Genomic DNA, 54,895 nt, shown 5'->3' with positions numbered 1-54,895 from the left:
AGGTGGTGGCGGAGCATCTGGCGCAGGTGGCCGCCGCCTGAGCGGCCTGGCCCCCACGTGTCCCTGGGCCGCTAGACGCCCAGGTACTGCCGCCGCGCCGCGGCGTCGCCTGCGAGCTGCGCCATCCCGGCGCTGTACACGATGCGGCCCTGCTCCAGCACGCAGGCGCGGTCGGCCACGGCCACGGCGAAGGGCAGGTTCTGTTCGCTCAGCAGGATGCCGATGCCCTGCGCCTTCAGCGCGCGGATGGTGCGCGCCATCTGCTGCACGATGACCGGCGCCACGCCCTCCGAGGGCTCGTCCAGCAGCACCAGCAGCGGCTGGCCCATGAGGGTGCGCGCCACGGTCAGCATCTGCTGCTCTCCGCCGCTCATGCGCCCGCCGGGGCGGTCGGGCATTTCGCCCAGGTTGGGGAACAGCGTGAACAGCCGCTCGGGCGTCCACAGCGGCGCGGGCGTGCCGTCCGGCCAGTGGCGCGGCTTCTGACGGCCCACTTCCAGGTTCTCCAGTACCGTGAGGTCGGTGAAGATGCGCCGGTCTTCGGGCACGTAGCCCAGGCCGCGCCGCGCGATGGCGTGCGGCGGCTGGCGGTCGATGCGCTGGCCCAGGAATTCGATGCGCCCGCTGCGCCGCTCCAGCAGGCCGGCAATGCCCTTGAGCGTGGTGGACTTGCCCGCGCCGTTGCGCCCCATCAGGGCCACCACCTCGCCGGGCCCCACGCTCAGCGATACGCCGTGCAGGATGTGGGCCGCGCCGTACCAGGCGTGCAGGTCCGTCACCTCCAGCAAGGGTGTTTTTGCTGCCAAAGCCTTGTCTGTCAACCGCGAGGCGCTATCGTTTTGATTATTCATGCCGACTCCAGCGCCAGCCCCGTGCCCAGGTAGGCGGCCTGCACCCGCGCGTCGTCCTGGATCTGCTGCGGCGTGCCTTCGGCCAGCAGCTGGCCGCGCACCAGCACGGCCACGCGGTCGGCCAGGCCGAAGACCACGTCCATGCTGTGCTCGGTGAACAGCACGCCCATGTGCCGCTCGCGCGCGATGCGCTGCACCAGCTGCATGAGCGCCAGGCGCTCGGCCGGTGCCATGCCGGCGGTGGGCTCGTCCATCAGCAGCAGCGCCGGGGCGTGCGCCAGCGCCATGGCCAGCTCCACGCGCTTGACGTCGCCGTAGGCCAGCGCGCTGCACGGGCGCTGCGCCTGGGCAGCCATGCCCACCTGCTCCAGCAGCGCCAGGGCATCGTGCGGACGGTGCGCGTCGGCACGGCGCCACCAGCGCCAGGCCTGCCGGTCGTGCGACAGCAGCGCCATCTGCACGTTCTGCAGCACGGTAAAGCTGGCGAAGGTCTGCGCGATCTGGAAGGTGCGGCCCACGCCGCGCCGCCAGACCGCGCGTGGCGCCAGGCCGGTGATGTCCTGCCCCTGCAGCAGCACGCGCCCCGCATCGGGCAGGAGCTGCCCGCCCACCAGGTTGAAGGTGGTGCTCTTGCCCGCGCCGTTGGGGCCGATCAGCGCCAGCAGCTCGCCGGCCTGCAGTGCGAACGACACGCCCTGCACGGCCTGCACGCCGCCGAAGGACTTGCGCAGCCCCTGGACCTGCAGCAGGCTCATGGCGCGCCCTCCTGCGCTTTGTTTTTGATAGCTGCTCGCGCTTGCCACATCTGCGCAAACCCCGAAATTCCTTGAGGAAACAGCAGCACCAGCAGCAGCATGATGCCGCCCAGCAGCGCGCGCCAGTAGTCAGTACTGCGCGCCACGGTGTCGTGCAGCCAGGTGAACACGCCCGCGCCCACCACCGGCCCGGCCAGCTGCTGCATGCCGCCCAGCAGCACCATCACCAGCCCGTCCACCGAGCGCGACACGCCCAGCGCATCGGGCGCCACGCTGCCTTTGGAAAACACGTACAGCGCCCCCGCCAGACCGGCCAGCAGCCCCGCCGCCACGAAGGCGGCCCACTGCACGCCGCGCACGTCGATGCCAATGGCGTCGGCCCGCAGCGCCGAGTCGCGCGCCGCGCGCAGCGCCCAGCCCAACGGCGCAAACAGCATGCGCCGCAGCAGGTAGATGCCCGCCACGGCCAGCGCCAGCACCAACCAATAGAAGCCCGCGCCCTGCGCGGCCCACTGCGGCGGCCACACGCCGGTGATGCCGTTGCTGCCGCCGGTGAACCCGTCCCACTGGTAGGCGATGGCCCAGGTGATCTGTGCGAACGCCAGCGTCAGCATGGTGAGCGACACGCCCGACAGGCGCACGCAGAACCAGCCGTACACCAGCGCACCAGCAGCCGCCACCAGCGGCCCCAGCAGCAGCGCCGTGCCCATGGGCCAGTCCAGCCAGCGCACCAGCAGCGCCGCGCCGTAGGCGCCCAGGCCGAAGTACGCCGCATGGCCAAACGAATGCAGCCCGCCCGGCCCCAGGATGCAATGCAGGCTGGCGGCGAACAGCGCGGCAATCGCGATGTCGGTCAACAGCACGGTGGCGTAGCTGCCCGGCTCCACCGCCAGCGGCAGCAGCGCCAGGGCCAGCACCAACGCGCACCAGGCGGCCGTGGCACCCTGCCCCGCCTGGCGCAGCGGCGCCTCGGGCGCGCCCACGCCACGCGCCACGGCCTGCGGGCGGCCCAGGAGGCCCCAGGGCCGCCAGATGAGCACGGCCGCCATCACCAGGAATTCCACCACGAGCGTGAGCTGGGGAAAGGCCACCTCCACCCCCGCGACCTCGACCACGCCCAGCCAGATGCACACGGCCTTGAGCTCGGCAATCACCAGCGCCGCCACGAAGGCGCCGGGCAGCGAGCCCATGCCGCCCACCACCACCACCACGAAGGCGGCGCCGATGGTGAGCATGTCCAGTTCCAGACTGGCAGGCTCGCGCGGCAGCTGCAGCGCGCCGCCCAGGCCTGCCAGCAGGGCCCCCAGCGCGAACACGCTGGTGAACAGCCAGGCCTGGTTCACGCCCAGCGCACCGACCATCTCACGGTCCTGCGTGGCGGCGCGCACCAGCGTGCCCCAGCGCGTGCGCGTGAGCAGCAGCGTGAGCAGCACCAGCACCAGCGGCCCCACGGCGATGAGGAACAGGTCGTAGGCCGGAAAGCGCCGGCCCAGCAGGTCCACCGCGCCCTCCAGGCCCGGCGCGCGCGGGCCGAACAGCTCCTCCGGCCCCCAGAGCCATAGCGCCGCGTCCTTGATCACCAGCACCAAGGCGAAGGTGGCCAGCAGCTGCAACAGTTCGGGGGCACGGTAGATGCGGCGCAGCAGCAGCACCTCCACCGCCGCGCCCAGCAGGCCCACGGCCAGCGGAGCCAACAGCAGCGCAGGCCAGAAGCCGAGGGCCTCGCCCAGACGCTCCACCAGGGCATAGGCCAGGTACAGGCCCAGCATGTAGAACGAGCCGTGCGCGAAGTTGACGATGCGCATCACCCCAAAGATCAGCGACAGCCCCGCCGCCACGAGGAACAACGTGGAAGCGCCCGCCAGGCCATTGAGCAGTTGGGCCAGCAGCCCCGAAACATCCATGTCAGTCGTCCAATGCCGCACAGGGCCACCGCAGCCCGCGCGGTTGAAGCCCGCAGCCATACCGCCCGGGTCGCCCCGCGGTAGCGGCCGCGCGGTCCCCCACGGGAAGGGCGCCGGCGCAGAGTCCGGCGGTCACTCGTCCTTGCGCAGCCGCTTCACCTCGGCGTCGCTGGGCTGGTACTTGGCGCCGTCGCGGTAGGTGAAGTCCACCATCACACCCTTGCCCATGCGCAGCGCGGTCTTGCCCACGTAGGCACCCATGGTGGACTGGTGGTCCTGCGTGCGGTAGGTGATGGGACCGAACGGCGTGGCCACCTGCAGGCCGCGGAAGGCGGTGATGAGTTTCTCGGTGTCGGCCGATCCGGCCTTGGCCAGCCCCGCCGCAACCGACTGGACGGCGTTGTAGCCCACCACCGAGCCCGCGCGCGGGTAGTCCTTGAAACGCTTCATGTAGGCGTCCAGAAAGGCCTTGTGCTCGGGGGTCTGGATGGCATACCAGGGGTAGCCGGTGACGATCCAGCCCTCGGGCGTCTCGCTCTTGAGCGTGTCCAGGTATTCCGGCTCGCCCGACAGCAGGCTCACCACGCTGCGGCCCGCGAACAGCCCGCGGGTGTTGCCCTCGCGCACGAATTTGGCGAGGTCGGCGGCGAACAGCACGTTGAAGATCGCATCGGGCTTGGCGTCTTCCAGCGCCTGCGCCACGCTGCCGGCGTCCACCTTGCCCAGCGGCGTGGCCTGCTCGGCAACGAACTCCACGTCCGGCTGCGCGGCCTTGAGCAGCTGCTTGAAGGTGGCCACGGCCGACTGGCCGTACTCGTAGTTGGGGTAGACGATGGCCCAGCGCTTTTTCTTCAGCGCCACGGCTTCGGGCACCAGCATGGCCACCTGCATGTAGGTGGAGGGGCGCAGGCGGAAGGTGTAGCGGTTGCCGTGCTCCCACACGATCTTGTCGGTGAGCGGTTCGGCCGCCAGGAAGAAGCGCTTCTTCTGCTGCGCGAAGTCGGTCAGCGCCAGGCCCACGTGCGACAGGAAGCTGCCCATGAGCACATCCACCTTCTCGCGCGCGATCAGTTCCTCGGCCGCGCGCACCGCGTCGCCGGGGGTGGCGTTGTCGTCGCGCGTGACCAGCCGCAGTTGCTTGCCCTGGATGCCGCCAGCCGCATTGATCTGCTCGACCGCCAGTTCCATGCCCTTCTTGTAGGGCTCCAGGAAGGCGGGCTGGGCCTTGTAGCTGTTGATCTCCCCGATCGTGTAGGCCCCCTGCGCATAGGCGCCACCGGCAAACAGCAGGACGAGCAGGGGGGTGAAGGGCTTGTGCATGGTCGAATCCTTTGCCACAGGTCAGCTTCCGGGCAACGCAACTGTACCGCTGCCACGAGTTTGCCCGACAATGTGCGGGTTTGCCCGCATGGCAGGGGGCAGCCAACGCCCGCACGCGATGCTTGACGGGTGCCGTGGACACAGCGCAAATGTCGGCTTATGCCGAGAGCGCATATCAAAGCCGCGACACTAACGCCACCGGCCCTGCCCCCACGGCTCCCGTTCGCCCTGTTTTCGTTCATTTTTCTGGCACCCATCCATGAGCGCATTTCACGAAGAGCGTGTACTGACCGTACACCACTGGACCGACCGCCTGTTCTCCTTCACCACCACGCGTGACCCGGCGCTGCGGTTCTCCAACGGCCACTTCACCATGATCGGCCTGAAGGTGGACGGCAAGCCGCTGCTGCGCGCCTACAGCATCGTCAGCGCCAACTACGAGGAGCACCTGGAGTTCCTCTCCATCAAGGTGCCCGACGGCCCGCTGACCTCGCGCCTGCAGCACATCCAGGTGGGCGACTCCATCATCGTGGGCAAGAAGCCCACGGGCACGCTGCTCATCGACTACCTTTTGCCCGCCAAGCGGCTGTACCTGATGTCCACGGGCACGGGCCTGGCGCCGTTCCTGAGCGTGATCCGCGACCCCGAGACGTACGAGAAGTTCGAGCAGGTGATCCTGATCCACGGCGTGCGCCAGGTGGCCGAGCTGGCCTACCACGACTACATCACCAAGGAACTGCCCCAGCACGAGTTCCTGGGCGAGCTGATCACCAAGCAGCTCAAGTACTACCCCACGGTCACGCGCGAGCCCTTCCGCAACCAGGGCCGCATCCCCGACCTGATCGATAGCGGCAAGCTGGCCGCCGACCTGGGCCTGCCCGAGCTCAACCCGCTGGAAGACCGCGTGATGCTCTGCGGCAGCCCGGAGATGCTGGCCTCGCTCAAGGAACTGCTGGAAAAGCGCGACTTCGAGGAAGGCAACACCACGCGCCCCGGCGACTTCGTGATCGAGCGCGCCTTCGTGGAGAAGTGACGCACGCGGCCCTCGCCGCGTCGATTTGCTATCAAAATAGGAGCTATTGGCGCTTACCCACAGGCGATCCAACGCCAATCCCCCCTCAAAACGGCCTGCCCGCAAGCGCAGGCCGCTTTTATTTTCGTAGCACCTGGGTAGCCACTCTCGTCAAGCGCAGGCCCCTGCGCTCAATAGCCCCGGTCCACTACGCGCACCGGCTCCACGCCCGCGCGGTCGGCATCGGCCCCAGTGTCCACGCGCAGGCTCTTGCCCTGCACGCGCACGGCCGTGCCCTCGGCCAGCGGCTGGGCGCGCGTGAAACTGCGCACCGAACCGTCATCCATGCGCACGCGCATCTGGTAGACCGTGGTGGTACGGGCGCGCTGCTCCACCTTGTGGCCCACGTAGCCGCCGCCCACGGCGCCCAGCACCGTGGCCGCGGTGCGGCCCGACCCCTTGCCGATCTGGTTGCCCAGCACGCCCCCCAGCACACCGCCGGCCACCGCGCCCACGCCCGTGGCCGGCGCGGCCTGCTCGACAGCGCGCACCGACTCCACCCGCCCGCAGGTGGCACACACCGGCGCCGCACTGCGCTGCGCCACGGCCCGCTGCAGCGGTTCGCCGCGCTGGGTTGGCACTGGCGAGGGCGATGCGCCCGGCTGTGGATAGCCCTGTGCATACGTCTGTGGGTCGTCCTGTGGATACGCCTGTGGAGAAGGCGGCGCTGCTGCGCGCCGGGCTGTGGGATTTGCTCCTGAATCGAGAGCTGCCATCGCTTGCTGAGACTGGGCTGGAGGCGCTTTTTCATTCAACACTTCCGCCTCGGGCGTGCGCGGCGCAGTGGCTGCCAGCGTGGCAGCCGGTCCGCCGGCCGCGGAGTCGCCAGCAGGCGGACCGCCGCGCAGGTTCTGCGCCAGCAGCGTGCCGCCCAGGGCCAGCACACTCACGCCCAGCACGCCCACGGCGGCCCACAGCCATTTGAGCGAAGCCGCGGACGGGGCCGCGGCAGGGGAAGCAGAGGTGGAATGCATGTGCTCGTTCGGTTGCCAGAGGAAAAGCCGCGGGCTGCGCATGCAGCCGCCACGGCACCGGCGCCAAGGCTAAGGATGCTCTGCACGAATCCGTCTGCGATGTGCTTTACCATGCCTGAAGCCCAGACAATACAAGCATGAAGCAAAGCAGCCTGGGCCTGAGCAACACCACCAAGCGGACACGCAAGCGCGAATTCCTTGATGCGATGGAACTGGTGGTGCCCTGGGCGGAACTGGTGTCGCTGATAGAGCCCTACGCTCCCGAGAGCGGGCGCCGGGGTCAGCAGCCGTTTGCGGTGCAGACGATGCTGCGCATCCACTTCATGCAGCAGTGGTTCAAGCTCAGCGACCCGGCGATGGAAGAGGCCCTGCACGACGTACCCGCATTCCGTGACTTCGCGGGCCTGTCCCACTGGGACGAACACATCCCCAGCGAGTCGAGCATCCTGCGCTTTCGTCACCTGCTGGAGCGCCACAAGTTGGCCGATCAGATCCTGGCCACGGTCAATGCACTGCTGCAGGCCAAGGGACTGCAACTGAAGGCCGGCACCGTGGTAGATGCCACGCTGATTGCCGCGCCCAGTTCCACCAAGAACCAAAGCGGCGAGCGCGACCCCGAGATGCACCAAAGCAAGAAGGGCAACCAGTGGTACTTCGGCATGAAGGCGCACATTGGGGTGGATGCGGACTCGGGCCTGGTACACACGGTGCGGGGCACCAGCGGCAACGTGAGCGATGTGGTTGAAGCCAACAGCCTGCTGCACGGGCAGGAGACAGACGCCTTCGGCGATGCGGGCTATCAGGGAGTAGACAAACGCAGCGACGCCAAGAAGGAGGTGCGCACCGACAAGCGAGCATCGATCGCCCCGTCGGAAATTGCGATGCGCAGACTGCCTCGCAAACCTGCTGCCACGGCGTGGGCGCTTTCGCGTGCCTGTTCGAGCACGGTGAACAATCTGCGGATATCTTGAAGAAAGACAACACCCGCCGACGTCAGCACGGTTCCACGGCGGTTCCGGTCGAACAGCACGACCCCTAGCTCGTCCTCCAGTTCTTTGATGGCACGGGACAAGGGGGGCTGTTCGATGTGCAGGCGCTCGGCGGCGCGCGTGAAATGCAACTCTTCAGCCAGGGCCATGAAATAGCGCAGATGTCGTAATTCCATGGTCTCAGCCCCCCCATGCCGACCGGCAGTCGTGTGCTACGCCCGTATGTAGATCCATCCCGCTTGCTGCATGCGCGCCATCTCGATGACGGCGGGCCCGTCCAGTACTTCGAGCGGCTCTCTGTTGTCCCTGCCGATCCGCGAAAGTGTGTTGGGACATACCCAGGTGAGCGCGTCGAGGTCGGAAGGTGCCGTGTCCAGGGCGGCAGCGACGGCTTGCGCGTTTGCAACGATGCGCACATCGGCATCGGGCGCCGCGCGCTTAAGATTGCTTGCATTGTTTCGCGCACGCTCAAAGGCTTCTGCCGTCGGTGCGTGGATGATCACTTTCAATGTAGGGCGTTGGGTGTCTTGGGTCATGGTCGCTCGGCTGTAGCCGTCAGAAAGGTCGTTCACGGGCGCATCTGCAGGGATGCGGATTTCAAGGCGCTTTGCAGCATCTCCTCGATGGAGGGGTGGTAGTACGGCATGGCCAGCAGATCGTTGACCGTCTGCTTTGCCTCGATCGCCCAGGCGATCAGGTGCGCCAGATGCTCGCCTTGCGTCAGGAGCATGCTGGCACCGAGCAAGACGCCTGAGCCGGGGTCGGCATAGATGCGCAGCAGGTTTTCCGGGGCTCCCAGGATCTTGGAGCGCCCGTTGCCGCTGCCTTCCGCAGTGCCGACGACCGCGCCTTCCTGCATCGCGGCCCCATGGGTCATGCCGACTGCGCACGCATCCGGGTCGGTGAACAGGATCGTGATCGGCACGCGCCGCGATGCCCCTGGCCAGCTTTCCCCGCGCAAGCTCGACAACGCGGCCTGCGCCGCCATCTGGCCCTCGTCTGCGGCCTCGTGCATCAGAGGGCGATCCGGCTGCACATCGCCTGCGAAGAAAATCGGCACCTGGGAGGACCCGGGGGCCTGCATGGTCGCGGGGTCGATGCTCGGTCGGCCAGCCTGATCCAGGGAGATGCCGGCCGCGGCGAGGTCGAGCGCCTCGGTATTGGGCTGTCGTCCCGTCACGACGAGAAGCCGATCCACCAGGGCGTCGCGCTCGCCGGCGCGCATGCGTACCTGGTCGCCCTCAAGGCTGACTTCGACGGCGGCGCCCAGCCACATCGGCAATTCGGTCTCGAACCTGGCGATCGCTCGCTTCAGGACATCGGGGTCTTGGATACCGCCGATGGCGTCTTTCTGGTCTGCCGCGACCACCTGCACATCCAGCCGAGACAGGGCCAAGCCGAGTTCCAGCCCGATGGCGCCCAGCCCCAGGATCCCCATCCGGGTCGGCAGGACTTCCAGGTCGAACAGGGTATCGGTGGTCAGAACGCGGGAGGCGACACCTTCGAGCGCTTTGGGAACCACCGGGCGGGAGCCCGTCGCCACGATGAAGGCGCCGGCCTCGATCCGTTGTTCGCCCGCCTGCAGGATACCCGGCGCGACGAAGCGCGCTTCGGCCATGATCAGGCTCTCGCCGGCCGCCTTGCGCGTGCGCTCTGCGGCGGCGCCGGCCAGCGCATCCCTGGTCTGGCGGGCGTGGGACCACAAGGCCTGCGGCCCTTGGGTCGACGGCGTGGCGCTCGCCGCGAGTGCCTTGGCAACCTTCCAGTGCATGCCGGCATGCAGGGCTGCCTTCGAGGGCATGCATCCTACGCGCGCGCAGGTCGTCCCCAATGGCCCCCGATCGATCAGAACCACCTGTTTGCCTGCCGCCTTCAGCGCGTGGAATGCGGTGCTGCCAGCGGTTCCCGCACCAATGATGGCGATATCTGCTTTCCTTGTCTGCATTGAATATTCCCGTCCACATCAATTAATCGAACATCGGACCTCTAGCCAACATTGCGCATGAGCATGAGGGCCGCCACGGCTACGCAGGTGATCGAGAACACCCGCTGGAGCATCTTTGAGGGAATCCTGCGTGCCAGAACGCGGCCAATTGACATGCCCACGAGCGCCGTGAGAACGAATGTCCAGGCAGGTGCGGTGAGCGTCAGGCCGTGACTCCACGCGATGAACACGGTCACCGCGGACAGCAGCGCGATCACCATGAGCGAGGTCGCGACGATGCTGTGCATGCGCAGCTCGCTGAAATGCGCCAGAGCCGGGACGATGATGAATCCGCCGCCGACCCCCAGCATGCCCGTGGCCAAACCGGAGACGACGCCGATGCTTCCCAGCGTGGTCGCGGTTCGCACGTTCCAGACGAAGCGGCCGGTGTCCTTGGAGATCTTGCAGACCCGGCCCTGCTCGTCAGCCGAATCGCCCTGCGGCTGGTTGCCACGGGATGACATGAACATACGGTAAGCCACCACGAGCATGATGGCGACGAAGATCAGGTTCAGCCATCGAGGCGAAAGCCAGTGGGCGAGCTGCACGCCCAGCGGAGCCGTCACGGTACCGGCAGCCGCCAGCATCATCGCTGCCTTGTACCGAACAACGCCCTGGCGCAAGCCCTGCGCAGCCCCGAGGGTCGCCGCAGCGCCCACGGCGAGCAGCGCCACGGGCGCGGCCTGACGGATGTCCATGCCCAGGCCGAACACCAACGCCGGTACGGCGAAGATGCCGCCGCCGGCCCCAGTCAATCCCAGCACGGCTCCGATGATGAGGCCCAGCACTCCACCCGTCAGCGAGAGCATGGTGAATGATCCTTTGTGCAATTTCCGCTGAACAGCCTGGGATGCGGTCTGAGAGAAGTGGCCATCAGGTTCGGCGCCTCGGCGGCTGGTTCAGCGCGGTCCCAGCACTTCACCCAGTTGCGCCCCTCGCGGCATGCCGTTGTATTTCTTGAGGACCCCGTTGGGGCCGCGCACGACGATGCCGGGCGTCCCCCGGAAGCCGGTGCTCGCCATGAGTGCCAGGTTGTCATCGAGGATCTTGCGCACATCGGCAGGCACGCTCTTGGCTGGCGTAATCCCGCCTTGGCCGAACTGCCGTTCGTTCCTCAACAATGCCGCGCTCCGGTCAGGCGCGCCAAGGATGGCCGCGGCTTTGGCCGGGCTGTCATCCTTGATGATCCCCACCAGAATGTGCCGCAATTGGACCTTGCCGGAATCCACCCAAGGGCGTGCAGCTTCCCAAAAGGCGTTGCAATAGGGGCAGTTGGCATCGCTGAAGGTGTAGATGACGCGCGGCGCATCTGCCTTGCCGTCCAGCACCCAGGTAGACGACTGGAGCTGCGACCATTCCTTGTCGCTGATCGGTTTGGCGGCCAGCTTTTCGAGGTCCGCTTCGTCCATCGGCTCGCCCTTGGAGTTCAGGCGAGTTCCCACGATGGCATTGCCATCGCTCGTGATGTACACGGCAATGGGCCGGTCACCCGCGACGGCGGCGAAGGCGCGCAGACCGCCGCCGACCTTGAATTCCTGCGTGACGGTCAGGCCCTGGCCCTCCAGCGCCTTGAGGACGGCCGGCTTGTCCGCCGTCTCTGCCTTGCTGCAGCCGGTGACCGCCATGAAGCTGGCGGCCAAGAGGAACGAAATGTGCGAGCGTTGTGCAAACATGATTACTCCTTGTCTGTCTTGATCTGTTGGGCTGGCGCGAATCGGCGCGACACCGTGTGTTTGAGGCTTGCCATCGTGAGTTCGCCCAGATGGGTATCCACCAGGCGTCCTTGTTCATCGAAGAACAAGGTGGTGGGCAGGCCTCGCGAGGCGACGGCCTGCATGGTCTGGGAAGCGGGGTCGAGCAGCACATCCTTGAGCTGCAGGCGTTCGCTTTCAAGAAAGGCGCGGGCCTGCTGGGCGCTTTCTCCCTGGTTGACCATGACGAAGGCGATACCGGGATACTGCGCTTGCGCCTGCTCGAACACCGGCATCTCGCGACGGCATGGTGGACACCACGACGCCCAGAGGTTGAGCACGACGGGCCGCCCAGCATAGGAATTGAGGACGACAGGCCGTTCATCGAGCGTTGCGAGCGTCAAGGCCGGCAATGGCGGCGCCGAGCGCTGAAGCAAAGCCAGCACGCCACCGGCCGCAAACCAGGCCAAGAGTCCAGCCGCAACTCCCGCCAGCACAGGCCGGCGCAATGCCTGAACCGCACGGGTGCGCCACCAGATGAGCGTCACCGCTGCCAGGACACCGACCCACCACAAAAAGCCTTGATCGCCAATGGAAATCATGGACATCGGCGACTGCACGTACTCTTCCCACCACTGCGCGATGTAGCCGAGGCGAGCTGCCACAAGCCCCACAAAAACGGCGTCCAGCAGCATGCCACCGGCCGCCTTGTACGGAGAGTCGGGCAACCGCTTGGCCACCATGCGCGCCACGGCCCAGGCCAGCAGGATGGCCAAGAAGACGGCAACCACCTGAACGGAGAATGGACCGATGCTGATCATCAGGAACCAGCCTTGTCCAAGCGCTCCAAGAAGGCGCTGGCATCGATCTCGCCGACGACGCGCAGATCGCGCCGTTCCTTGCCATCCGGACCGACCAGAATGAGAGTAGGCGGTCCCATGACACCCCAATGCTTGAGCAAGGTCTGGTCGGTCGCATCATTGCGCGTCACGTCCGGTCGCACGACCTGCATCCGGGCCAGTCGGGACGCGACGGCCGGGTCGCCGAATACGTTGCGTTCGATCACATGACAACTGACGCACCAGTCGGCGTAGAAATCGATCAGAGTCCATTGACCGCGTGAGGCGGCCTGTACCAGATGCGCATTGACGTCCTCGACCGATTTGGCCTGCAGGTAAGCGACGCCGCCTGTCGCCGGTGCTGCCGACGCCGAATCCCCGCGCAGGTGTGCCAGCGGCTGCAATGCCGATTCGCCGCCAGAGGCCGCGCCGACCAGCATCAGGATGGACCACAAGCCGGCGAAGACAGCGCCGGACCGCAGCGTCCATGCCAGCCGATGCTTTGCTGCCACGGCCTGGCCCCAAGCGATCAGTCCAATCGCCACCGACAAGACCCACGCGCCCCACAGAACCAGGCTGACCGTGCCAGGCAGGAAGCGCGTCAGCATCATCACGGCCATGCCCACCATGACGTAGCCGAATGCCACGCGCACGCGGTCCATCCACGCGCCAGGCCGCGGCAGGACCCGGGCACCGAACACGGCGATGGCCAGCAGGGGCAGTCCCATGCCCAAACCCAGCGCGAACAAGGCCATGCCGCCGTAGACCGCGCTGCCGGTCTGCCCGATGTACAGCAATGCGCCCGCCAATGGAGCGGTCATGCAAGGCCCGACCAGAAGCGCCGAGAGGAAGCCCAGCGCCGCCGCGCCGGGGAGGCTCCCGCCCGAGCGCTCTCTGCCAGCGGATTCGACCCGATTGATCAGCGCCGAGGGCATCTGCAGCTCGAACAGACCGAACAAGGAACTCGCCAGGACCAGGAACAAGGCTGCAAACGCTCCGAGCAGCCAAGGCGATTGCAGTGTGGCCTGCAGATTGGCCCCGGCCAGGCCAGCGGCCACACCTACCGCGGCGTAGGTGCCCGCCATCGCCAAGACATAGGACAGGGAGAGGAAGAAAGCCCGTCGCGGCCTGGCCTGGCTGCCGACCACCATGGTGGAGATGATGGGGATCATCGGGAGCGAGCATGGCGTGAAAGCCAGCAGCAACCCGAAGCCGAAGAACAGCAGTGTCCCCCACACGGGCCCCAGCGCTGCAAGCCGCTGTGCTGCGGCTTGATCCTCCGCCACCTCGGTCGGCCCACCCTGGCTGCCTGCGTGGGTGGCGGCCACGGCCGAACTCCCCTGGACGGAATCATTGCCGGCCGGGGAGGTACCGGCCACCACAGCCGGCAGTGCCACGTTCATGGTCTGCGGCGGATAGCAGATCCCTGCTTCCGCGCAGCCCTGCCAGTGGAGCGTCAGCGGGCCGGGGGCAGTGGCAGGAAAGCGCAGCTTGAGCGCCTCGCCCGTGTAGATTTCCGTGTCGCCAAAGAATTCGTCGTGTTTGGCCGTTCCTGCCGGAAGGCTCAAGCTGACCTCATGGCCCTGGGCATCGACCAACTTGAGGGCATGGCGATAGACGTAGTAGCCATCGGCAATGTGCCCAGCGGCCGAGAACGAATCGCCCTGCTGCTGCGCAGGGTCCAGCTTGAGAACTTCGGCAACGTCCAGAAATTGCCGTTCACTGCTGCCCCAGGAGGAAAAAAGGCCATTCGCCCACGCGCTGCCGACCGCACAACAACACAGGAGAAAGATCGCTACGACGCGCCGATGAAAAGCCAAATCCGAATCCTCCAAGCAAAGCTGCCTGGATCATGCGATGACCCGATTAAGCGAAACTAAAGGTCCCCCGCACGGCCCCTGGGGACGGGGATGCCATCAAGGCTTTGCGCTTGGCTCTGATGATCGACCGTGGGCGAGTTCCGCCTGCTCCGTCCGGGCCCGTTCGATCCCGGCCTCGACGACTTTCGCCGCCTCGGAATCGGGGGGCATCATCCCTAGCAGCTTCTGCCAGTGCGCGATGGCCGAGTGGTAGTCCCGGCGCTGCACCGCAGCAGCGCCGGCCAGAGTCAGAGGCAGGGCTGCATTGGGATCGAGCGACAAGGCCCGCTCAAGCAGACGAGTGGGCTCTCCCTCAAAGCCGGAGCCACGGATTCTGGACAGCGACTCCGCGTATTCCGACAAAGCTTGTGGATCGTTCTGGACAAGTTCATTGGCGCGGGTGAATGCATTGACGGCTTGCTCATGATCGCCGAAGTAGCGGTAGGAACGCGCCAGCATAAGCCAGCCTCCAGGATGATCGGGGTGCTGGGCCAGTCGTGCCTGCAGTGAGGCCACCATGGCTCGCACATCGGCTTGCGTCGTCATACCTGCGCTGCGAACCTGTGACGGGTCCACGGCGGCCGGATTCCCCAAGTACGAATAGGTCAGCGCCGTCGCGATCGGCAGCACAATGGCGACAGTGATCGCTGCCCGCCTGCTTCCAGCAGGTGGCCCCAATCTCGACGGCGATGGAGCAGTTTCATCCAGCGCTCGCCGTTGCAGATCGGATCTTGCATCGGCCAATTCATGGGCCGACAGCGTGCCATTGAAGTGGTCTCTCTCCAATTCCGCCCATTGATCGCGCAGTACCGCGACGTTCACGCTGTCAGGGGCAACCTGGTTGCCCGCATCATGTCCCCCTCGCCAGAGGAGGAAAGAAAGCCATAGCGAGACGCCTCCCACGAGCACCGACGCCAGAACCAGGAAAACGATGCTCATGACTCGTCCAGGGCATTGTGTGGCGGAGCCAGCAGCGCGTCCGCGTGTCTGCGCTCCTCTTCATTGAGGGCAGCATTCTTCGGCTTGCGGTTTCGGCTGCGCAGACTCATGACCAAGACCACAAAGCCCAAGGCAAGCAGCGCGAACGGGCCAAACCAAAGCAGCATCGTTGTCGGCTTCAATGGTGGGCGGTAAAGCACAAAGTCGCCGTATCGTTCGACCATATAAGTTCGGATGTCATCATCGCTTTTTCCGGCACGGATCTGCTCGCGAATCTGTTGACGCAAGTCAGCGGCGAGATCGGCCTGCGAAGCTGCAATCGACTCGTTCTGGCAAACCAGGCAACGCAACTCGGATGCAATGCCCAGCATGCGGTCCTCGGCCGCCTGGTCGCTGGCCCAGACCGGAGCTGTGAACAAAAAGAAAAACAATGCCAGCCGCCAGAGGATCATCTCTCAAGCTCCTGCACCAGCGGCAGCAGCTCGCTGCGCATTTCACCCGCGTCCATCGGCCCGGTATGCTTGTAGCGAATGATGCCCGCCTTGTCGATCAGATAGGTTTCCGGCACGCCGTACACCCCGAAGTCGATGCCGACAGCCCCATGCGCATCGGAGATCGTCGTTTCAAAGGCGTTGCCATTGCGTCCTAGCCAGGCGATGGCGTTCTGGGGCGTGTCCTTGTAGTTCATGCCGACCACCGAAACGGCATGCCTGCTGGCCAATTCGGTGATGACGGGATGCTCCTCAAGACAGGGCGCGCACCAGGAAGCCCACACGTTCAGTACCCATACTTTCCCGATCATGCTCTCGGGCGAGAAAGTCTTGTCCGGGGCTTGCAGTTGCGGAAGACTGAAGCGTGGCGCGGGCTTGTTGATCAAGGGCGACGGCACCTCGCTGGGCTTGAGCGTCAGTCCCATCGCAAGGAATGACACCAATACAAAGAATCCGAGCAGCGGCCATAGGAAGCGGTTCATGATGTGGCCTCGGGCAATGGCTGGGCGGCGTGTTGACGGCGAGGCTTCAGACGGTATCGACGATCGCTGATGGCCAAGCCGCCGCCAAGCGCCATCAGGATGCAGCCGATCCAGATCCAGTCGACGAACGGCTTGTGGTAGACACGAACGCTCCAAACGCCCTCTCCGAGCGGTTCGCCGAGCGCCGCGTAGACGTGGCGCAGTCCATTTGCGTCGATCGCCACTTCGGTCATCGGCATCTGCGAGGCCGGGTAGTTGCGCTTCTCCGGATGGAGCCGACGCAAGACCTTGCCGTCGCGCGACAGTTCGATATCGCCTATCTGCGTCACGTAGTTGGGTCCTCGCGCGCTCCTTACGCCGACCAAAGTGAGGTTGTAGCCGCCGATGCTGACGGACTCTCCCTGGGCCAATCGAACGTCTCGCTCGGTCTCATACCCACTGACGATGGTCACGCCAGTCACGAATACCGCGATGCCCAGATGCGCCATATGCATCCCAAGCCAACTGCGCGGCTGGGCACGCAACCCGCCGCGGGTGGCGCGCATTCGACCGAAGATGACCTTCGGAGCAAGGCCACTTCCAAGTCCCGGCGAATCACGACAAACACCGGATGGGCAACGAGGGGCTGGCTCACTGGCTCATGCCCCCATCCGGACGGTCTGAGAAGCTTTCACGGCCAGCTCTTGGTGACTTGTCAGAACGACCATTCCGCCACGGGACTGGTGCCCATGGATCACTTCACCAAGCCATCGCGCACCGAATTTGTCCAGCGCTGTGGAGGGCTCGTCGAGAATCCATAATTTCCTCTTGTAGAGGAGCAGTCGAGCCAGGCTTGCACGGCGCTTTTGGCCTTGCGACAACATCCGGACCGGCAGATGCCTGTGCTCGGTCAAGCCAACGTCGTCCAGCGCTGATTCCACACGTTCCGGGGTGAGTGGCTCACCTGCAATGGCGGCTGCGGCGAGCAGGTTGTCCAAGGCATTCAGGTCTTCTTTGAGCCCAATGCCATGGCCGCTGTAGACCAGTTCGCGTTGGTATTCACTCCATTGATTGCGTAGCGGCTTTCCTTTCCATAAAACTCTGCCGGCATCCGGCGTTGCGAAGCCTGCGAGCGATCGCAATAGCGTGGTCTTCCCGTTGCCGTTCTCGCCTTGCACCAACAGGCACTCGCCCGGCGCGATCCGGAAAGTCAAATGGTCAAACAGTCGGCGCTCCCCCCGAATGCCCACCAGATCGAGAGCTTCAAGCATGGGCCGGGTCATAGTTCATACACATGGGCATCCTTGGAAGGTGCGCCCTTAACAGGCCGTTGAAAAAGTGCTTTTCGAACGCATCAGGGACGCTGAGTGCGAAGACACGAGCTGCCCAGACGCGTCTGCGCAGCGATTGCAACGGCCCATCTGGCCGGTTTGCAGGCCCTCCCGCCCATTTCGGGCGCACGTATCCCTGGGCTCACGCATGATGCGCGTCCCACCAGCCGCCGATGCTGCCCATTCGCACAAGGTTGTAGGTGGCAAAGCACAGCAGCGCCTGGCCCGTGAGCTTGGCCTGACCGATCAGCTTGGTCTTTGCCAGACCACCGACGGTCTTGATCCAGCCAAAGGCCTCTTCGATGCGCTTGCGCACCTTCAGGCTGGTCTTGTAGCCCTCGTGCCGTGTCACTCGCGCATCCACCGCCGAGTGTTTGTCCTTGGCCGCCACGTGGGGCGTGACTTTGAGCTTTCTGCAGCCTTTGATGAAGGCCTTGCTGTCGTAGCCCTTGTCGGCACCGACCGTGGCCCGTTTGTTCCTGTTGCCCCGACGCTCCAACATGGCCAGCGCCGCCTCGCGCTCGGCCGTGCCGCTGGCGTGGGTGATCTCGACATCCACGATCAGCCCGTTGCGGTTCTCCATGAGGATGTGCCCCATGTGGCACAGGCGGGATTTGTCGCCCTGGCTCTTCTTGAACAGCCGGGCATCGGCGTCCGTGGTGCTCTCGTGGGTGTCGTTGCAGCGCTCCTGCCCCTTGAAGTCCACCTCGGGGTTGCGCCCAGGCGGCGTGCCGCTGTCGTCGTCTTTGCGCTTGAAGCTCTTGTGCGAGGCCCAGGCGTCAATGAGCGTGCCGTCCACGCTGAAGTGCTCGTCGCTGGCGAGCTTGCCCCACTGGGCACTGAGCTTGACGCGCTCGAAGAAGGCGCGGGCGAGGTCTTCGTTGAACAGACGTTCGCGGTTGGCGCTGAAAGTGGAGTGGTCCCAGACCTTGTCTTCGATGTTCAGGCCCACGAACCAGCGGTACAGCAGGTTGTAGTTGATCGCTTCGACCAACTGGCGCTCGCTGCGGATGGAGAACAGGATCTGCAGCAGCAAGGCCTTGAGCAGCATCTCCGGTGGCACCGATGGGCGGCCACGGCGGGCGTACACCGCTTCGAACTCGCGGTTCATGGTTGCCAGCAGCGCATCAACCACCGCGCGCAACTTGCGCAGCGGGTGTGCCTGCGGCACGCGCTCTTCAAGGCTGATGTAGCTGAACATCGCCCCCTGGAAATCTTGACTGCCTCTCATCGTCCTCGTCTGGGTCGGGCTTCAGATCGTAGCGGCCAACGCGGGCGTCGGCGGGGGATTTTTCAACGGCCTGTTAAGGGGCAATCTTCAAAATCATGTCTTCTCCCGATTAACTGAGAATTAGCGGGAACTTGCGTCCTACGTTGCTGTCATTTCTGGCCTAACATGAGCGTGTCAAACAAGCAAACTCAGGTGGGTAGGCGCCATGCGAATATTGTTGGTGGAAGACGACGAACTGATCGGGCGAGGGATCGTGGCCGGTCTGCACAAGCACGGCATCGCGGTGCATCACGTCGCCACCGCAGAAGAAGCCGAAGCCACGCATGCAGAAGACACCTTCCACGCCCTGGTGCTCGATCTCGGGCTTCCCGACCGGGACGGCATGGAGTTGCTGGCCAGCATGCGGGCCGTCGAGCCTCTGTTGCCTGTCCTGATCCTCACGGCGCGGGACGCCATCGAACACAGGCTCAAAGGGCTACATGAAGGTGCCGACGACTACATGGTCAAACCGTTCGATCTGCGTGAACTCGCGGCCCGGCTGCATGCGCTGTTCAGACGCACGCAAGGCCGTGCGGCCCAGGTCATCTCGGCCGGCCCCCTGCGGCTGGAGCCGGAGAGCGGGCTGGCCTGGTTCGAGGGCGAGTCCGTCTCCTTGTCGCGCTGCGAGGTCGATCTGCTGGCCCATCTCGCCAACGCCGATGGCCGGTGGGTCCCGCCCGACATGCTCAACGAGCGCTTGTATGGCCTCGGGAAAGAGATCGGCAGCAATGCGCTCAATGTGCATATCCACAACATCCGCCGCAAGCTCGGTGCCGAAGCCATCGAGACGGTCCGGGGGCTCGGCTATCGGCTGGGCTGGAGGCTCGCATCATGAGCCTGCGCCTTCGGGCTGTTCTGATCGCCGGTATCTCGCTGTTGGTTCTGTGGGGTGCTGCCGCCGGCTGGATGATGCGCGGCGTTCATTCCAATCTCGACCGAACCCTCGACGGCCGCCTTGCCATGTCGGCACGCATGGTGTCCGGGCTTCTTGAACGCGCCGCGCTGGCTCCGAATGCGGCGTCCAACGACTTCACCCAGGCGGTGCGCGTCAGCGGCAAGGAGGGCATCGCATGTGAAATCCGGTCCTTGCAGGGAGAGATCCTGGCACGAACGACCACTGGACCTCACTCGGAGTTCGAGTCACTGCCGGCCGGCTTCAGCACGCGGGACGTTTTGGGACATCAGTGGAGGGTCTACGTTCTTCGTGCCAATGGCTACCAGATCACGACGGCGGATCGCGTGGATCAGCGGGATATGCTGATCAACGAACTGCTGAGCGTGGCTGGCGTGCCATTCTTGATTGCTTTCCTTGGCGGCCTGGCTGCCCTTTGGATCGGCATTGGCCGGGGGCTGGCCCCCCTGGAGGCTCTGTCGCAGCAATTGCGCGACAAACACGCGGACGACACGTCCCCCATTGCTGTCAACCATTCGCCCTCGGAACTGCGCCCGGTTCTGGACGCAATGAATGGGCTTCTCAAGCGCCTGGCACGAACACTTGCCAGCCAGCGGGCATTCACCGATGCCGCGGCGCACGAGCTGCGCACACCGTTGACCGTGATCGATACGCATCTGCAGGTGGCCCGGCTCAGTGAAGGCGACGAGGTGGCATCGTCTCTCTCCAGTGCAGAGGAAGGCGTGAAACGACTGAGGCGCACCTTGGACCAGATGATGACGCTGGCCCGCGCCGAGACGTCTGCCGACAAGGCGGACGGTTGCACCTCTGTGGTCGCTTCTATCGGCGGCGTGCTGGAACAGTGGAAGGCGCACGAAAATGAGCGCTTGTCGTTGAACATCATCGGCGAGGACACCGGAACTCCGGTGCCCAAGTCGATGCTGGAAACGGCGGTTCGCAATCTGGTTGACAACGCAATGCGCTACTCGCCGCGAGATGCGGCGATCGAGGTTGGCGTGTTCCTGGATCCGAATGCACAGCGGTGTGTGGTTACCGTATCGGACCGTGGCCCCGGGCTGACTGCCGAGCAGGCATCCCAAATCGGCCAACGTTTCTGGCGCGGCGACCAGGGCCGAAAGAGCAAGGACGGGGCGGGCCTGGGCATTTCGATCGTGCGGGCCATTGCAGAGAGATTTGGTGGGGCACTGAATCTCGAACCCCGGGAAGGGGGAGGTCTGGTTGCGAAATTTCTCGTGCCCACTGACCCTGCACCCAAAAAAAGCCAAGCCTGGCCTGCAGGACGCAGTTTGGATTCAAAGCCGTAGGTTTGGTGTGCTGCCATGGATGGCGGGGTTACAGCCAAGGGACGGATGCATGCTGATGTGGTTCCCCTTCGTTCGATCCATCGTCTGACTTGGGTGTAACCAGCCGCCGGGGATCGGGCTCATGGCAGTGCTCGTGCGGCTGCCGGTCTTGCGGCTACCGTCGGGTCGGGCGCCATGCGAGACCAGCCAGCACCATCCCTATGAGCAACAGGACGGGCTGGTCGCCATGGCGAACGTACGGCGTCAGGCCGCTCATGCCTTGTACGGTCACGGACAACACGCCCGGCCTGTGTGGCGGCAGAGCGGCAGCGACCCGTCCTTTCGCTGGCATGTGGCCATGAAACGAAGCGTGCGCCAGGCGCTGGACAAGGACAAGCCCGTAGATGCGTTGATCGAGCAGCACGAGAAGATCAAGGCGAGCATCCGGGCCAAGGTGGAACACCCGTTTCGAATAATCAAGCAGCAGTTCGGGTATGTGAAGGTGCGCTACCGCGGCCTGAAGAAGAACACGGCGCAGATCGTCACGCTGTTTGCGCTGAGCAACCTGTGGATGGTCAGGCACAAGTTGCAGGCCCTGGGACAGGTGCGCGTGCAAGGGGCGTAATGCCCGCCAAACCGGGGGAATTACGCTCGATACGCGCTTGAACTGAGCTTGGCGACTTGGTCGAGGCCGGTTTTACCTGTCAAGCGGGCGTGGCACGTTCACAAGTGATTCGTGCAGAGCATCCCTAACGCCGGCCCTGCTTCACAAAACCGCGCGCGGCGTAACGGACGTAATCAGCGGTCAACGGCCCGCAGGCGCGGAGGCGGCGGTACGCGTTTCGTGCAGCGCCCGCGCGCTGGCGGCCGAGAACAGCAGCACCGCGGACGAAAAGTAGATCCACATCAGCAGCACCACCAGCGAGCCCGCAGCGCCATAGGCCGACACCACCGCCGCGGTGGACAGGTACAGCGCCAGCAACTGCTTGCCCACCGTGAACAGCGTGGCGCCCACCACCGCGCCGAATACCAGGCAATGCGTGGGCGGCTTGGGGCCGCTGCCGATGCGCATCAGCCCCAAGAACAGCGCCACCGCCACGGCGAAGGCCACGGCCTCATTGACGATCTGCAGCAGCGTGCCCGAGCCGAACGGCAGCCGCGCGCTGGCCCAGGTGGCCAGCACGTTGATGGCCGTGGACAACACCAGCGACACCAGCAGCAGAAAACCGATGGCCAGCACATAGGCCAGGCCCCGCAGGCGCAGGGAGGCCATGCGCCACCACGCCTTGCGCTCGGGCGCGGGCTGGCCGTGTGCCCACAGCCGCTCCAGCGCGCTCTGCAGCTCCACAAACACCCCCGTCGCGCCGGACAGCAGCAGCACGAAGCCGGCCACCGACGCGAGGCGCCCCTCGGCCGGCTCCTGCGCGCTGGCCAGCGCCAGGCGCACCACCTCGGCGCCGCGCTCGCCCATCACCCCGCGCACCTGGGCGATGAGGTTGCTCTCCAGGTAGGCCTGGTCGATCCACCACCCGAGCACCCCCACCAGCAGCAGCAACAGCGGCGCCAGGCTCAGCATGCCGTAGAACGACATCGCCGCGCTCATGCGCAGGCCGTCGGCGTCCAGCCACATCTGCACGGCGCGCACCAGCGGCGCAATGGGCTGCAACACCCGCTGCAGCAGTGGCTGGGCAAAAGATTTGAGGCTCTGCAGGGACAGTGGCATGGCCCGATTGTGAACAGTGCGGGCCCGGCCCCCTGTCGGCGCAAGCCGATAGCCGGCCGCGCACCGGCTGCCACGGACCAGGTGGACGCTCTTACACTCCCCAGTCTTCACTCACCACGACAGACAAGCATGCAAACGCGTTGCGCCCTGGTCGGTATGCCGGGCTCGGGCAAATCCACGGTGGGCCGCCAGCTCGCCCGCCGTCTGGGGCTTCCCTTCGTGGACCTGGACCAGCGGCTGGAGCAGCGGCTGGGCACCAGCATCCGCGACTATTTCGACCAGCATGGCGAAGCGGCCTTTCGCGACCACGAGGCTGCGCTGCTGGCCGAGCTGGCCGCCCAGCCCGGCGGCATGGTGCTGTCCACCGGCGGCGGCGCCGTGCTGCGCGAGGACAACCGCGCCACGCTGCGCCGCGGCTTTCCCCATGTGATGTACCTGCGCGCTTCGCCCGACGAGATCTTCAAGCGCATCAAGCACGACCGCACGCGGCCCCTGCTGCAGGTGGACGACCCGCTGGCCCGCCTGCGCGACCTCTACCGCGCGCGGGACCCGCTGTACCGCGAGGCCGCGCACTACGTCATCGAGACCGGCCGGCCCACGGTGCACACGCTGGTCAACATAATCATGATGCAGCTGGAGATGGCGGCGCCGGGCGACCCGGTGTAGCAAGCGCCCTTCCTCAGACATGAAAAAGGCCCCGCATGCGGGGCCTTGGTTCTCTTGCGGCGCAGAGGCTTACCAGCTGCGCACACGTCCGGTGTCGATGTGCACGAACTGTTCCCGGGCGTAGTAGCCCACGCCGCCCGCCCGCAGGGAGATGGCGGCGTCGCGCAGGTCGCTCAGGGACACGCCGGGCAGGCGCACGTCGATGGCCTTGCCGTCCATGTGCAGGCTGCGCCGCGCCACACCGCCGCCGCGCGTGGTGCGCAGCGTCTCGTTGGTGTGGGGGCTGCGGTAGCCGGAGATGACCTCGAAAGGCCGCTGCGTCTGCAGCGTCTGTCGCACGCGGTGCAGCAGGTGGAACAGGTCCGGGTCCATCACGCCGACGTCGCCGCTGTAGTGGTCGCGCAGGAAGTGGTTGAGCGTGGGCAGCGCCGCGGGAACGAATTGTTCGCCCTGGGCGTAGACCAGCGCCAGCCGCTCATGGGTGTGCAGGTGGTTGAAGGCCAGGCGCCGCGCAAGGTCCTGCTCTTCGCTGAGCGACGCCAACGCCGCCTTGGGCAGCAGCACCGCGGCCGCTGCGGCGTGCGCGACGGCGGCGCCGCGCCCCAGGAATAGACGGCGGTGGGGGTTGTGCGGTGGAGCCATGCGCGAAAAACCTCGAAAAAGCGAAAAAACGCGCTATTTTGGACCGATCACCCCGGCAGCACTACCCGCGCGGACCGCATCGTAGGGTTTTGCCGAATGCTGGCGCAGCAGGCTGGCGAGCTTGCGGTCATGGCCGTACAGGTCGCCATAGAAGTGCGGACGGCCGTCCTGCACCACCACGGTGATGTGCGTGATGATGACCGGCACCGGATGCGGCAGCCGTACGAACACAGGCTTGGGCTGCGCCATGGCCGCACGGATGCGCTCCACGGTCCAGGTGGGATCGTCCTGCAACACGAACTGGGCGAGCGCCACCGGCTCCTCGACACGCACGCAGCCGTGGCTCAGGTCGCGCCGGCTGCGGCCGAACAGCGTGGGCGCCGAGGTGTGGTGCAGGTAGATGTTGTCGTTGTTGGGCAGCACGAACTTGATATCGCCCAGCGCGTTCAGCGGCCCCGGGCGCTGGCGTATGCGCGCCTGGCCTGCCAGCACGGCGCCCAGCATCTCGGGTGTAGCGTCGGTGCTCACGCCCGCCGCGCTGACGAATTCCATGCCCTGCCGGGCCAGGTAGCCCGGGTCGCGGCGCAGGCGCGGCACGATTTCGCCGCGGGCGATGGACGGCGGGATGTTCCAGTACGGACTGAATTCGATGGACTGCATGTCCTCATCGAACAGCGGCGTGCGCGTATCCAGCGCCTTGCCGACGATGACCGCCATGGACAGGCGCAGCGTGATCCTGCCGCCCGCGTACTCATAGGCGCGCAGGCGGTATTCGGGCACGTTCACGGCGATCATGCGCGGGCCCTGCAGCACGGGCGTCCAGCGCAGGCGCTCCATCTGCAGCGCGATCTGCTCGGCGCGTGCGGCCGGGGGCACATTCAGCGCCGCCAGCGTGGTCGCGCCCAGCACCCCGTCCGCCTCCAGCCCGTGGCGGCGCTGGAAGGCCGTGACGGCCTCGACCAATGCGGGGGTATATTGCGCGGGCGCGGACGCTGCGGGCGGCTCGCCCGTGGGCTGCGGCGGCAGGTCGCCCAGCGCCACCAGCCGCTCGGCCAGCACGCCCAGGCCCTCCCAGGGCTGGCCCGGCGTGAGCTTGCGGCCCGGCAGCGCGGGCAACGGCTGCGCCCAGGCAGGGTGAGCGCCCATCGCGCGGTACTGCGCCAGCAGTGCGCGCAGCGCCGGGTACATGGGCACGCGGGGGATGGCCGCGTCCCGCGCCTGCTGGATCTGGCCGTCGGCCAGCGCGGTCTGCAGCGCGGCGCGCAGGTCGGGCTGGGGGCGGCGGGAGTGGTCGTAGCGCTCGTTGAGCCGTGCCGGATCGATGCGCCCGCCATGCAGCTCATACAGGTAGCGCTCCACGGCCTGCGTCAGCTCCTGGTCGAGCGCCACGGCGCAGGCGGCATCCAGGCCGCGTGCGGCTGCGGCCGCCAGCGCATCCCTCAGGTGCTGCGCGCCATAGTCGGCCGGCTCCAGCCCATCGGCTGCGGCGTCGTTGAGCCAGCGCACCGCTTCATGCGCAGCCGGCAGGGGGCGCCCGTCAGCCGTCAGCCAGGACGGGTTCGCCCAGGCAGCCAGCGGCATCCAGGCCGCCAGCAGCAGGGGTGCAGTGTGGTGTGTCAGCAGGCGCAGGTTCATGGGTCGATCTTGGCATGGCCTGCGCCGACCAGGCGCTATAGCCCCAGATTCGGCGCAAGCGCGCGCTCCACCTCGGCCAGGGGCACTCCGCTGCGCTGGGCCATGTCCTGCACCTGCGCATCGTCGATCTTGCCGACGCTGAAGTAGGTGCTCTCGGGGTGGCTGAAGTAAAAGCCGCTCACACTGGCCGCGGGCGTCATGGCGTAGCTGTCGGTAATGTCCATGTCCACGTCGGCCGTACCCAGCAATGCAAACAGCGGCTTTTTCACCCGGTGATCGGGGCATGCGGGGTAGCCCGGCGCGGGGCGGATGCCCACGTACTTCTCGGCGATCAGTTCGTCGTTGGACAGCCGCTCGCCCGCCTGGTAGCCCCACCAGTCGGTGCGCACGCGGTGGTGCAGCCATTCGGCACCGGCCTCGGCCAGGCGATCGGCCAGGGCCTTGAGGGTGATGGCGCTGTAGTCGTCGTGGTCGGCCATGAACTCGGCCACCTTGGCATCCACGCCGATGCCGGCAGTGACGGCAAACGCGCCAATGTGGTCGGCCTGCGTGGGTGCGCCACCCTCCAGGCGAGGCGCGATGAAGTCGGCCAGGCAGCGACTGGGGCGCATGCGGCCCTCGGCGTCGGGCTGCTTCTCGGCCTGCTGGCGCAGGCCGTACCAGGTGAGCACGACCTTGTCGCGCGCGGCATCGGCATACAGCTCGATGTCGTCATCGCGCACGGTGTTGGCGGGCCAGAAGCCCACCACGGCGTGGGCCGTGAGCCAGCGGCCCTCCACGATCTTCTTGAGCATGGCCTGTGCGTCGCGGAAGACGCGCGTGGCTTCCTCGCCCACCACCTCGTCCTGCAGGATGTCGGGGTACTTGCCGGCCAGGTCCCAGGTCTGGAAGTACGGCGCCCAGTCGATGAAGGGCACCAGCTCGGCCAGGTCGATGTTCTTGATCACGCGCCGGCCGATGAACTTGGGCGCCGGCGGCTGGTAATGCGCCCAGTCGATGCGCGTCTTGTTGGCGCGGCACTGCGCCAGCGGCCACACCGGCGTCTTCTTCTTGTTGGCATGCAGGTGGCGCACATGGTCGTAGTCGGCCTGCACCTCCGCCAGGTAGCTGTCCTTTTGCTCGCCCAGCAGGCTCTGCGCCACGCTCACGCTGCGCGAGGCATCGGGCACGTAGACCACGGGGCCCTGGTACTGCGGCGCGATCTTGACCGCCGTGTGCACGCGCGAGCAGGTGGCGCCGCCGATCAGCAATGGAATCTTCTTGATGCGGAAGTACTCGTCCTTGTCCATCTCGCCGGCCACGTACTGCATCTCTTCCAGGCTGGGCGTGATCAGGCCCGACAGGCCGATGATGTCCGCGCCTTCGGCCTTGGCGCGCGCCAGGATTTCATGGCAGGGCACCATCACGCCCATGTTGATGACCTCGAAGTTGTTGCACTGCAGGACGACGGTCACGATGTTCTTGCCGATGTCATGCACGTCGCCCTTCACGGTGGCGATGACGATCTTGCCCTTGCTGGACACGTCCAGGCCGGCGGCTTCCTGCTGGCGCTTTTCTTCCTCGATGTAAGGGATCAGGTGGGCCACGGCCTGCTTCATCACGCGGGCGCTCTTGACCACCTGCGGCAGGAACATCTTGCCCGCGCCGAACAGGTCGCCCACGATGTTCATGCCGTCCATCAGCGGACCTTCGATCACGTGCAGCGGGCGGCCGCCGCCTTGCACCACGATCTGCTGGTAGGCCTCCTCGGTGTCTTCGACGATGAAGTCGGTGATGCCGTGTACCAGCGCATGCGACAGGCGCTCACCCACGGTTTTCGGGTGCTCGGGCGTGCCGCGCCACTCCAGCTTCTTGCTGTCGTCCTTGGCGGCACCCTTGGCGGCCTCGGCGATCTCCAGCAGGCGTTCGGCCGCGTCGGGGCGGCGGTTCAACACCACGTCTTCCACACGCTCGCGCAGCTCGGGGTCGAGGTCGTCGTAGACGCCGACCATGCCCGCGTTGACGATGCCCATGTCCATGCCGGCCTTGATGGCGTGGTACAGGAACACGGTGTGGATCGCCTCGCGCACCGGCTCGTTGCCGCGGAAGCTGAACGACACGTTGGACACGCCGCCCGACACCTTGGCGCCCGGCAGATGCTGCTTGATCCAGCGCACGGCCTCGATGAAGTCCACGGCGTAGTTGGCGTGCTCTTCGATGCCCGTGGCGATGGCGAAGATGTTGGGGTCGAAGATGATGTCCTCGGGCGCCATGCCCACCTCGTCCACCAGGATGCGGTAGGCGCGCTCGCAGATCTCGGTCTTGCGTGCGAAGGTGTCGGCCTGGCCCTTCTCGTCGAAGGCCATGACCACGGCGGCCGCGCCGTAGCGGCGGATCAGCTTGGCTTGGCGCTTGAACTCTTCCACGCCCTCCTTCATGCTGATGGAGTTGACGATGCCCTTGCCCTGCAGGCAGCGCAGGCCGGCCTCGATGACCTCCCACTTGGAGCTGTCCACCATCACCGGCACCCGGGCGATGTCGGGCTCGGAGGCAATGAGGTTCAGGAAGCGCACCATCGCGGCCTTGCTGTCCAGCATGGCCTCGTCCATGTTCACGTCGATGATCTGCGCGCCGTTTTCCACCTGCTGACGCGCCACCGACAGTGCCTGCTCGTACTGGTCGTTCAGGATCATGCGCGCGAACGCCTTGGAGCCGGTGACGTTGGTGCGCTCGCCCACGTTGACGAACAAGCTCCCCTCGCCGATGAACACGGGCTCCAGCCCCGACAGGCGCATGGGCGGCACGGCGTGCGAAGGGACGGAAGATGCGGGGGCGGACGACGGCATGGGGCTCACCTGGATAACAAGAACAGACACATCAGGTGAGCGCCGTTGGTACACGCACGGCTGCATGCCGCGGTGGGCCCGAGCCTGACGCCGCCACGCGCGAGCCGCCTGTGCGGCCCCGGCCGGCGGGCGCTGCAGCGCTCCTCGGGAAAGCGTCGAATTCTACGCGGCCCACCTTTGGGGGGCAGGCATATGGATATACCCCCGCGTGCACTGTGCGCCCAGAACGTGGCCCCTACACGGGCGGTGGTTGGTTCAAGCAAAAACAGACCGCAAGCCAGCCACAGCAAGCGCTAAAAGCTATCAAGCAAGGAGCATCAGCCCTGCTCCCGTAACAGTCGCAGCTTGCGGTACAGCGTGCGCGTGCTGACCCCCAGGGCGCGCGCCAATTCGCGACGCGACGCGGCCCCCCCCGCCAGCGCTGCGCGCAGGGCCTCGGATTCGATGTCACGCAGGGTGGCATGGTCGGGCTGCTGCGCAGCGCGGGCCGGCGCCGCCGCGGGCGCATCGAACGAGAGCGCGCGCTCGATCGTATGGGCGGTCACCACCGCGCCGTCGGTCAGCAGCGCGGCACGTTCCAGCACGTTGCGCAGCTCGCGTACGTTGCCGGGGAAGGGGTGCCGCGCCAGCCGGCGCAGCGCCGCGGGCGCAAGCACCAGGCCCCGCCCCCCGGCCACGCGCTGCAGGAGCGATTCCGCCAGCAGCGGAATGTCCTGCGGGCGTTCGCGCAGCGCGGGCAGCTGGATGGGAAAGGTGCTCAGGCGGTAGTACAGGTCCTGGCGAAACCGGCCCTCGCGCACCATGGCGCGCAGGTCGCGGTGGGTGGCCGCCACCAGTCGGATGTCCGCGCGGCGCAGCTCGGTGTGGCCCACGCGGCGGTAGGTGCCGCTTTCCAGCAAACGCAGCAGCTTGACCTGCATGGTGAGCGGGATGTCGCCCACCTCGTCCAGGAACAGCGTGCCGCCGTGCGCCGCCTCCACCAGGCCGGCGCGTGCGGCATGGGCGCCGGTGAAGGCGCCACGCTCGTGGCCGAACAGTTCGCTCTCGAACAGCGTCTCGGGCAGGCTGGCGCAGTCCACCACCACCAGCGGCCGCCCCGCGCGGGGGCTGGCCTCGTGCACGGCGCGCGCGGCCAGCTCCTTGCCCGTGCCCGACTCGCCCAGCAGCAGCACGCTGGCCTGCGACGGGCCCACGCGCGCGATCAGCTCCAGCACGGCCTGGAACGCGGGCGCGCGCCCGATCATGCCCGGCGCGCCCGGCTGCCCCTGGGCAATGCGCAGCGGCTCCATCTTCTCCAGAAAGTACTGGGGCTGGCCCGCCTCGTCGCGCAGCGGCACCAGTTCGATCTGCACGTATTCCTCACCCGCCGGGGTGTGGTGCAGGTGCAGCACGCGCTCACGCTGACCGCTGAAGAGCGAGCGCGCCAGCGGGCAAGTCTCGCCCGCCTGGTCGCACGGCACGGGTGAATGGTGCGAGACCGCATGGCAGGTGCGCCCCACCACCGGCGCGCCCTGGCCGAACTGGCGACGGTAGGCGCCGTTGGCGGCCACGATGCGGTAGCCGCGGTCGAACAGGATGTGCGGCTCGGGCAGCCCCTCCAGCCAGGAGGCAAGCAGCGCGGTCTGCGCCACCTGCGCCGGGGTGGGAGAAAGATCAGGAGTGTCGGCCATGGTGACATATGGTGTCACAAATGGCATGCATTGGCAGTGTTTCTGCCGTCCACCATGGCAGCGCTGACTCCTTGGGTGGATGTAAGCCTTTGTTCCACATGGAGATTTCGCACGCAGTGCCGCGCAGCCAGGCTGGCACGGCTCTTGAGTCAGGACAAGCAAGCGCGCGGTCCTTTGGCCGCGCCCATCGTGAAGGAATCGCCATGACTGCCCTGCCCGCCTCGTGCACCTGCGCTGCGCCCGACGCAGAACGCCGCACCCTGATCCACGCCACGGCCGCCGCCGGGGGTCTGGCCGCCGTCGGCGCGGCCGTGCCCCTGGTCAGCAGCCTGGCGCCCAGCGAACGCGCACGCTCCCTGGGCGCAGCCGTGGAGGTGGACATCGCCGGCTTGCCGCCGGGCGGCATGCTCACGGTGGAGTGGCGCGGCAAACCCGTCTGGATCGTGCGGCGCACGCCGGAGATGCTGCAGTCGCTGCAGGGGCTGGAGGCACAGTTGGCCGACCCCGCATCGGCCAAGGACCAGCAGCCCGACTACGCGCGCAATACCCACCGCTCCATCCAGCCGGAGGTCTTCGTGGCCATCGGCATCTGCACGCACCTGGGCTGCTCGCCCACGGCCGTGGCCCCGGGCGCGCCGCAGTCCGGCCTGGGCGCGGGCTGGCCCGGGGGCTTCTTCTGCCCCTGCCATGGCTCCACGTTCGACAACGCGGGACGCGTGTACCGCAACAAGCCCGCACCGACGAACCTGGAGGTGCCGCCGCACCGCTTCCTGAGCGCCACGCGGCTGCTGATCGGCGAGGACAGCGCCAGCGCCTGATCGACCGCCCTTCGCCCAAGACCATCACAACCACGCCCCTTCCATGCCCGCCCCGCAGACCCAGCCCCCCGCTGCCGAACGCGACGTCTACGTCGACCTGTACGAAGCCAAGAAGAAGATCTACCCGCGCGCCATCGGCGGCGTGTTCACGCGCTGGCGCTGGGCACTGGTGCTGCTCACCCAGGGGGTGTTCTACGGCCTGCCCTGGTGGCAGTGGGGCGAACGGCAGATGGTGCTGTTCGACCTGGGCGCGCGGCGCTTTTACCTGTTCGGCCTGGTGCTGTACCCGCAGGACTTCATCTACCTCACCGGCCTGCTCATCATGTCGGCGCTGTCGCTGTTCCTGTTCACGGCGGTGGCGGGGCGGCTGTGGTGCGGCTTCGCCTGCCCGCAGACGGTGTACACCGAGCTGTTCCTGTGGCTGGAGCGCCTGACCGAAGGCGACCGCAGCGCGCGCATGCGCCTGGACAAGGGCCCGTGGACCTTCGAGAAGCTGTGGCGCAAGACGCTCAAGCAGCTCGCCTGGGTGACGGTGGCGCTATGGACCGGATTCACGTTCGTGGGCTACTTCGTGCCCATCCGCCAACTGGGCGGCGAACTGCTGGCGCTGCACGGCACCTGGCAGATCTTCTGGGTGGGTTTCTACAGCTTCGCCACCTATGGCTTTGCGGGCTACATGCGCGAGCAGGTGTGCAAGTACATGTGCCCGTATGCACGCTTTCAGAGCGCGATGTTCGACAAGGACACGCTGATCGTCACTTACGACACCCAGCGCGGCGAGCCGCGCGCCGCGCGCAGCAAGAAGGTGGACGCCAAGGCCGCCGGCCTGGGCGACTGCATCGACTGCTCGCTGTGCGTGCAGGTGTGCCCCACGGGCATCGACATCCGCAAGGGCCTGCAGTACGAGTGCATTGGCTGCGGCATGTGCGTGGACGCCTGCAACACCGTGATGGACAAGGTGCAGTACCCGCGCGGGTTGATCCGCTACGCCACGCAAAACGGCATGCAAAACCGCTGGAGCAGCGCACAGATGCTGCGCCGCGTGCTGCGCCCGCGCGTGCTGTTCTACAGCGCCGTGCTGCTGGCGCTGTGCACGGCCATGCTGGCCAGCCTGGTCACGCGCGCGCCGCTGAAGGTGGATGTGGTGCGCGACCGCGCCGCGCTCTCGCGCGTGGTGGCGGGTGGGCAACTGGAGAACATCTACCGCGTGCAGGTCATGAATGCCACCGAGCAGCCCCAGCGCTACCGCATCACGGCCAGCGGCCTGCAGGGGCTGCAGGTGGCCTCGGAGCCCGAAGTGGAGATCGGCCCCGCCGAGTCGCGCTGGGTGGCGGTGCGGCTGCAGGTGCCCTATGGCGCCGCGCCCGCCGGTTCGCACACCGTGCACCTGGACGTACAGGCGCTGGGCGACCGGGCGCAGGTGTCGGAAAAGACCGTGTTCCTCGTGCCGCGGTAGGCGCCGCCGCAGATTACAAGCCAAAAGAGCTTCCAGCGCCCTTCTATCAAGCGCTGGAAGCTCCTTATTTCATAGCAACCCGCTATCAATCCATGCGGATGTTGCGCTCCTTGATCAGCGCGCCCCAGCGGGCCAGCTCCTTGTCCAGGTGCGTGGCCAGCTGCTGCGGCGTGGTACCGATGGGCTCGGCGCCGATGGTCTCGAACTTGGCCACGGTATCGGGCTGCTTCATGGCGTCGATCAGCGCGGCGTTGATTTTGTTCACGATGGCCGCCGGCGTGCCCGCGGGCGCGAACACGGCGAACCAGGGCGAGACCTCGTAGCCCGGCACGCCGGCCTCGGCGATGGTGGGGACGCCCGGCAGCGTGGCCGATCGCTTGGCGCTGGTCACGCCCAGCGCGCGCAGCTTGCCCGACAGGATGTGCGGGCGCGCCGAGGTGATGCTGTCGAACATCAGGTCCACCTGGCCGCCCAGCATGTCGGTCACGGCCGGGCCGCTGCCCTTGTAGGGCACGTGCAGCAGGTTCAGCCCGGCCATGGAGGCGAACACCTCGCCCGCCAGGTGAATGGAGGTGCCGTTGCCGGCCGAGGCATAGGTGAGCTTGCCGGGGTCGCGCTTGGCATGGGCGATCACGTCGGCCACGGACTTGTCGGTCGTCTTGGCGGTGTTCACCACCAGCACGTTGGGCACGATGGCCAGCAGGCTGATGGGCGCGAAGTCCTTCACCGGGTCGTAGCTCAGGCGCGGGTACAGCGCCTTGTTGGTGGCCATGCCGATGGACGTGATCATGATGGTGTAGCCATCGGCCGGTGACTTGGCCACGGCGTCGGCGCCGATGTTGCCGCCCGCGCCGGGGCGGTTCTCGATCACGAAGGGCTGGCCCAGCGTGCGGCCGGCCTTCTCGCCCAGCGTGCGGGCAATCACGTCCATGGCGCCGCCCGGAGGGAAGGGCACGACCCACTTGATGGGCTTGGAAGGCCAGTTGGCGTCGGGCTGCGCCATGGCGGCAGCGGGCAGCAGGCCGGCGGCGGCCAGGGTGCAGGCGCCCAGCAGGGCAATGCGGCGGGAGAAAGTCATGGTGTGTCTACCTCAGGTCCAGGATGTCAGGCGGCGGCCACGCGGTCCATGCGTGCCTCGGGGCGCTGCTCGTCGGCCGACAGGGCCTTTTGCAGCACGAAGTCAAAGCGCACGCGGGTGAACGGCGCGCTGATGCCCAGCGATTCATAGCCGGCGGCGGGCGTGCCCGGCTCCAGCGTGACCACCAGGCCGTCGCGCGTGGCGAAGGCGAAGTCGTCGTCCAGGAAGCTGTCGCCCGGAATGTTGACCTGCGTGGTCAGCGTGCGCAGGCCGTCTGCCACCACCAGGAAGTGGATGTGCGCGGGTCGGTTGCCATGGCGGCCCAGGGCGTCGAACAGTTCGGCCGTGGGGCTGCCCGGCGGGATGGCGTAGCCCGGCGGGATGAAGCTGCGAAAGCGATAGCTGCCGTCCGCGCCCGTGCGGATCTTGCGGCGCAGGTGGTAGGGCGCCTGGTCGGGGTCGAAGTGCGAGTAGCGGCCCAGCTCGTTGGCGTGCCACACGTCCATCAGCGCGCCGGCCACAGGCTGGCCGTCGGTGTCGAGCACGCGGCCTTCCATCACCACCACCTCGCCGCGCGGCGGCTCCTCGCCCTCGTCCAGGCGCACCTCGCGCTCGGACAGCGGCGCGCCGGCCACGAACAACGGGCCCTCGATGGCGCGCGGCGTGCCCGCGGCGCGCTGGGCGCGCTCGTCGGCCTCGTCCATGCGGATGTCGATCAAGCGGTCAAAGCCCAGGCCGGCGGTGATCAGGCCCGTCTGGCCGCTGGCGCCCAGGCGCGTGAGCCAGCTCACGCCGGCCCAGAACTCGTCGGGCGTCACGTCCAGGTCTTCGATGGTGCGGAACAGGTCCGTGACGATGCGCTGCGTGATCTGGCGCACGCGGGCATTGCCCTCGGCCACGTGCACGGTGTTGACGATGTCCAGCAACTGCTGGGCGGTGTATTCGGCCATGTCTCTCTCCTGTGGGATGGAATGTGGGGTGTCGGGGGCCGTGCGTCAGCCGGCGGCGCCGTCCTGCACGATGGCTGAAGGGTGGTTCGCCAGCGGCGTCACGTGGATGTCCATGTAGGGGAACAGCGGCAGCTGCGACAGCAGCTGGTGCAGCTCGTCGTTGGACTGCACGTCGAACACGCTGTAGTTGGCGTACTCGCCCACCACGCGCCAGATGTGGCGCCAGCGGCCGTCACGCTGCAGGTCTTGCGAGTACTTCTTCTCGCGGGCCTTGATTTCGTCGGCCTGCGCGGCGGGCAGGTCGTGGGGAATCTTCACATCCATGCGAACGAGGAACAGCATCTGGGTTTCTCCTGGCAAAAAAAGGGGGTCAGGCGGGCTGCGCGCTGGCGCGGCCCAGGTCCACGTGCACGGGCGTGAGGCCCTGGCGTGCACGGTCGAAGCGGTCGAGCCGCTCGGGCACCACGGTGAGGCCGAAGCCCGGCCCGTCGGGCAACTGCAGCGCGAAGTCGGAAAGGACCATCTGCTGCTCCACGATGTCGTCCACCAGCAGCTGCGGGCCGAACAGCTCGCAGTTGTGGTGCGTGCCGCCCAGCGTCGCAAACACATGGGCCGAGGCGGCGCTGCCGACGGAGGTCTCCAGCATCGTGCCGCCGTACCAGCCGATGTCGGCGGCGCGCGCCACGTCGGCCACGGCGCGCGTGCGCAGCAGGCCGCCGTGCTTGGCGATCTTGAGCGAGAACACATGGCAGGCGTTATGGCGCGCCAGGCGCATCGCGTCCTGCGGCGTGCAGACGGTCTCGTCGGCCATCACCAGCGCGGTGTGGGGCAGCGTGGCGGTGAGCTGGCGCAGCGCCTCCTCGTTCCACTGGGCCACGGGCTGCTCGATCAGGCCCACGCCGGCATCGATCATCTCGGGCAGGTAGCGGCGCGCGGCGGCGCCGTCCCAGGCCTGGTTCACGTCCACCGTCATGCTGGCGCGGCCGTCCAGCGCGCGGGCGATGCGTGCCACGTGCGCCACGTCGTCCTGCGGCGCGCGCGCGCCGATCTTCAGCTTGAAGATGCGGTGGCGGCGCGCGGTCAGCATCTTCTCGGCCTCCTCGATGTCCTTGGCGGAGTCGCCGCTGGCCAGCGTCCACGCTAGGGGCAGGCTCTCGCGCTGCTTGCCGCCCAGCAGTTGCCACACGGGCAGGCCCAGGCTGCGCGCCACGGCGTCGATGGCGGCCTGCTCCACGGCGCTCTTGGCAAAGCGGTTGCCCTTGCAGGCCAGATCCATGCGCTGCAGCAACTGCTCAAAGCGGCCCGCGTCCTGGCCGATCACGGCAGGCGCGAGGTAGCTGTCGATGGCATGCCGGATGCTCTCGGGCGATTCCTCGTTCCACGAGGGGCCGCCGATGGTCGCGGCCTCGCCGAAGCCGCTGGCGCCATCGCTCAGCCACAGCTGCACGATCACGGGGCTCTGGCGCTGGATGGCGCCGAACGAGAGCTTGTGCGGGCGGATCGTGGGGATGTCCAGGATGCGTGCCTGGATGCGTTCGATGCGCGGCACGGAAGCGGAAGGAGAAGTCGTCATGGAAAGCGGGCCGTGGCGGAAAAAAGCGTTACGGGCCATGACCTTAGCGCTGCCCTCGGGGCGAATCCAATGAGATATATTGCAGTTTTTGTTCGACGCTATCGAACAGTCACAGGTTTTAGGGTTAACCCTTAGAACGGATTGCACCCATGGAACTGCGCCAGTTGCGGTACTTCTTGAGCGTGGCCGAAACCGAGCACCTCACCCGCTCGGCGGATGCGCTATTCGTCACGCAGTCCACGCTCTCGCATGGCCTGCGCCAGCTGGAGGCCGAGCTGGGCGTGCCGCTCTTTGACCGCCTGGGGCGCGGGCTGCGCCTGTCCCAGGCGGGCCACGCCTTTCGCGACCACGCGGCGCGCGCGCTGCAGGAGCTGGAAGCCGGGCGGCAGGCCGTGGCCGACATGAGCGCGCTGCAGACCGGCACGCTCCAGGTGGGCGTGATCCCCACCTTTCTTACGCGCTTCGTGCCCGACGCGGTGGCCGCCTTCAGCGCGCGCTACCCGGGCGTACAGCTCACCGTGCGCGACCTGCGCAGCGGCCAGATCGAGGAACTGCTGATCGCCGGCCGGCTGGATCTCGGCATCGCCTTCCATCCGGCCAGCCGCGAGGAGATCGAGGCCGAGCCGCTGTTCGAGGAACGCATGCACCTGGTGGTGCACCAGGGCCACCCGCTGGCGCGCAGGCAGCGCCTGCGGCTGGCCGAGCTGGCGGGCGTGCCGCTGGCGCTGCTGCCGGCCAGCTTCGCCACGCGCCGGTTGATCGACGCGGCCTTCGCCCAGGCGGGCGTGACGCCGCTGGTGCGCGTGGAGATGGAGTCGGTGGATGCGCTGCTGCAGGCCTGCCGCAGCGGGCCGCTGGCCACCATCGCCGCCGAGCACGCGGCCCTGCACGCGGGCCCCGACATGCGCGCCGCCGTGCTCACCGAGCCGCGCACCGTGCGCCGCGCCGGCCTGCTGTGGCGCCGCGGCGCCTCGCGCAGCGCCGCGGCGCGCGAGTTCGTGGCGCTATTGCGGCCCGCCATCGCACGCACCGCTGCTCCGCCTTCCCTGCAGGGCAGTGTTGCACAGCAAGAGTAAAAAATGGCTCTAGCGCTTACCAGTCAAGCGCAAGCAGCTATGAACTAAGGAGCGCCTACCGCTACCCCGGCTGGCGCGGCAGCAGGCACGGCCTGGGCCGATGCGGGCAGGCCGAAGATGCGGTCGAACGCCCAATTGAAGGCGTAGGTGTAGACAAGGAAAAACAGCAGCAGGCCGGCCTCCATCACCGTGGCCTGCCACAGGCTCACGCCGAACCACCAGGCCATCAGTGGGATGAGGACCAACGCCAGACCGCCCTCGAAGCCTACGGCGTGCACCACGCGCCGCAGTACGGAGCGGCCCTTGACGCGCTGGCGCGCCTCCCAGCGCTCGAACAGGGCGTTGAAGGTCACGTTCCAGGCGATGGCCAGAGCGGACGCGACGACGGCCATCACCCCCGAAGCGCCCGCGCCCTGGCCAATGGCCATGAAGAGCAGGCTGGAGACGATGATCGCGATGATTTCGTAGAGGGTGACAAAGACCACCCGGCGCTTCGGCCCCTGCAGGCCGACCGCATGTGTTGTTGCACTCATGCGGCGCAGTATAGGGAGTGAAATCTGAAGGAAAAAGTCATCTTCTTTCAGAAATATTGATAGATTGGCGCATGGCCTTCACTTCCGACAACGTCCTCGTGTTCCTGGCCGTGCTGGACCGCGGCTCGTTCTCCGCCGCGGCGCGGGCGCTGTCGCGCGTGCCCTCGGCCGTGAGCATGGCCATCGCCCAGCTGGAAGCCGAGCTGGACATGCCCCTCTTCGACCGCAGCGGCCGCGAGCCGCGCCCCACGGCGGCCGCGCGTGCGCTGGAGCCGCAGGCACGCGCGCTGGCGGCGCAGCTGCAGCAGCTCAACACCCAGGCGCTGGCGCTGACCCAGGGGCTGGAGGAACGCCTGACCCTGGCCATTGCACCCGAGCTGCTGGCCGCGCGCTGGCACGGCCCGCTGGCCACGCTGGCGCAGGACTACCCGCTGCTGCAGGTGGAGGTGCTGGCCGCGCCCCAGGCCGATGCGCTGGCCCTGCTGCATGCCGGGCGCGCCCAGCTCGCGCTGGTGTTCGAGCGCCCCAGTCTGGACGGGCGGGAAGACTTCCAGGAGGTGGGCAGCGAAACCCTGGTGGCCGTCATCGCGCCGCAACATCCGCTGCTGGCGCCGCGCGCGGCGGGTGCGGGCCCTGCAGGCCTGCGCGAGGAACACCTGGCCGGCACGCGCCAGATCGTCGTGGCCGGGCGCGACCTGGGGCAGACCGATGCGCGCTTCGTCTACGCGCGCCACCATTGGCGCACCGACAGCCACTTGGCCGCGCTGGGCTTGATCGAGGCAGGCCTGGGCTGGGGCTGGCAGCCGCGCGCGCTGGTGGCGCCGCGCATCGCCGCCGGCACGCTGGTGGAACTGCCCCTGGAGAATCTGAGCAACGGCGCCCAGTTGTGGGTGGACGTGGTCTGGTCGCGCGAGCGCCCGCTGGGCCTGGGCGCACGCCGCTTCGTAGAGTTGATGGCGCGCCAGCGGCCCGGCAGCAGCCCGGCGCCACAATAGCCAGGCACTGACCATCTTGAGGAGCGTTCATGCCCACCTACCTGCCACCCTTTGACATCGCCGACGACGCGCTGGCCAAGCAATGGCGCCAGTGGCAGCCCAAGGACTTCGCCCCGAACGGGGGCAACGGCAAGAACGACAAGAACGGCAAGCACGCCGACAAGGACAACGGCGCGCTGCACCTGAAGGACTACGACCCTGGCGCCAAGCCTTTTTCCTGCGGCGACAAGGCACTGGACAAGGCCCGCGTGGAGGAGCTGGCGCTGGAGCTGGACGCGCTGCAGGACCTGCTGTACGCCGACCGCCGCTACAAGCTGCTGGTGGTGCTGCAGGGCATGGACACCGCCGGCAAGGACGGCACCGTGCGCGGCGTGTTCGGCCGCATGAGCGCCCTGGGCGTGCATGCCGTGGGCTGGAAGGCGCCCACCGAGCTGGAGCGCGCGCACGACTACCTGTGGCGCATCCACCGCCAGGTGCCCGGCGCGGGCGAACTCACCGTGTTCAACCGCAGCCATTACGAGGACGTGCTGGTGCCCGTGGTGAACGGATGGATCACGCCCGAGCAGCAGCGCCAGCGCTATGCGCACATCAACGACTTCGAGCGGCTGCTGGCCGAAACGGGCACGGTGGTCATGAAGTTCATGCTGCACATCAGCAAGGACGAGCAGCGCCAGCGCCTGCAGGAGCGCCTGGACGACCCCACCAAACACTGGAAGTTCGACATGGGCGACATCCAGGTGCGCGAGCAGTGGGACGCCTACCAGCGCGCCTATGAGGCGTTCCTGCCCGCGACGCACACCCCGTGGGCGCCGTGGACCATCGTGCCCGCCGACTCCAAGACGCACCGCAATCTGATGATCGCCAGCGTGCTGCGCGGCGTGCTGCAGCGGTTGGAACTGCGCTACCCACCGGGCGACCCCGCGCTGGAAAATTTCACAGTCAAATAGGGCTCTAGCGCTTGCGCGGCAAGCGCCAACAGCTCCTTTTAAAGGAGCAAATTTCACCAAGACGCGGGCATGGCAAGGTTATGCATCGAATGCATTAGATGGAAACATGGCGGCGTTGGACAGCCCTGGGCGACAGGCATAAAGTGCTTCGCTTGGTAGACATTCCCCAAGGAATTCCGCATGTCCAACACCCCCAACCCACCCCTTCCCACCCACGCGCTGCCGTCCTATCTGGACCCCAACCACCTCGGCCCCTGGGGGGTGTATCTGCAGCAAATCGACCGCGTCACCCCTTACCTGGGCAGCCTGGCGCGCTGGGTGGAGACGCTGAAGCGCCCCAAGCGTGCGCTGATCGTGGATGTGCCCATTGAGCTGGACAACGGCACCATCGCCCACTTCGAGGGCTACCGCGTGCAGCACAACGTCAGCCGAGGCCCGGGCAAGGGCGGTGTGCGCTTTCACCAGGACGTGACCCTGTCCGAAGTCATGGCCCTGTCGGCCTGGATGAGCATCAAGAACGCGGCCGTGAACGTGCCCTACGGTGGCGCCAAGGGCGGCATCCGCGTCGACCCCAAGACCCTGTCGAAGGCCGAGCTGGAGCGCCTGACGCGCCGCTACACCAGCGAGATCGGCATCATCATCGGCCCCTCCAAGGACATTCCCGCGCCGGACGTGAACACCAACGCCCAGGTCATGGCCTGGATGATGGACACCTATTCCATGAACGTGGGCACCACCGCCACCGGCGTGGTCACGGGCAAGCCCGTGGACCTGGGTGGCTCGCTGGGCCGCGTGGAGGCCACGGGCCGCGGCGTGTTCACCGTGGGCGTGGAGGCCGCGCGCCTGACCGGCATGGCCATCGAGGGTGCGCGCGTGGCCGTGCAGGGCTTTGGCAACGTGGGTGGCACGGCCGGCAAGCTGTTTGCCGAGGCCGGCGCCAAGGTGGTGGCGGTGCAGGACCACACCGGCAGCATCCACAACGACAAGGGTCTGGACGTGCCGGCGCTGCTGGCGCACGTGCAGCGAACCGGCGGCGTGGGCGGATTCGCCGGCGCCGAGCCCATGGCCAACGACGCCTTCTGGGGCGTGGCCTGCGACATCCTGATCCCCGCAGCGCTGGAGAGCCAGATCACCAAGGACAACGCGGGACGGATCCAGGCCAAGATGGTGATCGAGGGCGCCAACGGCCCCACCACCCCCGAGGCCGACGACATCCTCAACGACAAGGGCGTACTGGTGCTGCCCGACGTGATCTCCAACGCCGGCGGCGTGACGGTCAGCTACTTCGAGTGGGTGCAGGACTTCTCCAGCTTCTTCTGGACCGAGGACGAGATCAACGCCCGCCTGGTGCGCATCATGAAAGAGGCCTTCGCGGGCGTGTGGCAGGTGGCGCAGGAGAACAAAGTCACGCTGCGCACGGCGACCTTCATCGTGGCCTGCAAGCGCATCCTGCATGCACGCGAGATGCGCGGCCTGTACCCCTGAAACGGCCCGCTCCGTGCGCAAGGCGGCCTGCGGGCCGCCTTTTTCTTTGCCTGCCCTTCCGGCCCCGGCGCACGCGCATACGGGACATCGCGGATGGCGCGCGCGCACCCCATTTTTATAATCGGCCGTGCAGACTGCCCTTGGCGGCCTGTATGCGCCCTTTTGTTCGGGCAGGCCGCAGTCCCTGTGGCCACCTGCAATCCCGAACCGTCTGCCGGGCGCGTCATCGCGCTGGCCATTCCTGCGATGGCCAGTTTCATCGCTCTCCCTGCTGCCTGCGGCAGCGCCACGCCCATGCCTTCCCCGAGAGGGAGCGGCAGGGCGTTTCATCACACAAGGAGTCTCCCCAGGATGCGCATGTCCCAATGCCTGCCTCTCAGTTTTGCCACCCTCGCCGCCATCGCCCTGCCGGCCGCCCTCGCCCTGCCGGCCGCCGCGCAGTCGCAAGTGACCATCAGCGGCTATCTGGACACCGGCGTCTTTCGTGACTACGACAAGACCCGCAAGCTGGGGACGATCCAGCGCAGCCATCTGGCGGTGGCCGGCACGGAAGACCTGGGCGGTGGCCTCAAGGCCACCTTCCGCCTGAGCACACGCTTCGAGCTGGACACGGGGCAGTCCGAAGGGGCGGGCAGCAAGCCCTTCTGGCATGACGAATCCACCGTGGGCCTGCAAGGCGGCTGGGGCCAGTTGCGCCTGGGCCGCGCCCTCAGCGCGATGTGGAGCCAGGAATGGAAGTTCGACGCCTTCTCCAACTTCAACCGCATTGCCTCCACCGCCTGGCACATGGCCCACTACTACACGCCCACCGACCGCGCCAGCAACAACGGGGCCGCGGAGTACGGGCGCATGACCAACGGCATCTACTACGACTCGCCCACCTGGGACGGCTTCTCGTTCAATGCCAGCGCCTCGACCGAGCGCACCCAGGCACCCGGCCGCGACGGGCGCGGCGGCTCGGTGGCACTGAACTACGACCAGGGCCCGGTGGCCGCCATGGTGGGCTACGAGCGCAACGGCAGCGGTGACAAGGACCTGTTCCTGGGCGGCCTCTACCGCCTGGGCGCCGCCACGCTGATGATGGCCTACGACCACAGCCGCGCGGGGAGCAGCCCCGCTACGTCGCGCATGGTGTCGGTGGGCGGCAGCTACGCCCTGGGTGTCACCACGCTGCGCGCCAGCTACGGTCGCCAGCGGCTGAACGACGGGGTAACCCACCACATGGCGTCACTGGGGGCGGAGTACAACCTGTCCAAGCGCACCATGCTCTACGCGAGCCTGGGGCACCAGCGCTACGAACACAACCCCTCGCGCACGGCGTTCGGCGTGGGCGTGGCCCACGCCTTCTGACGCTGCCTCAGAGCACGCGCTGCGCGCGCAGCGCCTGCAGCTGCGCGGCATCCAGCCCCAGCCGCTCGCGCAGCACCTCGTCGGTGTGCTGACCCAGTGCGGGCGGGGCATAGCGCAGGGTGACGGGCGTATCGGACAAGCGCAGCGGGCTGGCGGTGGTCACCACGCGGTTGACCACCTCGCCGGCCGGCGGCTGGGCGCCGGGGTAGCGCTGCTGCTCCACGCGCAGTCCGCGTGCGCGCACCTGCGCATCGTCGAACGCCTGGCCGACGTGGTTGATCGGGCCGCAGGGCACGGCCTTGTCCTCCAACAGCGCGATCCAGGCGGCCGTGGGCCGCGTGCGCGTGAGGGCGGCCATCAGAGGGATCAGCGTCTCACGGTGGGTCACCCGGCCGGCGTTGGTGGCAAAGCGTTCGTCGCCGGCCCAGTCGGTACCCGCCGCTTCGCAAAAGCGTGCGAACTGCCCGTCGTTGCCGATGGCCAGCAGCATGTTGCCGTCCTGCGTGGGAAAGTCCTGGTAGGGCACGACGCTGGGGTGGGTGTTGCCCTGGCGCTTCGGAATGTTGCCGGCGTTGAGGAAGCCCGCACCCTGGTTGGCCAGCACCGCCATGGCCACGTCCAGCAACGCCATGTCGATGTGCTGGCCGCGTCCCGTGCGGTGGCGCGCCTCCAGCGCGCCCAGGATGGCGGTGGTGGCATACATGCCGGTGAACAGGTCGATCACGGCCACGCCCACGCGCATCGGGCCGCCGCCAGGCTCGCCATCGGCATGGCCGGTGATGCTCATCAGGCCGCTCATGGCCTGGATCAGCAGGTCGTAGCCGGCCCGTGGCGCATACGGCCCGGTGTGGCCGAAGCCGGTGACCGAGCAGTAGATCAGGCGCGGGTTCAGGGCCGACAGGCTTTCGTAGTCCAGCCCGTAGCGCTTGAGGCCGCCGGTCTTGAAGTTCTCCACCACCACATCGCTTTGCTGGGCCAGCTCGCGGATCAGCCGCTGCCCCTCGGGCGTGGCCATGTCCACGGTCACTGAGCGCTTGTTACGGTTGCAGGCCGCAAAGTAGCACGCGTGCTTGCTCGGCTGGCCGTCGGCGTCGGGAAAGAAGGGCGGGCCCCAGTGGCGCGTGTCGTCCCCCTCGCCGGGCTTCTCGATCTTGATCACGTCGGCACCCATGTCGGCCAGGTTCTGGGTGCACCAGGGGCCGGCCAGCACGCGCGAGAGGTCGAGCACGCGCAGATGGCTGAGCGCACCGGCACGTTCGGTGCCCGTGGAAGAGGAGATGTGAGGTGTGGTCATGGACAGCGGTGTTTGCCGAGCGGAAAAGGCATGGTACGGCGCATCCCTGCACGCCGGCTTTGCATTTGTGAAAGCTGGCGTTCACATGCCCGCCCGGGCCGCTGGCGCTTTCTACAATGCCGGCCATGGCCATGCATTTCGATCTTGTGGATCTGCGCCTGATGGTGCACATCGCCGACGCCAACAGCATGACGCGCGGCGCGGAACTCTCCTTCATCTCCCTGCCGGCGGCCAGCACGCGTATCAAGAACCTGGAAGAAAGCATCGGCACCAAGCTGCTGTACCGCACCAGCCAGGGCGTGACGCTCACGCCGCCGGGCCAGGCCTTCGTGTCCCACGCGCGCATGGTGCTCGGGCAGATCGAACACCTGCGCGGCGACATGCAGGAATACGTGCGCGGCATCAAGGGCCATGTGCGCGTGTTCGCCAACACCACCTCTCTGGGCGAATTCCTGCCGCCGGTGCTGCGGCACTTCCTGCGCCGCAACCCCGACGTGAACATCGACCTGCGTGAGCGCCTGTCGCACGACATCGTGCGCGCCGTGACCGAGGGGCAGACCGACATCGGCATCGTTGCCGGCCTGGTGCGTACCGAGAACCTGGAGACCCTGCCCTACCGCCGCGACCGGCTGGTGTTGGTGGTCCCCAAGGGCCATGCCCTCGACGGCGAGATGCAGATCGACTTTGCCGACACGCTGGAGCTGGACTACGTGGGGCTGCACGAATCCAGCGCCATCCATGCCTTCCTGCGCCACGCCAGCGACCAGCTGCACCGCCCGATCAAGCTGCGCATCCAGGTCGGCAACTTCGAAACCGCCTGCCGCATGATCGAGGCCGGCGTGGGCGTGGGCGTGCTGCCCGAGTCCGCCGCCAGCCGCCATGCGCAGGCCATGGACATCGCCATCGTGCCGCTGTCGGACGCCTGGTCGGTGCGCGAGATGCAGATCTGCGTGCGCAGCATGGAGGCCCTGCCCAGCTTTGCGCAGGAACTGGTGGACCTGCTGGTGGCCGATGCGCAGGGGCGGCTGCAGCTGGAGTGACCGCCGCAGCCGCTGCGGCCCGCGCGATCTTTGAGTGAAATTGGCCTCTAGCCCTTGCTATACAAGCGCTAGCAGCTCACTTTTTTGAATCAAGCGTGGTCGGCGCCAGCCAGTACTTGAAGGTGCCGTGTGCGGTGGCCACGAGCTGGCCGTCCTCGTCCAGCAGCTGGCCCGCGCAACTGCACAGGCTGCGCGTGGCATGCACCACCCAGCCTTCGGCCAGCAGCGCGCCGCGCCCCGGGCGGTGAAAGCGGCTGCTCATCTCCACCGTCACCGCGGTCTGCGAGGGCGCCTCGGGCAGCTCGCCTGCGGCGCGCGACATCACGGAATCCAGCAGCGCCATGACCACGCCGCCATGCGCAGCGGGTAACTGGTTGAGCAGTTCCTCGCGCAGGTGCGGCAGGCGCACCTGCACTTTGCCCGGCGGCGCCGGCACCTGCGCGGCGCCGATCAGGCGCATGAAGGCGCTGCGGTCCACCAGCGGCGGAGCCCCGCTCATGCGGCGCGCGCCTCACGCACCATGTTGCGCGCGATGATGATCTGCTGGATCTGCGTCGTGCCCTCGTACAGGCGGAACAGGCGCACGTCGCGGTAAAAGCGCTCGATGCCGTACTCGGCCATGTAGCCTGCGCCGCCCAGGATCTGCACCGCGCGGTCGGCCACGCGGCCGCACATCTCGGTGGCAAACATCTTGGCGCACGAGGCCTCGGTGGAGACGTTGTGCCCGTCGTCGCGGCGGCGCGCGGCGTCAATGGTCATGCATTCGGCGGCGTACAGCTCGGCCTGGCTGTCGGCCAGCATGGCCTGCACCAGCTGGAAGTCGCAGATGGGCTGGCCGAACTGCTTGCGCTCCAGGGCATATGCGAGGGCGTCGCGCAGGATGCGCTGGGCCACGCCCACCGCCACCGCGGCGATGTGGATGCGGCCCTTTTCCAGCACCTTCATGGCGGTCTTGAAGCCGCGGCCCTCCTGCAAGCCGATGAGGTTGGCCGCCGGCACCTTGACGTTGTCGAAGATCACGTCGCAGGTGTGGGCGCCGCGCTGGCCCATCTTTTTGTCGTACTTGCCAAAGCTGATGCCGGGCGTCTTGGCGTCCACGATGAACGAGGACACGCCGCCCGCGCCCTTGTCGGCCGGGTTGGTGCGTGCCATGAGCGTGAACATGCCGGCGTGCGGCGCATTGGTGATGTAGCGCTTGGTGCCGTTGACGATGTAGTGGTCGCCGTCCTTGATGGCCGTGGTGCGCAGCGATGCGGCGTCCGATCCCGCCTCGGGTTCGGTCAGCGCGAACGAGGCGATGACCTCACCGGTGGCCAGCTTGGGCAGCCACTGGGCCTGCTGCTCGGGCGTGCCATCCATCAGGATGCCCTGCGAGCCGATGCCCACGGTGGTGCCGATGATCGAGCGGAAGGCCGGCGCCGTCTGGCACAGCTCGAACAGTACGCGGCATTCCTCCTCCATCGTCAGCTCCAGGCCGCCGAACTTCTCGGGAATGGTCATGCCGAACAGGCCCAGCTCGCGCATCTCCTGCACGATGGACTCGGGAATTTCATCGGTCTCGGCCACTTCGTTCTCGGCCGGCACCAGGCGTTCTCGCACAAAGCGGCGCACGCTGTCGAGCAGGGCTTCCAGGATGTCTGGGTCGCGGATCATGAGGGTTCTTTCTTCGGTATGCGGGTTCAGAGGGTGTCGGCGGTGCCGAGCACGGCGGTGGACTGGCTGGACAGCGTGCCGCCGTTGCCATGCACCACGGCGGTGTCATGACGCGATAGCTGGCGCGCGCCGGCCTCGCCACGCAGCTGGCGCACGGCCTCGATCAGCGCAAAGATGCCGTACATGCCCGGGTGCACGCACGACAGGCCGCCGCCGTTGGTGTTCACGGCCAGGCGCCCGCCGGGCGCGATGCCGCCGTTCTGCACGAAGGCACCGCCCTCGCCCTTGGCACAGAAGCCCAGGTCTTCCAGGAACAGCAGGGTGTTGATGGTGAAGGCGTCGTACACCTGGGCCATGTCCATGTCTTTGGCCTGCAAACCCGCCATCGCGAAGGCCTGGGCGCCCGACTGCGCTGCCGCGGTGGTCGTCAGGTCGGGCATGCAGGAGATCTGGCGGTTCCAGATCGCGGTGGCATTGCCCAGCACATAGACGGGCGGATTGGGCAGGTCGCGCGCGCGCTCGGCGCGGGTGAGCACGAGGGCGCCGCCACCGTCCGTCACCAGGCAGCAGTCGCGCACGGTGAGCGGGCTGGCGATCGGCCGGGCCGCCAGCACATCCTCGATGGTGAGCGGGTCGCGCATGAACGCCTCGGGGTTCTGCTGCGCCCAGGCGCGTGCGGCCACGGCCACCTCGGCCAGTTGTTCGCGCGTGGTGCCGAATTCGTGCATGTGGCGCGCGGCGGCCAGCGCATAGGCGGACACGGGCAGCACCGGCTCATAGGGAAATTCGTACGGTTGCGGGTCCAGGAAGCGGCGTGCGGCCACGCTTTCCTTGCGCCCGAAGGTGGCCGAGCGCTGCGCGCTGCCGTAGCACACCAGCACGGCCTTGCACTGCCCGGCCTCCAGCGCGCGGATGGCGGGCAGCAGGTGGGCGATGAAGCTGGAGCCACCGATCATCGTGCCGTCCACATAGGTCGGATTGATGCCGAGGTGTTCGATCACCGGCATGGTCCACATGCTGGCGTTCACACTGCAGGTGGCCAGGCCGTCGATGTCCTGCATGGTCAGGCCCGCGTCGGCCACGGCCGCGTGCGCCGCGCGCACCAGCAGCGTCATGTCGTCCATGCCGGGCGCCTCGCCACAGCCGTAGGTGGCAGCGCCGACGATGGCTGCGCGGCCGCGCAGCGGGCGGTTCACGGCGGCGGCGTCCAGGGGGGATTGCGGAACGCGGCTCATGCGGCACCCCCTTGCGCTGCGGGCTGGAACAGCACCAGGCCACGCCCGTCCTTCTGCGCCACGCGGGCCTGCACCCGCTGGCCGATGCGCACGTCTTCGGGCGCCACGCCCTCCACGCGGCTCATCATGCGCACGCCTTCATCCAGATCGATCAGCGCGACGTTGTAGTTGCCCCCCGCGTCCGCCTTGCGTGCGATGGTGGTGGCGGAATACACGGTGCCCAGGCCGCTGGCGCGCACCCAGCGCAGCGGGCTGGCGCCGCAATGCGGGCACAGCTCGCGCGGCGTGAATACGTGGTTCTTGCACTGCGGGCAGTGCTGCAGGCAGAAGCGGCCGGCATCCAGCTCGGCCTGGTAGTGGGTCTGTGCGCTCAGGTGCATGGGATTCTTCGAGTCTTCGGAGTACGAGGCACAGCATGCCCCGGCCACCGCATCACTTCAATTCGACAATCTGAAAGGGCGTCTTCGCCGCGGCATCACCCCGGCGTGATCCCCGCCGTCTTGATGACCTTGGCCCACTTGTCCAGCTCGCCGCGCAGGCGCTGGCGCATCTGCTCCTGCGTGCCGGGGTCGGCCTCGGCGCCGGCGTCCAGCAGGCGCTGGCGCACGGCTGGGTCTTTCATCGCGGTGTTGAAGTCGGCGTTGATCTTGTCCAGCACGGCCTGGGGCGTCTTGGCGGGCGCGAACAGCGCGGCCCACGAATACGCCTCATAGCCGGGCAGGCCCGATTCCACGCCCGTGGGCACGTCGGGCAGCATGGCCGAGCGCTGGCGGCTGGCCACGCCCAGCACCTTCACGCGGCCGCTCTTGATGTGCTGCAGCGCCGTGGGTGCGTCGCTGAACATGAGCTGCACCTGGCCGCCCAGCAGGTCGTTCATCGCGGGGGCGCTGCCCTTGTAGGGAATGTGCTGCAGCTTGGTCCCCGCCTCCATGTTGAACAGCTCGCCCGCCAGGTGCGTGCCGCCCCCGTTGCCCGACGAGCCATAGGCCAGCGGCGTGCCCTTCTTGGCCAGCGCGATCAGCTCCTGGATGGTGTTGGCCGGCACCGAGGGGTGCGCCACGATGAACACGGGGAACATGGCCGCAAAGCTGATGGGCGCGAAGTCCTTCTCGATGTCGTAGGGCAGCTTGCCCATCAACGATGGGTTGACCGAGTGGTGGATGGCACCCACGAAGAGGCCGTAACCGTCGGGTGCCTCCTTGGCGGCGGCCGTGGCGCCCACCACGCCGCCCGCGCCGGCGCGGTTGTCGATGACGGTGGGCGTCTTCCAGATCTCGGACAGCCTGTGGCTGAAGACGCGGGCGGTGGTGTCCACCGGGCCGCCGGGCGGGAACGGCACGATGAAGCGCACGGGCTTGCTGGGCCAGGGGTCGGCCGCGAGCGCCGCCAGCGGATGGGCGGCGGCAAGCAGGCTGCCGGCGATGAAGTTGCGGCGGGAGGGGGTGGAATGCATGGTGTGTCTCTTATCGTTCAGGTGGTCAGGCCCAAGGCCTGGTCTTTCAGGGTGCGCTTGAGCACCTTGCCATTGGTATTGGTGGGCAGTTCGCTCAGGGCGACGATGTGGGACGGGCGCTTGTAGGGCGCGAGCAGCTCGCGCAAATGGGACTGCATGGCATCGGCATCCAGCGCGGCGCCGGGGCGCAACTCCACAAAGGCCACGATCTCCTCGTTGCCGTCCTCCACCGTGCGGCCCACCACGGCCGAGCGCTGCACGCTGGGGTGGGTGTTGAGCGCGGTTTCCACCTCGGCGGGGTAGACGTTGAAGCCCGAGCGGATGATCATTTCCTTCAGACGCCCCACGACGAACAGCGCGCCGTCGGCATGCATCTCGCCCAGGTCGCCGCTGGCGTACCAGCCACCTTCGCGCATCACCGCGGCCGTGGCCGCGGGGTCGCGGAAGTAGCCGGGCATCAGCCCCCGGCCGCGGATCCACAGCTCGCCGCGCTCGCCCAGCGGCAGCGGCTCGCCCGTGGCCGGGTCGCTCACGCGCACCTCGGCCTCGGCCACGGCGTAGCCGGCACTGGTGTCGGGCCGCTGCTCGCCCAGGCGCGTGAGGTGCACCGAGCCTGCGTATTCCGACAGGCCGTAGCCGTGGTGCAGCGCCTGGCCGAAGGCGGCCTCCACGCGCTGCTTCAGCGCCAGGTCGAGCGGGCCCGCTCCGGTGTAGAGGTAGCGTAGCGCTGGCGCCTCGGGCCGCTGGATGCCGCGCTCCTGCAAGTGCGCCAGCAGGCGCGAGAACAGCGCGGGCGGCCCCTGCAGCTGCGACACGCCATGGTGGGCCAGCGCATCCAGCAGGTCGTCGGGATCGAACTGCGGACGCATCACGAGCTGCGCACCGGCCAGCAGCGAGCTGATCAGCACCGTGCCCAGACCGAAGATGTGGGTCATGGGCACAAAGGCGTAGCTGCGGTCCTGCGGACCCAGCGCACGCGATGCCCCCGACACGCGCGCAAAGTGGATCAGCGCATCGTGCGTGAGCATCACGCCCTTGGGCTGGCCCGTGGTGCCCGAGGTGAAGATCAGCGAGGCGACCGTATCGCGCAGCGCACCTGCCTCGGGCTGCGCGTCCTGGAGAACCGCGCCGTGCTGCATGCCCGGCAGCGCGGAATCGACCGCCGCGAAGCGCTGGGCATGCGCGGCGGCGCTGCGCGATGCCGCAGCCGTGAAGAACACCACGCGCGCATCGGCCTTGCCGACGAAGGCGTCGATCTCGGCCGGTGCCATGCGTGCGTTCACGCCGCAGGACCAGGCGCCCACGCGGCTGCAGGCCAGGATCAGCGCAGCATGCTCGGGGCAGTTCTCGGCCACCACCAGCACGCGGTCGCCAGGGCGCACATCCAGGGCCCGCAGTTCGGCCTCGGCCGTGTCGGTGAGCGCGCCCAGGTCGGCAAAACTCAGGCTGCGGCCGTCCGGCAGATGAATGAAGGGCCGCGCGGGCGCCTCGGCCAGCCAGCGGTCCAGCAGGTGATGGATGCGCTCTGCCATCTCAATCCACGGTGATGCCCTGGGTCACCGTGGCCCACATGGCGCGCTCCTGGGCGCCGCGCTCGGCCAGCTTCTGCGGCGCGCCGGTCCACTCGTCGTAGCCCAGTTCCTTGTACCGCTTCTTCAGATCGGGTTGCTGCAACGCGGCATTGACGGCCTTGTTGAGCTTGGCCACCAGCTCGGGCGACATGCCCTTGGGGCCATAGACGCCGTACCAACCACCCACGTCGAAGCCCTTGAGGCCGTCGATGCCCGACTCGGCGAACGTGGGCACGTCCGGCAGCGAGGCATTGCGCTGCGGCGAGGTGACGGCAATGGCGCGCACCTTGCCGCTGTGGATGTAGGCGCTGGCGGTGCTGATGATGTCCAGCATCATGTTGAGCTGGCCGCCGATCACGTCCGTCATCGCCGGGGCGTTGCCCTTGTAGGGGATGTGGTTCATGTCGATGCCGCTGCGCTTGGCGAACAGCAGCGCGCCCAGATGGTTGGAGCCGCCCACACCGGCCGAGCCGTAGGCGAGCTTGCCCGGATTGGACTTGGCGTAGGAGACCAGTTCCCGCACGCTCTTGTAGGGCTCGTTGTTGTTGACCACCAGCACGTTGTAGTAGCTCAGGATGGGCGCCACGGGCGTCAGGTCCTTGGCCGGGTCGAACGGCATCTTGGTCATCACATTGGGGCTGATGGTGATGGTGGGGCTGGCGGCAAACCACAGCGTCATGCCATCGGGCTTGGAGCGCACGACCTCGCTGCCGGCAATGGTGGCGTTGGCGCCGGTCTTGTTCTCCACCATGACGGGCATGCCCAGTTCTTTGGACAGGGCCGGTGCGAACAGGCGCGCACCCTGGTCCACGGGGCCGCCCGCGGCATAGCCCACGATGAGGCGCACGGGCTGGCCGTCCTGCGCGGCGGCAGGCAGAGCGAAGGCGAAAGGCGCCAGGGCCAGGGCGGCCGTGGCGAGACGACGGGAAGCGGGCATGGTGTGTCTCCTGATGTTGTAGGTAACGCGGGCACCGCTGGGGCGGAGGGCCAGCGCGTTGGCTGCAATGGTGCGGCCCGGTGCGCACGCTGGGAATCTGCTTTTGCCAAAGCCGGGGTTCAGGTGTCCTTAGCAGGCCGTTGAAAAATCCCCCGCCGACGCCCGCGTTGGCCGCTACGATCTGAAGCCATCGGTGAACGACCCAGACGAGGACGATGAGAGGCAGTCAAGATTTCCAGGGGGCGATGTTCAGCTACATCAGCCTTGAAGAGCGCGTGCCGCAGGCACACCCGCTGCGCAAGTTGCGCGCGGTGGTTGATGCGCTGCTGGCAACCATGAACCGCGAGTTCGAAGCGGTGTACGCCCGCCGTGGCCGCCCATCGGTGCCACCGGAGATGCTGCTCAAGGCCTTGCTGCTGCAGATCCTGTTCTCCATCCGCAGCGAGCGCCAGTTGGTCGAAGCGATCAACTACAACCTGCTGTACCGCTGGTTCGTGGGCCTGAACATCGAAGACAAGGTCTGGGACCACTCCACTTTCAGCGCCAACCGCGAACGTCTGTTCAACGAAGACCTCGCCCGCGCCTTCTTCGAGCGCGTCAAGCTCAGTGCCCAGTGGGGCAAGCTCGCCAGCGACGAGCACTTCAGCGTGGACGGCACGCTCATTGACGCCTGGGCCTCGCACAAGAGCTTCAAGCGCAAAGACGACGACAGCGGCACGCCGCCTGGGCGCAACCCCGAGGTGGACTTCAAGGGGCAGGAGCGCTGCAACGACACCCACGAGAGCACCACGGACGCCGATGCCCGGCTGTTCAAGAAGAGCCAGGGCGACAAATCCCGCCTGTGCCACATGGGGCACATCCTCATGGAGAACCGCAACGGGCTGATCGTGGATGTCGAGATCACCCACGCCAGCGGCACGGCCGAGCGCGAGGCGGCGCTGGCCATGTTGGAGCGTCGGGGCAACAGGAACAAACGGGCCACGGTCGGTGCCGACAAGGGCTACGACAGCAAGGCCTTCATCAAAGGCTGCAGAAAGCTCAAAGTCACGCCCCACGTGGCGGCCAAGGACAAACACTCGGCGGTGGATGCGCGAGTGACACGGCACGAGGGCTACAAGACCAGCCTGAAGGTGCGCAAGCGCATCGAAGAGGCCTTTGGCTGGATCAAGACCGTCGGTGGTCTGGCAAAGACCAAGCTGATCGGTCAGGCCAAGCTCACGGGCCAGGCGCTGCTGTGCTTTGCCACCTACAACCTTGTGCGAATGGGCAGCATCGGCGGCTGGTGGGACGCGCATCATGCGTGAGCCCAGGGATACGTGCGCCCGAAATGGGCGGGAGGGCCTGCAAACCGGCCAGATGGGCCGTTGCAATCGCTGCGCAGACGCGTCTGGGCAGCTCGTGTCTTCGCACTCAGCGTCCCTGATGCGTTCGAAAAGCACTTTTTCAACGGCCTGTTAGGGCCTGGCCAACAACGCGCACGCTGGCGCGCGCCTTGCACCGCAGCCGTGCAAGGCGCCAGGTCACGCAGTCACGCACGGCGGTCTGCGGCAGCGCAGATCCACCGCTCAGTGCAAGGGCCGCGCGTCAGACGCGCTCGAACACCGCGGCGATGCCCTGGCCGCCGCCGATGCACATGGTCTCCAGGCCGTAGCGGCCTTGGCGGCGCTGCAGCTCGTGCAGCAGCGTGGCCAGGATGCGCACGCCCGTGGCGCCGATGGGGTGGCCCAGCGAGATGCCCGAGCCGTTGACGTTGAGCTTGTGGGCGATGGCGTCCTGGTCCTGCCATTCCCAGCCCTTGAGCACGGCCAGCACCTGGCAGGCAAAGGCCTCGTTGAGCTCCACCAAGTCCATGTCGTCGATCGTGAGGTTCAGCCGCGCGAGCAGCTTCTTCACGGCCGGCACCGGGCCGATGCCCATGTGCGAGGGCTCGCAGCCCGCGGCCGCCCAGCCCACCAGCGTGGCCATGGGCGTGAGGCCCAGCTCGGCCAGCTTGTCCTCGGCCACGATCAGGCAGGCGGCCGAGGCATCGTTTTGCTGGCTGGCGTTGCCGGCGGTCACGGTGCCGTTCGGCATCAGCACGCGCAGCTTGGCCAGGCTCTCGGGCGTGACGTCGGCGCGAAAGCCCTCATCGCGGGCAAACGTGACCGGCTCGCCCTTGCGCTGCGGCACCTGCACGGGAACGATTTCGTCGGCAAAGCGGCCCGCCTCCCAGGCGGCCGCCGCGCGCTGGTGGCTGCGCAGCGCGAAGGCGTCGGCCTCCTCACGGGTGATGCCATAGTCGCGCGCCAGGTTCTCCGCCGTCTCGATCATTCCGCTGATCTTGCCGAAGCGCTCCACCGGCTGCGAGCGCTCGCGCCCGCGGTCCAGGCGGTCGTAGAAGCGCACGTTGCCCGAGCGCGCGCCCCAGCGCATGTCGGTGCTGTAGTACTCGATGTTGCTCATGCTCTCCACGCCGCCGGCGATCACCACGTCGGCGGCGCCGCTCTGCACCATCATCGACGCGGTGACGATGGCCTGCAGGCCGCCGCCGCAGCGCCGGTCCAGCTGCATGCCCGGCACCGACACCGGCAGGCCCGCCTGCAGCGCGGCCCAGCGGCCCACGCAGGGCACCTCGCTGTTGGCGTACGACTGGGCCATGACCACGTCATCGATGCGTGCGGGGTCGATGCCACTTCTCTCAACCACGGCACGCACCGTGGTGGCGGCCAGCTCCTCGACGGGCACGGGCCGCAGGCTGCCGCCAAAGGTGCCGACGGGGGTGCGGACGGGGGTGACGATGGCGGCTCTGCGCATGGTGTTGCTCCTTGAAATATGAATGAAAATGGCCGCTAGCGCTTATCTGACATGCGCTAATAGCTATCAAATTTGAAATACCGCGCCACAGCGGCGCAGCGTGTCGTGGGCCTGGCGCTCCAGGTCGGCGCGGTGTTCGGGGGCGGCAATGTCGATCAGCCGGCGCACGCGGCGCGACAGCGTCTGCCCCCGCAGGTCGGCCACGCCATGCTCGGTGACGATCAGGCCCGCGTCGCTGCGCGGCGTGCTCACCGGGCCCGAGAGCTGCGCCACGATGCGCGTCTTGCCCTTGGCGGTGGCGGGCAGCGCCACGATGGGCAGGCCGCCTTTGCTGCGGGCCGCGCCGCGCAGGAAGTCCACCGCGCCGCCCACGGCGCCCACGTAGCAGCCGGCAGCCACCTCGGCGTTGATCTGGCCGGTGAGGTCCACCTCGATGGCCGCGTTGATGGCGGTGAGCTTGTGGCTGGCGGCCAGCACCGCGGGGTCGTGCGTGTAGTCGGTGCCGCGCAGCTCGATCTGTGGGTTGCGGTGCGCCCAGCGGCGCAGGCGCTCGCCGCCCATGAGGATGCCG

General features: G+C 67.5%; 51 protein-coding genes, 4 pseudogenes and 1 riboswitch (2 of these 56 running past the window's edge). Of the genes and pseudogenes, 16 read left to right on the top strand and 39 right to left on the bottom strand.

Translation table 11 applies throughout. From position 1 onward, the window contains the following. A protein-coding gene (locus tag K2L43_RS00995; protein WP_220638321.1) for a LysR family transcriptional regulator crosses the window boundary here: on the top strand, positions 1–41 show its end. It extends 877 nt beyond the left edge of the window; the window shows 41 of its 918 coding nt (coding positions 878–918); its start codon lies beyond the left edge, outside the window; the stop codon is at positions 39–41. A gap of 30 nt (positions 42–71) precedes the next feature. On the opposite strand, the gene K2L43_RS00990 is transcribed toward K2L43_RS00995, so the two are convergent. The 4 genes from K2L43_RS00990 to K2L43_RS00975 form a co-directional block, all read right to left on the bottom strand. Further along, on the bottom strand, positions 72–851 hold the full coding sequence (locus K2L43_RS00990; RefSeq protein WP_220638320.1) for an ABC transporter ATP-binding protein: 780 nt from the start codon (positions 849–851) through the stop codon (positions 72–74). Further along, a complete protein-coding gene (locus K2L43_RS00985; RefSeq protein WP_220638319.1) occupies positions 848–1,606 on the bottom strand; it encodes an ABC transporter ATP-binding protein in 759 nt (252 codons plus the stop codon). Before K2L43_RS00985 ends, K2L43_RS00990 begins: the two co-directional genes overlap by 4 nt. After that, positions 1,603–3,510: an ABC transporter permease gene (locus K2L43_RS00980; protein ID WP_220638318.1), complete on the bottom strand. Its 1,908-nt coding sequence runs from the start codon at positions 3,508–3,510 to the stop codon at positions 1,603–1,605. The genes K2L43_RS00985 and K2L43_RS00980 overlap by 4 nt, the downstream gene beginning before the upstream one ends. Before the next feature lie 132 nt (positions 3,511–3,642). Continuing rightward, positions 3,643–4,830, bottom strand: coding sequence for an ABC transporter substrate-binding protein (locus K2L43_RS00975; RefSeq protein WP_220638317.1), 1,188 nt, complete (start codon positions 4,828–4,830; stop codon positions 3,643–3,645). Positions 4,831–5,089: 259 nt separating this feature from the next. Between K2L43_RS00975 and K2L43_RS00970 the strand changes: the two genes are divergently transcribed. Beyond that, complete coding sequence (locus tag K2L43_RS00970) at positions 5,090–5,863, top strand: ferredoxin--NADP reductase (protein WP_088887909.1); 774 nt, start codon at positions 5,090–5,092, stop codon at positions 5,861–5,863. A 170-nt stretch (positions 5,864–6,033) separates the two neighbouring features. Here the strand turns inward: K2L43_RS00970 and K2L43_RS00965 are convergent, their stop codons facing one another. After that, on the bottom strand, positions 6,034–6,876 hold the full coding sequence (locus K2L43_RS00965; protein WP_255580506.1) for a glycine zipper 2TM domain-containing protein: 843 nt from the start codon (positions 6,874–6,876) through the stop codon (positions 6,034–6,036). 137 nt (positions 6,877–7,013) lie between these two features. On the opposite strand from K2L43_RS00965, the pseudogene K2L43_RS00960 reads away from it, so the two are divergent. Continuing rightward, a pseudogene (locus tag K2L43_RS00960) lies at positions 7,014–7,715 on the top strand (IS5 family transposase); the annotation flags it as partial. Here K2L43_RS00960 and K2L43_RS19160 read toward each other — a convergent pair. The 13 genes and pseudogenes from K2L43_RS19160 to K2L43_RS00895 all read right to left on the bottom strand — a co-directional run. Next, a pseudogene (locus tag K2L43_RS19160) lies at positions 7,679–8,041 on the bottom strand (LysR family transcriptional regulator); the annotation flags it as partial. The pseudogenes K2L43_RS00960 and K2L43_RS19160 overlap by 37 nt on opposite strands. A 36-nt stretch (positions 8,042–8,077) precedes the next feature. Then, on the bottom strand, positions 8,078–8,401 hold the full coding sequence (locus tag K2L43_RS00950) for a hypothetical protein (RefSeq protein ID WP_108240888.1): 324 nt from the start codon (positions 8,399–8,401) through the stop codon (positions 8,078–8,080). A 32-nt stretch (positions 8,402–8,433) separates the two neighbouring features. After that, positions 8,434–9,810 carry a dihydrolipoyl dehydrogenase gene (locus K2L43_RS00945; protein ID WP_108240889.1) on the bottom strand — a complete coding sequence of 459 codons (1,377 nt, stop codon included), beginning with the start codon at positions 9,808–9,810 and terminating at the stop codon, positions 8,434–8,436. A gap of 41 nt (positions 9,811–9,851) precedes the next feature. Continuing rightward, on the bottom strand, positions 9,852–10,658 hold the full coding sequence (locus K2L43_RS00940; RefSeq protein WP_020204475.1) for a sulfite exporter TauE/SafE family protein: 807 nt from the start codon (positions 10,656–10,658) through the stop codon (positions 9,852–9,854). Between the two features lie 90 nt (positions 10,659–10,748). Then, positions 10,749–11,522 (bottom strand): thiol:disulfide interchange protein DsbG, encoded by a 774-nt coding sequence (gene dsbG, locus K2L43_RS00935; protein WP_108240890.1) that lies wholly within the window; start codon positions 11,520–11,522, stop codon positions 10,749–10,751. A 2-nt stretch (positions 11,523–11,524) separates the two neighbouring features. Next, positions 11,525–12,361 carry a TlpA disulfide reductase family protein gene (locus K2L43_RS00930; protein WP_108240891.1) on the bottom strand — a complete coding sequence of 279 codons (837 nt, stop codon included), beginning with the start codon at positions 12,359–12,361 and terminating at the stop codon, positions 11,525–11,527. Then, positions 12,361–14,214, bottom strand: coding sequence for a protein-disulfide reductase DsbD (gene dsbD / locus K2L43_RS00925; RefSeq protein ID WP_255580505.1), 1,854 nt, complete (start codon positions 14,212–14,214; stop codon positions 12,361–12,363). The genes K2L43_RS00930 and dsbD overlap by 1 nt, the downstream gene beginning before the upstream one ends. 81 nt (positions 14,215–14,295) lie before the next feature. After that, positions 14,296–15,177 carry a c-type cytochrome biogenesis protein CcmI gene (gene ccmI / locus K2L43_RS00920; protein WP_108240893.1) on the bottom strand — a complete coding sequence of 294 codons (882 nt, stop codon included), beginning with the start codon at positions 15,175–15,177 and terminating at the stop codon, positions 14,296–14,298. Continuing rightward, a complete protein-coding gene (locus K2L43_RS00915) occupies positions 15,174–15,629 on the bottom strand; it encodes a cytochrome c-type biogenesis protein (RefSeq protein ID WP_020204480.1) in 456 nt (151 codons plus the stop codon). The genes ccmI and K2L43_RS00915 overlap by 4 nt, the downstream gene beginning before the upstream one ends. Continuing rightward, the gene (locus K2L43_RS00910) at positions 15,626–16,150 is read right to left on the bottom strand and encodes a DsbE family thiol:disulfide interchange protein (RefSeq protein ID WP_108240894.1); all 525 of its coding nucleotides are present in this window, start codon (positions 16,148–16,150) and stop codon (positions 15,626–15,628) included. Before K2L43_RS00910 ends, K2L43_RS00915 begins: the two co-directional genes overlap by 4 nt. Beyond that, complete coding sequence (locus K2L43_RS00905) at positions 16,147–16,695, bottom strand: cytochrome c-type biogenesis CcmF C-terminal domain-containing protein (protein ID WP_240431974.1); 549 nt, start codon at positions 16,693–16,695, stop codon at positions 16,147–16,149. The genes K2L43_RS00910 and K2L43_RS00905 overlap by 4 nt, the downstream gene beginning before the upstream one ends. A 93-nt stretch (positions 16,696–16,788) precedes the next feature. Then, positions 16,789–17,412 carry a cytochrome c biogenesis heme-transporting ATPase CcmA gene (gene ccmA, locus K2L43_RS00900; protein WP_220638315.1) on the bottom strand — a complete coding sequence of 208 codons (624 nt, stop codon included), beginning with the start codon at positions 17,410–17,412 and terminating at the stop codon, positions 16,789–16,791. Between the two features lie 190 nt (positions 17,413–17,602). After that, positions 17,603–18,691 (bottom strand): IS5-like element ISDisp1 family transposase, encoded by a 1,089-nt coding sequence (locus K2L43_RS00895; protein ID WP_011803559.1) that lies wholly within the window; start codon positions 18,689–18,691, stop codon positions 17,603–17,605. 205 nt (positions 18,692–18,896) lie between these two features. Here K2L43_RS00895 and K2L43_RS00890 point away from each other — a divergent pair, with 205 nt between their 5' ends. Beyond that, positions 18,897–19,565 (top strand): response regulator, encoded by a 669-nt coding sequence (locus K2L43_RS00890; RefSeq protein ID WP_220638314.1) that lies wholly within the window; start codon positions 18,897–18,899, stop codon positions 19,563–19,565. Then, entirely contained in the window at positions 19,562–20,947 is a 1,386-nt protein-coding gene (locus tag K2L43_RS00885) for an ATP-binding protein (protein WP_220638313.1), read from the top strand. Before K2L43_RS00890 ends, K2L43_RS00885 begins: the two co-directional genes overlap by 4 nt. 154 nt (positions 20,948–21,101) lie before the next feature. On the opposite strand, the pseudogene K2L43_RS18925 reads toward K2L43_RS00885, so the two are convergent. Next, positions 21,102–21,272: pseudogene (locus K2L43_RS18925) on the bottom strand (apolipoprotein N-acyltransferase); the annotation flags it as partial. Between K2L43_RS18925 and K2L43_RS00880 the strand changes: the two are divergent. Then, positions 21,273–21,551, top strand: a pseudogene (locus tag K2L43_RS00880) (transposase); the annotation flags it as partial. Positions 21,552–21,731: 180 nt separating this feature from the next. Here the strand turns inward: K2L43_RS00880 and K2L43_RS00875 are convergent. Then, positions 21,732–22,649, bottom strand: coding sequence for a YihY/virulence factor BrkB family protein (locus K2L43_RS00875; RefSeq protein WP_220638312.1), 918 nt, complete (start codon positions 22,647–22,649; stop codon positions 21,732–21,734). A 129-nt stretch (positions 22,650–22,778) separates the two neighbouring features. On the opposite strand from K2L43_RS00875, the gene K2L43_RS00870 reads away from it, so the two are divergent. After that, positions 22,779–23,315 carry a shikimate kinase gene (locus K2L43_RS00870; protein WP_220638311.1) on the top strand — a complete coding sequence of 179 codons (537 nt, stop codon included), beginning with the start codon at positions 22,779–22,781 and terminating at the stop codon, positions 23,313–23,315. A 69-nt stretch (positions 23,316–23,384) separates the two neighbouring features. Here K2L43_RS00870 and K2L43_RS00865 read toward each other — a convergent pair whose 3' ends face one another. From K2L43_RS00865 to K2L43_RS00850, 4 genes are all read right to left on the bottom strand, one after another. Beyond that, entirely contained in the window at positions 23,385–23,957 is a 573-nt protein-coding gene (locus K2L43_RS00865) for a YcbK family protein (RefSeq protein WP_011803618.1), read from the bottom strand. 33 nt (positions 23,958–23,990) lie between these two features. Further along, the gene (locus tag K2L43_RS00860) at positions 23,991–25,592 is read right to left on the bottom strand and encodes a murein L,D-transpeptidase (protein WP_220638310.1); all 1,602 of its coding nucleotides are present in this window, start codon (positions 25,590–25,592) and stop codon (positions 23,991–23,993) included. Between the two features lie 35 nt (positions 25,593–25,627). Next, on the bottom strand, positions 25,628–28,417 hold the full coding sequence (gene metH / locus K2L43_RS00855) for a methionine synthase (RefSeq protein WP_172734526.1): 2,790 nt from the start codon (positions 28,415–28,417) through the stop codon (positions 25,628–25,630). Between the two features lie 30 nt (positions 28,418–28,447). Further along, a riboswitch (S-adenosyl-L-homocysteine riboswitch) is annotated at positions 28,448–28,569 on the bottom strand. Positions 28,570–28,734: 165 nt separating this feature from the next. After that, complete coding sequence (locus K2L43_RS00850) at positions 28,735–30,087, bottom strand: sigma-54-dependent Fis family transcriptional regulator (RefSeq protein ID WP_220638309.1); 1,353 nt, start codon at positions 30,085–30,087, stop codon at positions 28,735–28,737. A 203-nt stretch (positions 30,088–30,290) separates the two neighbouring features. Here K2L43_RS00850 and petA point away from each other — a divergent pair, with 203 nt between their 5' ends. Then, a complete protein-coding gene (gene petA / locus K2L43_RS00845) occupies positions 30,291–30,905 on the top strand; it encodes a ubiquinol-cytochrome c reductase iron-sulfur subunit (protein ID WP_011803614.1) in 615 nt (204 codons plus the stop codon). A 43-nt stretch (positions 30,906–30,948) separates the two neighbouring features. After that, positions 30,949–32,361, top strand: a complete 1,413-nt coding sequence (gene ccoG / locus K2L43_RS00840; RefSeq protein WP_220638308.1) for a cytochrome c oxidase accessory protein CcoG — start codon at positions 30,949–30,951, stop codon at positions 32,359–32,361. A gap of 85 nt (positions 32,362–32,446) precedes the next feature. Here the strand turns inward: ccoG and K2L43_RS00835 are convergent, their stop codons facing one another. From K2L43_RS00835 to K2L43_RS00820, 4 genes are read right to left on the bottom strand one after another with little or no spacing between them, the layout of a single operon-like run. Beyond that, positions 32,447–33,439, bottom strand: coding sequence for a tripartite tricarboxylate transporter substrate binding protein (locus tag K2L43_RS00835; protein ID WP_011803612.1), 993 nt, complete (start codon positions 33,437–33,439; stop codon positions 32,447–32,449). A 26-nt stretch (positions 33,440–33,465) separates the two neighbouring features. After that, positions 33,466–34,389 (bottom strand): dioxygenase, encoded by a 924-nt coding sequence (locus K2L43_RS00830; protein WP_220638307.1) that lies wholly within the window; start codon positions 34,387–34,389, stop codon positions 33,466–33,468. Positions 34,390–34,434: 45 nt separating this feature from the next. Further along, positions 34,435–34,731 (bottom strand): muconolactone Delta-isomerase, encoded by a 297-nt coding sequence (gene catC, locus K2L43_RS00825; protein WP_220638306.1) that lies wholly within the window; start codon positions 34,729–34,731, stop codon positions 34,435–34,437. A gap of 28 nt (positions 34,732–34,759) precedes the next feature. Beyond that, the gene (locus K2L43_RS00820) at positions 34,760–35,962 is read right to left on the bottom strand and encodes a muconate/chloromuconate family cycloisomerase (protein WP_220638305.1); all 1,203 of its coding nucleotides are present in this window, start codon (positions 35,960–35,962) and stop codon (positions 34,760–34,762) included. 149 nt (positions 35,963–36,111) lie between these two features. Between K2L43_RS00820 and cynR the strand changes: the two genes are divergently transcribed. Next, positions 36,112–37,038, top strand: a complete 927-nt coding sequence (cynR, locus tag K2L43_RS00815; RefSeq protein ID WP_220638304.1) for a transcriptional regulator CynR — start codon at positions 36,112–36,114, stop codon at positions 37,036–37,038. Between the two features lie 44 nt (positions 37,039–37,082). Here the strand turns inward: cynR and K2L43_RS00810 are convergent, their stop codons facing one another. After that, positions 37,083–37,571 (bottom strand): PACE efflux transporter, encoded by a 489-nt coding sequence (locus tag K2L43_RS00810; protein WP_220638303.1) that lies wholly within the window; start codon positions 37,569–37,571, stop codon positions 37,083–37,085. 71 nt (positions 37,572–37,642) lie between these two features. Between K2L43_RS00810 and K2L43_RS00805 the strand changes: the two genes are divergently transcribed. From K2L43_RS00805 to K2L43_RS00790, 4 genes are all read left to right on the top strand, one after another. Continuing rightward, positions 37,643–38,566, top strand: a complete 924-nt coding sequence (locus tag K2L43_RS00805; RefSeq protein WP_012655259.1) for a LysR family transcriptional regulator — start codon at positions 37,643–37,645, stop codon at positions 38,564–38,566. A gap of 29 nt (positions 38,567–38,595) precedes the next feature. After that, complete coding sequence (locus K2L43_RS00800; protein WP_011803605.1) at positions 38,596–39,513, top strand: PPK2 family polyphosphate kinase; 918 nt, start codon at positions 38,596–38,598, stop codon at positions 39,511–39,513. A gap of 180 nt (positions 39,514–39,693) precedes the next feature. Beyond that, positions 39,694–40,998, top strand: coding sequence for a Glu/Leu/Phe/Val dehydrogenase (locus tag K2L43_RS00795; protein WP_011803604.1), 1,305 nt, complete (start codon positions 39,694–39,696; stop codon positions 40,996–40,998). A 351-nt stretch (positions 40,999–41,349) separates the two neighbouring features. Further along, positions 41,350–42,348, top strand: coding sequence for a porin (locus K2L43_RS00790; protein ID WP_220638302.1), 999 nt, complete (start codon positions 41,350–41,352; stop codon positions 42,346–42,348). A 7-nt stretch (positions 42,349–42,355) separates the two neighbouring features. Here K2L43_RS00790 and K2L43_RS00785 read toward each other — a convergent pair whose 3' ends face one another. Next, entirely contained in the window at positions 42,356–43,642 is a 1,287-nt protein-coding gene (locus tag K2L43_RS00785; RefSeq protein ID WP_220638301.1) for a CaiB/BaiF CoA-transferase family protein, read from the bottom strand. 125 nt (positions 43,643–43,767) lie between these two features. Here K2L43_RS00785 and K2L43_RS00780 point away from each other — a divergent pair, with 125 nt between their 5' ends. Next, positions 43,768–44,682, top strand: a complete 915-nt coding sequence (locus K2L43_RS00780) for a LysR substrate-binding domain-containing protein (RefSeq protein WP_041838923.1) — start codon at positions 43,768–43,770, stop codon at positions 44,680–44,682. A 76-nt stretch (positions 44,683–44,758) separates the two neighbouring features. Here the strand turns inward: K2L43_RS00780 and K2L43_RS00775 are convergent, their stop codons facing one another. The 7 genes from K2L43_RS00775 to K2L43_RS00745 all read right to left on the bottom strand — a co-directional run bounded on the left by K2L43_RS00775 (position 44,759) and on the right by K2L43_RS00745 (position 51,531). Beyond that, positions 44,759–45,181, bottom strand: coding sequence for a PaaI family thioesterase (locus tag K2L43_RS00775; protein WP_011803600.1), 423 nt, complete (start codon positions 45,179–45,181; stop codon positions 44,759–44,761). Then, complete coding sequence (locus K2L43_RS00770) at positions 45,178–46,335, bottom strand: acyl-CoA dehydrogenase family protein (RefSeq protein WP_012655252.1); 1,158 nt, start codon at positions 46,333–46,335, stop codon at positions 45,178–45,180. Before K2L43_RS00770 ends, K2L43_RS00775 begins: the two co-directional genes overlap by 4 nt. A gap of 26 nt (positions 46,336–46,361) precedes the next feature. Further along, complete coding sequence (locus K2L43_RS00765) at positions 46,362–47,570, bottom strand: thiolase (protein ID WP_047350168.1); 1,209 nt, start codon at positions 47,568–47,570, stop codon at positions 46,362–46,364. Further along, on the bottom strand, positions 47,567–47,950 hold the full coding sequence (locus K2L43_RS00760; RefSeq protein WP_012655250.1) for a Zn-ribbon domain-containing OB-fold protein: 384 nt from the start codon (positions 47,948–47,950) through the stop codon (positions 47,567–47,569). Before K2L43_RS00760 ends, K2L43_RS00765 begins: the two co-directional genes overlap by 4 nt. A gap of 95 nt (positions 47,951–48,045) precedes the next feature. Next, positions 48,046–49,023 (bottom strand): tripartite tricarboxylate transporter substrate binding protein, encoded by a 978-nt coding sequence (locus tag K2L43_RS00755; RefSeq protein WP_047350167.1) that lies wholly within the window; start codon positions 49,021–49,023, stop codon positions 48,046–48,048. Positions 49,024–49,040: 17 nt separating this feature from the next. Beyond that, on the bottom strand, positions 49,041–50,555 hold the full coding sequence (locus K2L43_RS00750) for a class I adenylate-forming enzyme family protein (RefSeq protein WP_220638300.1): 1,515 nt from the start codon (positions 50,553–50,555) through the stop codon (positions 49,041–49,043). Position 50,556: 1 nt separating this feature from the next. Continuing rightward, positions 50,557–51,531: a tripartite tricarboxylate transporter substrate binding protein gene (locus K2L43_RS00745; protein WP_220638299.1), complete on the bottom strand. Its 975-nt coding sequence runs from the start codon at positions 51,529–51,531 to the stop codon at positions 50,557–50,559. A 215-nt stretch (positions 51,532–51,746) separates the two neighbouring features. Here K2L43_RS00745 and K2L43_RS00740 point away from each other — a divergent pair, with 215 nt between their 5' ends. Further along, positions 51,747–52,835: an IS5-like element ISDisp1 family transposase gene (locus K2L43_RS00740; protein WP_011803559.1), complete on the top strand. Its 1,089-nt coding sequence runs from the start codon at positions 51,747–51,749 to the stop codon at positions 52,833–52,835. Between the two features lie 280 nt (positions 52,836–53,115). Here K2L43_RS00740 and K2L43_RS00735 read toward each other — a convergent pair whose 3' ends face one another. After that, positions 53,116–54,324: an acetyl-CoA C-acetyltransferase gene (locus K2L43_RS00735; RefSeq protein WP_196994636.1), complete on the bottom strand. Its 1,209-nt coding sequence runs from the start codon at positions 54,322–54,324 to the stop codon at positions 53,116–53,118. A 66-nt stretch (positions 54,325–54,390) separates the two neighbouring features. Continuing rightward, positions 54,391–54,895, bottom strand: the final stretch of a protein-coding gene (locus tag K2L43_RS00730) for an acetyl-CoA hydrolase/transferase family protein (protein WP_220638298.1). Its footprint extends 776 nt past the window's final position; the window shows 505 of its 1,281 coding nt (coding positions 777–1,281); the start codon falls outside the window, past its right edge — the gene reads right to left on this strand; it ends in the stop codon at positions 54,391–54,393.

The sequence above is a fragment of the Diaphorobacter sp. MNS-0 genome, from assembly GCF_019602835.1.
Lineage (GTDB): Bacteria > Pseudomonadota > Gammaproteobacteria > Burkholderiales > Burkholderiaceae_C > Diaphorobacter > Diaphorobacter nitroreducens.
The sequence above is the reverse complement of the archived record's forward strand: the minus strand, read 5'-3'. Positions and strand labels throughout refer to the sequence as shown.

What these genes read in the sequence shown, in the direction of transcription:
- ccmA (WP_220638315.1), bottom strand. Translation starts at nt 17,412, where the DNA reads ATGACCCGGCCCATGCTTGAAGCTCTCGATCTGGTGGGCATTCGGGGG.
- K2L43_RS00800 (WP_011803605.1), top strand. Translation starts at nt 38,596, where the DNA reads ATGCCCACCTACCTGCCACCCTTTGACATCGCCGACGACGCGCTGGCC.
- K2L43_RS00790 (WP_220638302.1), top strand. Translation starts at nt 41,350, where the DNA reads ATGCGCATGTCCCAATGCCTGCCTCTCAGTTTTGCCACCCTCGCCGCC.
- K2L43_RS00765 (WP_047350168.1), bottom strand. Translation starts at nt 47,570, where the DNA reads ATGAGCCGCGTTCCGCAATCCCCCCTGGACGCCGCCGCCGTGAACCGC.
- metH (WP_172734526.1), bottom strand. Translation starts at nt 28,417, where the DNA reads ATGCCGTCGTCCGCCCCCGCATCTTCCGTCCCTTCGCACGCCGTGCCG.
- K2L43_RS00760 (WP_012655250.1), bottom strand. Translation starts at nt 47,950, where the DNA reads ATGCACCTGAGCGCACAGACCCACTACCAGGCCGAGCTGGATGCCGGC.
- K2L43_RS00795 (WP_011803604.1), top strand. Translation starts at nt 39,694, where the DNA reads ATGTCCAACACCCCCAACCCACCCCTTCCCACCCACGCGCTGCCGTCC.
- cynR (WP_220638304.1), top strand. Translation starts at nt 36,112, where the DNA reads ATGGAACTGCGCCAGTTGCGGTACTTCTTGAGCGTGGCCGAAACCGAG.
- K2L43_RS00950 (WP_108240888.1), bottom strand. Translation starts at nt 8,401, where the DNA reads ATGACCCAAGACACCCAACGCCCTACATTGAAAGTGATCATCCACGCA.
- K2L43_RS00865 (WP_011803618.1), bottom strand. Translation starts at nt 23,957, where the DNA reads ATGGCTCCACCGCACAACCCCCACCGCCGTCTATTCCTGGGGCGCGGC.
- K2L43_RS00875 (WP_220638312.1), bottom strand. Translation starts at nt 22,649, where the DNA reads ATGCCACTGTCCCTGCAGAGCCTCAAATCTTTTGCCCAGCCACTGCTG.
- K2L43_RS00810 (WP_220638303.1), bottom strand. Translation starts at nt 37,571, where the DNA reads ATGAGTGCAACAACACATGCGGTCGGCCTGCAGGGGCCGAAGCGCCGG.
- K2L43_RS00910 (WP_108240894.1), bottom strand. Translation starts at nt 16,150, where the DNA reads ATGAACCGCTTCCTATGGCCGCTGCTCGGATTCTTTGTATTGGTGTCA.
- K2L43_RS00850 (WP_220638309.1), bottom strand. Translation starts at nt 30,087, where the DNA reads ATGGCCGACACTCCTGATCTTTCTCCCACCCCGGCGCAGGTGGCGCAG.
- K2L43_RS00980 (WP_220638318.1), bottom strand. Translation starts at nt 3,510, where the DNA reads ATGGATGTTTCGGGGCTGCTGGCCCAACTGCTCAATGGCCTGGCGGGC.
- K2L43_RS00780 (WP_041838923.1), top strand. Translation starts at nt 43,768, where the DNA reads ATGGCCATGCATTTCGATCTTGTGGATCTGCGCCTGATGGTGCACATC.
- K2L43_RS00750 (WP_220638300.1), bottom strand. Translation starts at nt 50,555, where the DNA reads ATGGCAGAGCGCATCCATCACCTGCTGGACCGCTGGCTGGCCGAGGCG.
- K2L43_RS00785 (WP_220638301.1), bottom strand. Translation starts at nt 43,642, where the DNA reads ATGACCACACCTCACATCTCCTCTTCCACGGGCACCGAACGTGCCGGT.
- K2L43_RS00890 (WP_220638314.1), top strand. Translation starts at nt 18,897, where the DNA reads ATGCGAATATTGTTGGTGGAAGACGACGAACTGATCGGGCGAGGGATC.
- ccmI (WP_108240893.1), bottom strand. Translation starts at nt 15,177, where the DNA reads ATGAGCATCGTTTTCCTGGTTCTGGCGTCGGTGCTCGTGGGAGGCGTC.
- K2L43_RS00905 (WP_240431974.1), bottom strand. Translation starts at nt 16,695, where the DNA reads ATGCGCGCCACCCGCGGCGGGTTGCGTGCCCAGCCGCGCAGTTGGCTT.
- K2L43_RS00895 (WP_011803559.1), bottom strand. Translation starts at nt 18,691, where the DNA reads ATGAGAGGCAGTCAAGATTTCCAGGGGGCGATGTTCAGCTACATCAGC.
- dsbG (WP_108240890.1), bottom strand. Translation starts at nt 11,522, where the DNA reads ATGTTTGCACAACGCTCGCACATTTCGTTCCTCTTGGCCGCCAGCTTC.
- K2L43_RS00740 (WP_011803559.1), top strand. Translation starts at nt 51,747, where the DNA reads ATGAGAGGCAGTCAAGATTTCCAGGGGGCGATGTTCAGCTACATCAGC.
- K2L43_RS00870 (WP_220638311.1), top strand. Translation starts at nt 22,779, where the DNA reads ATGCAAACGCGTTGCGCCCTGGTCGGTATGCCGGGCTCGGGCAAATCC.
- ccoG (WP_220638308.1), top strand. Translation starts at nt 30,949, where the DNA reads ATGCCCGCCCCGCAGACCCAGCCCCCCGCTGCCGAACGCGACGTCTAC.
- K2L43_RS00735 (WP_196994636.1), bottom strand. Translation starts at nt 54,324, where the DNA reads ATGCGCAGAGCCGCCATCGTCACCCCCGTCCGCACCCCCGTCGGCACC.
- K2L43_RS00775 (WP_011803600.1), bottom strand. Translation starts at nt 45,181, where the DNA reads ATGAGCGGGGCTCCGCCGCTGGTGGACCGCAGCGCCTTCATGCGCCTG.
- K2L43_RS00975 (WP_220638317.1), bottom strand. Translation starts at nt 4,830, where the DNA reads ATGCACAAGCCCTTCACCCCCCTGCTCGTCCTGCTGTTTGCCGGTGGC.
- K2L43_RS00930 (WP_108240891.1), bottom strand. Translation starts at nt 12,361, where the DNA reads ATGATCAGCATCGGTCCATTCTCCGTTCAGGTGGTTGCCGTCTTCTTG.
- K2L43_RS00915 (WP_020204480.1), bottom strand. Translation starts at nt 15,629, where the DNA reads ATGATCCTCTGGCGGCTGGCATTGTTTTTCTTTTTGTTCACAGCTCCG.
- K2L43_RS00830 (WP_220638307.1), bottom strand. Translation starts at nt 34,389, where the DNA reads ATGGCCGAATACACCGCCCAGCAGTTGCTGGACATCGTCAACACCGTG.
- K2L43_RS00820 (WP_220638305.1), bottom strand. Translation starts at nt 35,962, where the DNA reads ATGACGACTTCTCCTTCCGCTTCCGTGCCGCGCATCGAACGCATCCAG.
- petA (WP_011803614.1), top strand. Translation starts at nt 30,291, where the DNA reads ATGACTGCCCTGCCCGCCTCGTGCACCTGCGCTGCGCCCGACGCAGAA.
- K2L43_RS00970 (WP_088887909.1), top strand. Translation starts at nt 5,090, where the DNA reads ATGAGCGCATTTCACGAAGAGCGTGTACTGACCGTACACCACTGGACC.
- K2L43_RS00745 (WP_220638299.1), bottom strand. Translation starts at nt 51,531, where the DNA reads ATGCCCGCTTCCCGTCGTCTCGCCACGGCCGCCCTGGCCCTGGCGCCT.
- K2L43_RS00755 (WP_047350167.1), bottom strand. Translation starts at nt 49,023, where the DNA reads ATGCATTCCACCCCCTCCCGCCGCAACTTCATCGCCGGCAGCCTGCTT.
- K2L43_RS00860 (WP_220638310.1), bottom strand. Translation starts at nt 25,592, where the DNA reads ATGAACCTGCGCCTGCTGACACACCACACTGCACCCCTGCTGCTGGCG.
- K2L43_RS00945 (WP_108240889.1), bottom strand. Translation starts at nt 9,810, where the DNA reads ATGCAGACAAGGAAAGCAGATATCGCCATCATTGGTGCGGGAACCGCT.
- K2L43_RS00835 (WP_011803612.1), bottom strand. Translation starts at nt 33,439, where the DNA reads ATGACTTTCTCCCGCCGCATTGCCCTGCTGGGCGCCTGCACCCTGGCC.
- K2L43_RS00885 (WP_220638313.1), top strand. Translation starts at nt 19,562, where the DNA reads ATGAGCCTGCGCCTTCGGGCTGTTCTGATCGCCGGTATCTCGCTGTTG.
- K2L43_RS00940 (WP_020204475.1), bottom strand. Translation starts at nt 10,658, where the DNA reads ATGCTCTCGCTGACGGGTGGAGTGCTGGGCCTCATCATCGGAGCCGTG.
- K2L43_RS00985 (WP_220638319.1), bottom strand. Translation starts at nt 1,606, where the DNA reads ATGAGCCTGCTGCAGGTCCAGGGGCTGCGCAAGTCCTTCGGCGGCGTG.
- K2L43_RS00805 (WP_012655259.1), top strand. Translation starts at nt 37,643, where the DNA reads ATGGCCTTCACTTCCGACAACGTCCTCGTGTTCCTGGCCGTGCTGGAC.
- K2L43_RS00770 (WP_012655252.1), bottom strand. Translation starts at nt 46,335, where the DNA reads ATGATCCGCGACCCAGACATCCTGGAAGCCCTGCTCGACAGCGTGCGC.
- catC (WP_220638306.1), bottom strand. Translation starts at nt 34,731, where the DNA reads ATGCTGTTCCTCGTTCGCATGGATGTGAAGATTCCCCACGACCTGCCC.
- K2L43_RS00990 (WP_220638320.1), bottom strand. Translation starts at nt 851, where the DNA reads ATGAATAATCAAAACGATAGCGCCTCGCGGTTGACAGACAAGGCTTTG.
- K2L43_RS00965 (WP_255580506.1), bottom strand. Translation starts at nt 6,876, where the DNA reads ATGCATTCCACCTCTGCTTCCCCTGCCGCGGCCCCGTCCGCGGCTTCG.